Origin of the sequence: Mesosutterella faecium (assembly GCF_022809315.2) — a bacterium.
GTDB classification, from domain to species: Bacteria; Pseudomonadota; Gammaproteobacteria; order Burkholderiales; family Burkholderiaceae_F; genus Mesosutterella; species Mesosutterella faecium.
In genome coordinates, this window is sequence record NZ_JAKZJU020000001.1 from 621,042 (window position 1) to 676,092 (window position 55,051).

53 protein-coding genes, 1 tRNA gene and 1 pseudogene (2 of these 55 only partly in view) are annotated in these 55,051 nt (G+C 62.0%); 14 read left to right on the top strand and 41 right to left on the bottom strand.

Features of this window, described 5'->3' with window-relative positions; all coding sequences use genetic code 11:
- Nucleotides 1-1,638, bottom strand: the 5' portion of a protein-coding gene (locus tag MUN46_RS02935) for an IS1634 family transposase (RefSeq protein WP_285230546.1). Its footprint begins 174 nt before the window's first position; the window shows 1,638 of its 1,812 coding nt (coding positions 1-1,638); its start codon is at nt 1,636-1,638; its stop codon lies off the left edge, out of view.
- Nucleotides 1,639-2,363: 725 nt separating this feature from the next.
- On the opposite strand from MUN46_RS02935, the gene leuC reads away from it, so the two are divergent.
- Both leuC and leuD read left to right on the top strand, forming a co-directional pair.
- The gene (leuC, locus tag MUN46_RS02940) at nt 2,364-3,776 is read left to right on the top strand and encodes a 3-isopropylmalate dehydratase large subunit (protein WP_243376431.1); all 1,413 of its coding nucleotides are present in this window, start codon (nt 2,364-2,366) and stop codon (nt 3,774-3,776) included.
- A gap of 12 nt (nt 3,777-3,788) precedes the next feature.
- Complete coding sequence (gene leuD, locus MUN46_RS02945; RefSeq protein WP_243376432.1) at nt 3,789-4,439, top strand: 3-isopropylmalate dehydratase small subunit; 651 nt, start codon at nt 3,789-3,791, stop codon at nt 4,437-4,439.
- Between the two features lie 48 nt (nt 4,440-4,487).
- Here leuD and MUN46_RS02950 read toward each other — a convergent pair whose 3' ends face one another.
- From MUN46_RS02950 to ftsY, 6 genes are read right to left on the bottom strand one after another with little or no spacing between them, the layout of a single operon-like run.
- Entirely contained in the window at nt 4,488-4,961 is a 474-nt protein-coding gene (locus MUN46_RS02950) for a tRNA (cytidine(34)-2'-O)-methyltransferase (RefSeq protein ID WP_243376433.1), read from the bottom strand.
- A gap of 1 nt (nt 4,962) precedes the next feature.
- The gene (gene rpoH / locus MUN46_RS02955) at nt 4,963-5,895 is read right to left on the bottom strand and encodes an RNA polymerase sigma factor RpoH (protein ID WP_243376434.1); all 933 of its coding nucleotides are present in this window, start codon (nt 5,893-5,895) and stop codon (nt 4,963-4,965) included.
- Between the two features lie 47 nt (nt 5,896-5,942).
- The gene (locus MUN46_RS02960) at nt 5,943-6,839 is read right to left on the bottom strand and encodes a cell division protein FtsX (RefSeq protein ID WP_243376435.1); all 897 of its coding nucleotides are present in this window, start codon (nt 6,837-6,839) and stop codon (nt 5,943-5,945) included.
- Nucleotides 6,832-7,485 (bottom strand): ATP-binding cassette domain-containing protein, encoded by a 654-nt coding sequence (locus MUN46_RS02965; protein ID WP_243376436.1) that lies wholly within the window; start codon nt 7,483-7,485, stop codon nt 6,832-6,834. The genes MUN46_RS02960 and MUN46_RS02965 overlap by 8 nt, the downstream gene beginning before the upstream one ends.
- Nucleotides 7,478-8,407: a Ppx/GppA family phosphatase gene (locus MUN46_RS02970; RefSeq protein WP_243376437.1), complete on the bottom strand. Its 930-nt coding sequence runs from the start codon at nt 8,405-8,407 to the stop codon at nt 7,478-7,480. The genes MUN46_RS02965 and MUN46_RS02970 overlap by 8 nt, the downstream gene beginning before the upstream one ends.
- A 15-nt stretch (nt 8,408-8,422) precedes the next feature.
- Entirely contained in the window at nt 8,423-9,517 is a 1,095-nt protein-coding gene (ftsY, locus tag MUN46_RS02975; protein WP_422732591.1) for a signal recognition particle-docking protein FtsY, read from the bottom strand.
- Between the two features lie 69 nt (nt 9,518-9,586).
- On the opposite strand from ftsY, the gene MUN46_RS02980 reads away from it, so the two are divergent.
- Nucleotides 9,587-10,156, top strand: coding sequence for an RsmD family RNA methyltransferase (locus MUN46_RS02980; RefSeq protein ID WP_243376439.1), 570 nt, complete (start codon nt 9,587-9,589; stop codon nt 10,154-10,156).
- On the top strand, nt 10,153-10,668 hold the full coding sequence (gene coaD / locus MUN46_RS02985) for a pantetheine-phosphate adenylyltransferase (RefSeq protein WP_243376440.1): 516 nt from the start codon (nt 10,153-10,155) through the stop codon (nt 10,666-10,668). The genes MUN46_RS02980 and coaD overlap by 4 nt, the downstream gene beginning before the upstream one ends.
- Before the next feature lie 13 nt (nt 10,669-10,681).
- On the opposite strand, the gene MUN46_RS02990 is transcribed toward coaD, so the two are convergent.
- From MUN46_RS02990 to MUN46_RS03040, 11 genes are all read right to left on the bottom strand, one after another.
- The gene (locus MUN46_RS02990) at nt 10,682-12,745 is read right to left on the bottom strand and encodes an AsmA family protein (protein WP_243376441.1); all 2,064 of its coding nucleotides are present in this window, start codon (nt 12,743-12,745) and stop codon (nt 10,682-10,684) included.
- A 41-nt stretch (nt 12,746-12,786) separates the two neighbouring features.
- A complete protein-coding gene (locus tag MUN46_RS02995) occupies nt 12,787-13,164 on the bottom strand; it encodes a helix-turn-helix domain-containing protein (protein ID WP_237977879.1) in 378 nt (125 codons plus the stop codon).
- A 262-nt stretch (nt 13,165-13,426) separates the two neighbouring features.
- Complete coding sequence (ychF, locus tag MUN46_RS03000) at nt 13,427-14,521, bottom strand: redox-regulated ATPase YchF (RefSeq protein ID WP_243376442.1); 1,095 nt, start codon at nt 14,519-14,521, stop codon at nt 13,427-13,429.
- A gap of 58 nt (nt 14,522-14,579) precedes the next feature.
- On the bottom strand, nt 14,580-15,107 hold the full coding sequence (locus MUN46_RS03005) for a 2-thiouracil desulfurase family protein (RefSeq protein WP_243376443.1): 528 nt from the start codon (nt 15,105-15,107) through the stop codon (nt 14,580-14,582).
- A gap of 10 nt (nt 15,108-15,117) precedes the next feature.
- On the bottom strand, nt 15,118-15,744 hold the full coding sequence (gene pth / locus MUN46_RS03010) for an aminoacyl-tRNA hydrolase (protein ID WP_243376444.1): 627 nt from the start codon (nt 15,742-15,744) through the stop codon (nt 15,118-15,120).
- Between the two features lie 75 nt (nt 15,745-15,819).
- Nucleotides 15,820-16,524 carry a 50S ribosomal protein L25/general stress protein Ctc gene (locus MUN46_RS03015; protein ID WP_243376445.1) on the bottom strand — a complete coding sequence of 235 codons (705 nt, stop codon included), beginning with the start codon at nt 16,522-16,524 and terminating at the stop codon, nt 15,820-15,822.
- A 64-nt stretch (nt 16,525-16,588) separates the two neighbouring features.
- Entirely contained in the window at nt 16,589-17,539 is a 951-nt protein-coding gene (locus MUN46_RS03020; protein ID WP_243376446.1) for a ribose-phosphate pyrophosphokinase, read from the bottom strand.
- Between the two features lie 93 nt (nt 17,540-17,632).
- Nucleotides 17,633-17,709 (bottom strand) — tRNA-Gln (locus tag MUN46_RS03025).
- Nucleotides 17,710-17,723: 14 nt separating this feature from the next.
- Entirely contained in the window at nt 17,724-18,605 is an 882-nt protein-coding gene (gene ispE / locus MUN46_RS03030) for a 4-(cytidine 5'-diphospho)-2-C-methyl-D-erythritol kinase (RefSeq protein ID WP_243376447.1), read from the bottom strand.
- Nucleotides 18,595-19,134, bottom strand: a complete 540-nt coding sequence (locus MUN46_RS03035) for a lipoprotein insertase outer membrane protein LolB (protein WP_243376448.1) — start codon at nt 19,132-19,134, stop codon at nt 18,595-18,597. Before MUN46_RS03035 ends, ispE begins: the two co-directional genes overlap by 11 nt.
- Complete coding sequence (locus tag MUN46_RS03040; protein WP_243376449.1) at nt 19,131-20,861, bottom strand: tetratricopeptide repeat protein; 1,731 nt, start codon at nt 20,859-20,861, stop codon at nt 19,131-19,133. The genes MUN46_RS03035 and MUN46_RS03040 overlap by 4 nt, the downstream gene beginning before the upstream one ends.
- 99 nt (nt 20,862-20,960) lie before the next feature.
- Between MUN46_RS03040 and mutY the strand changes: the two genes are divergently transcribed.
- On the top strand, nt 20,961-22,028 hold the full coding sequence (gene mutY, locus MUN46_RS03045; protein WP_243376450.1) for an A/G-specific adenine glycosylase: 1,068 nt from the start codon (nt 20,961-20,963) through the stop codon (nt 22,026-22,028).
- Here the strand turns inward: mutY and rapZ are convergent.
- The 8 genes from rapZ to MUN46_RS03085 form a co-directional block, all read right to left on the bottom strand.
- A complete protein-coding gene (gene rapZ, locus MUN46_RS03050) occupies nt 22,019-22,885 on the bottom strand; it encodes an RNase adapter RapZ (protein WP_243376451.1) in 867 nt (288 codons plus the stop codon). The two genes, mutY and rapZ, sit on opposite strands and share 10 nt — an antisense overlap.
- Before the next feature lie 48 nt (nt 22,886-22,933).
- On the bottom strand, nt 22,934-24,394 hold the full coding sequence (gene rpoN, locus MUN46_RS03055; protein WP_281069858.1) for an RNA polymerase factor sigma-54: 1,461 nt from the start codon (nt 24,392-24,394) through the stop codon (nt 22,934-22,936).
- Nucleotides 24,395-24,411: 17 nt separating this feature from the next.
- On the bottom strand, nt 24,412-25,206 hold the full coding sequence (lptB, locus tag MUN46_RS03060; RefSeq protein WP_243376453.1) for an LPS export ABC transporter ATP-binding protein: 795 nt from the start codon (nt 25,204-25,206) through the stop codon (nt 24,412-24,414).
- Nucleotides 25,207-25,209: 3 nt separating this feature from the next.
- A complete protein-coding gene (gene lptA / locus MUN46_RS03065) occupies nt 25,210-25,815 on the bottom strand; it encodes a lipopolysaccharide transport periplasmic protein LptA (protein WP_243376454.1) in 606 nt (201 codons plus the stop codon).
- A 17-nt stretch (nt 25,816-25,832) separates the two neighbouring features.
- A complete protein-coding gene (lptC, locus tag MUN46_RS03070) occupies nt 25,833-26,402 on the bottom strand; it encodes an LPS export ABC transporter periplasmic protein LptC (RefSeq protein WP_243376455.1) in 570 nt (189 codons plus the stop codon).
- A gap of 6 nt (nt 26,403-26,408) precedes the next feature.
- Nucleotides 26,409-26,954, bottom strand: a complete 546-nt coding sequence (locus tag MUN46_RS03075; RefSeq protein WP_243376456.1) for a KdsC family phosphatase — start codon at nt 26,952-26,954, stop codon at nt 26,409-26,411.
- Entirely contained in the window at nt 26,954-27,937 is a 984-nt protein-coding gene (locus MUN46_RS03080; protein WP_243376457.1) for a KpsF/GutQ family sugar-phosphate isomerase, read from the bottom strand. The genes MUN46_RS03075 and MUN46_RS03080 overlap by 1 nt, the downstream gene beginning before the upstream one ends.
- Nucleotides 27,938-28,042: 105 nt before the next feature.
- A complete protein-coding gene (locus MUN46_RS03085) occupies nt 28,043-28,810 on the bottom strand; it encodes an enoyl-CoA hydratase/isomerase family protein (protein WP_243376458.1) in 768 nt (255 codons plus the stop codon).
- Between the two features lie 179 nt (nt 28,811-28,989).
- On the opposite strand from MUN46_RS03085, the gene mtnA reads away from it, so the two are divergent.
- The 3 genes from mtnA to MUN46_RS03100 are packed head-to-tail and all read left to right on the top strand — an operon-like array spanning nt 28,990 to nt 31,510.
- Nucleotides 28,990-30,063 carry an S-methyl-5-thioribose-1-phosphate isomerase gene (mtnA, locus tag MUN46_RS03090; RefSeq protein ID WP_281069859.1) on the top strand — a complete coding sequence of 358 codons (1,074 nt, stop codon included), beginning with the start codon at nt 28,990-28,992 and terminating at the stop codon, nt 30,061-30,063.
- Complete coding sequence (locus MUN46_RS03095; RefSeq protein WP_243376460.1) at nt 30,060-31,013, top strand: class II aldolase/adducin family protein; 954 nt, start codon at nt 30,060-30,062, stop codon at nt 31,011-31,013. Before mtnA ends, MUN46_RS03095 begins: the two co-directional genes overlap by 4 nt.
- A complete protein-coding gene (locus tag MUN46_RS03100; RefSeq protein ID WP_243376461.1) occupies nt 31,010-31,510 on the top strand; it encodes a twin-arginine translocation signal domain-containing protein in 501 nt (166 codons plus the stop codon). The genes MUN46_RS03095 and MUN46_RS03100 overlap by 4 nt, the downstream gene beginning before the upstream one ends.
- Nucleotides 31,511-31,633: 123 nt before the next feature.
- Here MUN46_RS03100 and aspS read toward each other — a convergent pair whose 3' ends face one another.
- The 3 genes from aspS to MUN46_RS03115 form a co-directional block, all read right to left on the bottom strand.
- The gene (gene aspS / locus MUN46_RS03105) at nt 31,634-33,439 is read right to left on the bottom strand and encodes an aspartate--tRNA ligase (RefSeq protein ID WP_243376462.1); all 1,806 of its coding nucleotides are present in this window, start codon (nt 33,437-33,439) and stop codon (nt 31,634-31,636) included.
- Nucleotides 33,440-33,611: 172 nt separating this feature from the next.
- Nucleotides 33,612-34,238 carry a DUF502 domain-containing protein gene (locus MUN46_RS03110; RefSeq protein WP_243376463.1) on the bottom strand — a complete coding sequence of 209 codons (627 nt, stop codon included), beginning with the start codon at nt 34,236-34,238 and terminating at the stop codon, nt 33,612-33,614.
- A gap of 80 nt (nt 34,239-34,318) precedes the next feature.
- The gene (locus MUN46_RS03115) at nt 34,319-34,540 is read right to left on the bottom strand and encodes an FmdB family zinc ribbon protein (protein ID WP_243376464.1); all 222 of its coding nucleotides are present in this window, start codon (nt 34,538-34,540) and stop codon (nt 34,319-34,321) included.
- Between the two features lie 138 nt (nt 34,541-34,678).
- On the opposite strand from MUN46_RS03115, the gene MUN46_RS03120 reads away from it, so the two are divergent.
- A complete protein-coding gene (locus tag MUN46_RS03120) occupies nt 34,679-35,530 on the top strand; it encodes an inositol monophosphatase family protein (protein WP_243376465.1) in 852 nt (283 codons plus the stop codon).
- On the opposite strand, the gene MUN46_RS03125 is transcribed toward MUN46_RS03120, so the two are convergent.
- Nucleotides 35,511-36,923 carry a HAMP domain-containing sensor histidine kinase gene (locus tag MUN46_RS03125; RefSeq protein ID WP_243376466.1) on the bottom strand — a complete coding sequence of 471 codons (1,413 nt, stop codon included), beginning with the start codon at nt 36,921-36,923 and terminating at the stop codon, nt 35,511-35,513. The two genes, MUN46_RS03120 and MUN46_RS03125, sit on opposite strands and share 20 nt — an antisense overlap.
- Nucleotides 36,920-37,639, bottom strand: a complete 720-nt coding sequence (locus tag MUN46_RS03130) for a response regulator transcription factor (RefSeq protein WP_243376467.1) — start codon at nt 37,637-37,639, stop codon at nt 36,920-36,922. Before MUN46_RS03130 ends, MUN46_RS03125 begins: the two co-directional genes overlap by 4 nt.
- Before the next feature lie 335 nt (nt 37,640-37,974).
- On the opposite strand from MUN46_RS03130, the gene MUN46_RS03135 reads away from it, so the two are divergent.
- Both MUN46_RS03135 and MUN46_RS03140 read left to right on the top strand, forming a co-directional pair.
- A complete protein-coding gene (locus MUN46_RS03135) occupies nt 37,975-38,634 on the top strand; it encodes a response regulator (protein WP_243376468.1) in 660 nt (219 codons plus the stop codon).
- The gene (locus MUN46_RS03140) at nt 38,634-39,782 is read left to right on the top strand and encodes a sensor histidine kinase (protein ID WP_243376469.1); all 1,149 of its coding nucleotides are present in this window, start codon (nt 38,634-38,636) and stop codon (nt 39,780-39,782) included. Before MUN46_RS03135 ends, MUN46_RS03140 begins: the two co-directional genes overlap by 1 nt.
- Here the strand turns inward: MUN46_RS03140 and moaC are convergent.
- Complete coding sequence (gene moaC / locus MUN46_RS03145) at nt 39,779-40,291, bottom strand: cyclic pyranopterin monophosphate synthase MoaC (protein WP_243376470.1); 513 nt, start codon at nt 40,289-40,291, stop codon at nt 39,779-39,781. The genes MUN46_RS03140 and moaC overlap by 4 nt on opposite strands.
- Nucleotides 40,292-40,390: 99 nt before the next feature.
- On the opposite strand from moaC, the gene MUN46_RS03150 reads away from it, so the two are divergent.
- The gene (locus tag MUN46_RS03150) at nt 40,391-41,899 is read left to right on the top strand and encodes a M48 family metalloprotease (protein WP_243376471.1); all 1,509 of its coding nucleotides are present in this window, start codon (nt 40,391-40,393) and stop codon (nt 41,897-41,899) included.
- 126 nt (nt 41,900-42,025) lie between these two features.
- The gene (locus MUN46_RS03155; RefSeq protein WP_243376472.1) at nt 42,026-43,120 is read left to right on the top strand and encodes an NAD(P)/FAD-dependent oxidoreductase; all 1,095 of its coding nucleotides are present in this window, start codon (nt 42,026-42,028) and stop codon (nt 43,118-43,120) included.
- A gap of 51 nt (nt 43,121-43,171) precedes the next feature.
- Here MUN46_RS03155 and apbC read toward each other — a convergent pair whose 3' ends face one another.
- Nucleotides 43,172-44,248 (bottom strand): iron-sulfur cluster carrier protein ApbC, encoded by a 1,077-nt coding sequence (gene apbC / locus MUN46_RS03160; RefSeq protein WP_243376473.1) that lies wholly within the window; start codon nt 44,246-44,248, stop codon nt 43,172-43,174.
- Nucleotides 44,249-44,439: 191 nt separating this feature from the next.
- Between apbC and metG the strand changes: the two are divergent.
- Nucleotides 44,440-46,506, top strand: a pseudogene (metG, locus tag MUN46_RS03165) (methionine--tRNA ligase); the annotation flags it as partial.
- 72 nt (nt 46,507-46,578) lie between these two features.
- On the opposite strand, the gene MUN46_RS03170 reads toward metG, so the two are convergent.
- The 8 genes from MUN46_RS03170 to dusB form a co-directional block, all read right to left on the bottom strand.
- Nucleotides 46,579-47,409: a segregation and condensation protein A gene (locus MUN46_RS03170; protein WP_243376475.1), complete on the bottom strand. Its 831-nt coding sequence runs from the start codon at nt 47,407-47,409 to the stop codon at nt 46,579-46,581.
- 84 nt (nt 47,410-47,493) lie between these two features.
- Nucleotides 47,494-49,116 carry an NAD-dependent malic enzyme gene (locus MUN46_RS03175; RefSeq protein WP_243376476.1) on the bottom strand — a complete coding sequence of 541 codons (1,623 nt, stop codon included), beginning with the start codon at nt 49,114-49,116 and terminating at the stop codon, nt 47,494-47,496.
- A gap of 144 nt (nt 49,117-49,260) precedes the next feature.
- Nucleotides 49,261-50,106, bottom strand: coding sequence for a tol-pal system protein YbgF (gene ybgF, locus MUN46_RS03180; RefSeq protein ID WP_243376477.1), 846 nt, complete (start codon nt 50,104-50,106; stop codon nt 49,261-49,263).
- A 70-nt stretch (nt 50,107-50,176) separates the two neighbouring features.
- Nucleotides 50,177-50,719: a peptidoglycan-associated lipoprotein Pal gene (gene pal, locus MUN46_RS03185; protein WP_243376478.1), complete on the bottom strand. Its 543-nt coding sequence runs from the start codon at nt 50,717-50,719 to the stop codon at nt 50,177-50,179.
- 23 nt (nt 50,720-50,742) lie between these two features.
- On the bottom strand, nt 50,743-52,041 hold the full coding sequence (tolB, locus tag MUN46_RS03190) for a Tol-Pal system beta propeller repeat protein TolB (RefSeq protein WP_243376479.1): 1,299 nt from the start codon (nt 52,039-52,041) through the stop codon (nt 50,743-50,745).
- Nucleotides 52,042-52,178: 137 nt separating this feature from the next.
- A complete protein-coding gene (gene purH, locus MUN46_RS03195; protein ID WP_243376480.1) occupies nt 52,179-53,735 on the bottom strand; it encodes a bifunctional phosphoribosylaminoimidazolecarboxamide formyltransferase/IMP cyclohydrolase in 1,557 nt (518 codons plus the stop codon).
- Nucleotides 53,732-53,959, bottom strand: coding sequence for a helix-turn-helix domain-containing protein (locus tag MUN46_RS03200; RefSeq protein ID WP_237977919.1), 228 nt, complete (start codon nt 53,957-53,959; stop codon nt 53,732-53,734). Before MUN46_RS03200 ends, purH begins: the two co-directional genes overlap by 4 nt.
- A 127-nt stretch (nt 53,960-54,086) precedes the next feature.
- Nucleotides 54,087-55,051 carry the 3' portion of a tRNA dihydrouridine synthase DusB gene (dusB, locus tag MUN46_RS03205; RefSeq protein WP_243376481.1) on the bottom strand. The gene runs 4 nt beyond the window's last position, so 965 of the gene's 969 nt are visible here — the last part of the coding sequence; its start codon lies beyond the right edge, outside the window — the gene reads right to left on this strand; its stop codon occupies nt 54,087-54,089.

The following is a 55,051-nucleotide window of genomic DNA, read 5'->3' on the forward strand; positions in this document are numbered from 1 at the left end:
GGGATTGCCGTCATCGAGGGCAACTTCGGCACCGCGCAGCGCCGCGTTGATTTCGTCACAGGTGATGTCCCTGATCTTCTGTTTGAGGACATGCTGCATGTACTTTTCGATCACGAGGCTGATGAAGCAACTCGCAAAATGTCCTCTGACATGACTGTCTGTCCAGACAAAGCAGGGGCGGGCTTCGAGCGTGGTCTTGCTTACCCGGAAGCAATCCTCGATGCGCCAGAGATTGCGGTAAATCTTCATGATGTCCTGAGAGGACTTCGTCTTCAGATTCGTGCAGACGGCGTAATAGCCGGCCCACCGCCTCGCCTCTTCGATTTTCTTCATATCCAGTGACGGCTCGCCTTCGCCTTTCGGCACCTTGATCAAAGACCTGTATCCGCGGCTGGAGGTCAGCGATCCCCTGCTGCGCAGGGCTTTTTTCGCCTTCTCAACGGCACGGTCGATGTCGCTATTGTCCTTGTTGGCCCGGGACTGCGAATGCGAGACGATCCAGCGGACATCCAGAGAATCCACTTTCTTCGACGACTGATACTTGCGCCCTGTGGTTTTGCTGATTTTGGTTACGAAAACCGTCTTTGACAGATCCATTGTCTTGTAGCGGCAGACAATCTCGTCGCCGTCCATGACGGTCTCATCCCAATTTACGTCGTCAAGGATCTGTTTGCGCAGCTCCTTCGTGCTGTTCTTAACCTTCTGCGCGAGGACAAAGTCGCAGCCGATGTCCTTGAGCCCGAGCAGGTTCTCGTTTGAATTGAGCCCCCTGTCGGCAACGACAATGAGCGTCTGCAGGTCATAAGCCGTTTTGATCCGCCTGATCATGGGGAGCATCGTGCCGAACTCTGAGGTGCTGCCGGGGAAAAGCTCGTAATCAATGGGGATGCCGAACGCATCCATCACGAGTCCGAGAACTACCTGGACCTCGTTGACCTTGTGGTCCTTGCTCAGCCCGAACTGGCGCAGCTCGCCTTCTTTCCGGCTCTCAAAGGCATATGTCGTCACGTCATAAAAGGCGGCTGAGACCGTGCGGTTCAGCCTGCTGCTGATCTCGCGGTTAAGGTGTTTGACAATCGCTTCCTTGTCCTCCGCAAGCCGGTCGAGCACCCGGTACACGACATTGTTGTCTGCGATGCCGTCGAACGGCACGATGCTTGAGCCGCGCTCCTCGAAGGCTTTTTTCTTGCTGCCCGGACTGACGATCCTTTGCGAGCACAGCAGGAACGCTGCCTTGTCGTACGAATACTCGATTTTGCGCTTGCTCTGCAGATAGCGGAACACCTGCGGCAGATTCAGATCGTCCTTCCATACCTGCCGAATGACGGCAGCGCCGAGCTTCAGCCTTGCGGCGCACGAATAGTCAGCGCCTTTTTGGGACTGCTCGAGCTTGCGGATTCTTGTCTGGACCGAGTTGTCTAGCTCCTCCAGCCTGGCCTTCCTGACCGCCTCGTTCTCGGCTGCCACGCGGGCACGCAGGTTCTTGAGATAGTCGGGATCTTCTTGCTCAAGGACGTCGAGGTTGCCGTGATTCTCCAAGAGCCGCGACCGGGGCTTGCCGTCCGCATTGCGGTAGCTCTCGACAACGCGGACGTACTTGCGCCCCTGGGTCGTGACGATGGCAACGTGTTTGGACATGGAGAGCTCCCGGTAACTGACTCTGGATACCAGCATTATACCACCAATGGACTACATTGTAACTACGTAGAGTGTAAAATTTTTGCCCCGCCGACCCAATGCCGACGGGGCTTTACTCAATTTTTAGCTGAAAAAGACGGGAGCATTCTGAGGAAGCTGAACCTGAGCAGCCGCGTACAGGCGGCGGTGTTCGCCGTCGAACACCATATGGACAGGCCCTAAGCAGGGGGCTGACACGCCGGAGGAGCTGCGGGCTGCGCGCCGCGGTGCTCTTCTGGCGGAATGCAGGCTCCCGCTCGGGAGTTCAAAAAACTGCAGGCCTGCAGGGGAAAAACTTTTCCCCGCCCGGAGCGAAAAGTCCTGCGGCCTTATCACCCGCGTTGATTCCCAGCTTCCCCTGACGAGGCTCCCGCGGCGCACGAAGTTTTCCTCTCCAACCCCGGGCGCCTGTTGCGCGCGACTCTGAAAAGGTTTCCAAAAAACTGTTTTCCTGTGCGGTTTCTTAGCGCATCATGGACGGTGTGGGAATGATTCTCGGCTCCTCTGAAAATTTGACAGCAGCGCGGAAGTCGGATGCACAATTATTCTTGTCGTTTGCCTGCGCTCCTTCAAGGGGAGGCCGTGTGCCGGGCCCGCCTGCGGGCGCATCGTGAGAACCACAGGCCGAGGGCCGGCGGGGTTCTCTTCGCAAGCTCATAAACCCATGCCCGGATGAGGGAGGTCAGATGACTGCTCCGAAGAACCTTTACGAAAAGATTTTGGAAACCCATACCGTCAAGCGCCTCGACGAAGGGACGATTCTTCTGTACGCCGACATTCACTTCGCCAATGAGTACACCAGCCCCCAGGCGTTCAGCGGACTCGTTCAGCGGGGTGCGCCGGTCCTGTCTCCGGACTCGCATCTGTGCGTTGTGGACCATATCATTCCGACGGCGGATGTAACGCCGCGGGTGATAGCCGACCCGGCCAGCGCGAAGCAGGCCTCCACAATGCAGGAAAACTGCCTGCGCTTTGGGATAAAGGCGTTTTACGGCCCGAACGATCCCGAACAGGGCATTGAGCATGTGGTCATGGACGAGCAGGGGCTGGTCCGCCCCGGCATGGTCGTGATCTGCGGCGACAGTCACACGACGACGCACGGCGCCCTGGGCGCCCTTGCATTCGGCATAGGGACGACGGAAATTGAGCATATTCTGGCGACCCAGACGCTCGTTTACAGGCTGGCCCGTTCGATGCTGATCACGATTTCGGGCCGGTTGCCCGCGGGTGCGTCGGCCAAAGACCTCGCGCTGGCCGTTTTGAGGAAGGTATCCGCCCGGGGAGCTCTGGGCTGCGTGGTCGAGTATGCCGGCTCTGCGGTGGACAGCCTTTCCATTGAAGGACGGATGACGCTCTGCAATCTCACGGTCGAGGCAGGCGCCCGGGGCGCCTTGATCGCCCCCGATGAGAAGGCCGAGGCCTGGGTGGAAGAGCACGCCGCAGATCTGCGCGGCGAGGAGCTCGAACGGGCGCGCGGCTACTGGAGGACGCTCAGGAGCGATCCTGGCGCGCACTATGACGCCCGGGTGGAATTCGACGCCTCCGGGATCGAGCCTATGGTGACCTGGGGGACGAGCCCGGATCAGTCGGTCGGGATTTCCGAGGCCATCCCCGAGCCGGATTCCTTTCCCGATCCTATCGCGCGGGAGGCTGCGTGCCGCGGGCTGCGCTACCAGGGGCTTCAGCCCGGAATGAAGATGGAGGGCGTTCCGATTCAGCATGTTTTCATCGGCTCCTGCACCAATGCACGGCTGCCGGATCTGCAGGCCGCGGCAGCGCTGCTTAAGGGGCGTCATGTGGCCCCCGGAGTCCGGGCTCAGGTCGTGCCGGGCTCGATGGGCGTGCGCCGCGAGGCAGAAGCGATGGGGTTGGACCGGATTTTCAGGGCGGCGGGATTCGAATGGAGAAAGAGCGGCTGCTCGCTGTGCCTCGCGATGAACGACGATGTGCTGCAGCCGGGTGTGCGCTGCGTCTCCACGACAAATCGAAATTTTGAAGGGCGCCAGGGAGCGGGCAGCCGCACGCATCTGGCGAGCCCGCAGATGGCAGCCGCCGCAGCCGTTGCGGGATGCATCACCGACTGGCGGAAAATGGCCTAAGGAGTGATCAGAATGGAAAAGCTGGTGACGGTTGAATCGGTTGCGCTGCCGCTGCCGATCGATAATCTCGACACGGATCAGATCATGCCCAAGCAGTTTCTGCGAGGGATAGACAAGAAAGGGCTCGACCGGGGGGCCTTCTATGACCTGCGCTTTAATCCCGACGGCAGCCCCAGGCCCGACAGCGTTTTCAACCGGCCGGAATACCGGGGATCGCAGATCATTGTCTCAAGACCGAATTTTGGCTGCGGATCGTCCAGGGAGCACGCAGTTTGGGGAACGCTGCAGCTGGGCTTCCGCGTGGTCATAGCTCCCAGCTTCGGCGAGATTTTTTATTCGAACTGCTTCAACAATGGGCTCCTCGCGGCCCGCGTGTCCCCGGAGGACGGAGACGAGCTGCTGCGGTTGTCCAGCGGCAGCAGGCCCGCGATTCTCACGGTGGACGTCGAAAAAAGGGAGATCCGCTGCGGGGACAGGAAATGGAGCTTTCAGCTCTCGGAGCGACACCGCACCATGCTGCTGGAAGGGCTGGATCTGGTCGGAGCTACATTGAAAAAGGATCTTCATCTGATCGAAGACTTCAGGCAGCGCCATGAGCGGGAATTCCCCTGGATGGCCCGTCTGGCCGGAAAAAGAAAAGCGTGCCGCGGCAGCCAGGCCTGAAAATGCAAGCCCGGGACGTTGCTTCAATGTCTTTGTGAGCTGCGGGGGCTAGACGGCCCCTGCGTAACCGTTTTGCCGCCAGGCTTCATAAACGGTGACTGCGACAGCGTTTGAGAGATTAAGCGAGCGGTTGCCGGGCATCATCGGCAGCCGGATCCTATGGACGTCGTCGAAGAATTCCTGCTGGAGCTGCAGAGGCAGCCCCCGGCTCTCGCAGCCGAAGACGAGCCAGCTGCCTGGGCGGAAAGAGGCCTGAGAGAGAGAGCTCCGGGCGTGAGAGGAGAAGGCGTACATGTCAGCGCGTTCGGGGCGGCACTCCTTCATAAAGGCGGTCCAGCTCTCGTGCACCTGAAGGCTGGCGTATTCGCGATAGTCCAGCCCGGCTCGCCTGAGCAGGTGATCTTCCAAAGAAAAGCCCAGAGGACGGATCAGGTGCAGGTCACTGCCGGTGTTGGCGGCGAGGCGTATGACGTTGCCCGTGTTTGGAGGAATTTCCGGGTAGACGAGGACAATGTGGAACATGTCAGGCCCCGGCGTCCTTGGCGAGAAAGCCCCGAAGCTTTCCGAGGGCCTGTTTCTCCAGCTGCCGGACGCGCTCGATCGATATGCCGAATTCGCTGGCGAGCGTCGCGAGGCTGACTGCCTTCGCCTCGCCTTTTTCATTTTCGTGCAGCCACCTCGCCTCGATGATGCGCCTGCTTCTCGGATCCAGTCGTGCGATGGCCTGTCGAAGCCCGACCTGCTCCAGGTTCAGCTGGTCCGCCTTTTCAAGGATCTCCGGCGGCTCGTCGCCCGGGCTGGCAAGGAGGTCTTCCTGCGTGACCTGGCTGTCGCCGTTCGGGTCGACCGGGGCGTTGAGCGAGGTGTCAGGTCCGGACAGCCGGCGCTCCATCTCGAGCACTTCCGAGGGCTTCACGTTCAGTTTCTCGGCGATGCCCTGTGCTTCGGTGGCGGTGAGCGCCGAGTCGGTCGGCTTCATCTGGCGCAGGTTGAAGAAAAGCTTCCTTTGGGCGTGCGTCGTGGCGAGTTTGACCATGTGGCTGTTTCGCACGATGTATTCCTGGATTTCGGCCCGGATCCAGTGCACCGCGAAGGTCATGAGCCGCACGCCCTTGTCAGGGTCAAAGTGCCTCACGGCCTTCATCAGGCCTATGTTGCCCTCCTGGATGAGGTCACTGTGCGACAGGCCGTAGCCCAGGTATCCGCGCGCAACGGAAATCACCAGCCGGAGATGTGAGATGATCAGCTCCTGGGCGGCTTCCACGTCGTTGTGGTCGCGCATCCGCCGCGCCAGATCCTGTTCCTGCTCAGCTGTCAGGACGGGAGCCCGGTTCGCCGCCCTGATGTAGGCGTCAAGGCTGCCCAGGTCACCCGGCGTCAGGGCCGGCAGCTGTGTGCGGCGGCTGTAGGGGACAAGGGCGGTCTGGGCTTTCTTTTTTACGGGTGTCGTAGTCATTGGATGAATCGTAGCACCGAAGGATGCGGCTTTCGCGGCAGGGCTTTTCAGGCCGCGCGGTTCTCGATGAGACTCGCAAGGCCGGCCAGGACGCCCCCCAGAACGGCTGCGGCCGCAGCGAATCCGAGCTGCCAGAGGGCCGGAGCGGGTTCAAAGCTGATGGGCAGGCTGTACAGGCTGAAGGCCTCGGTGACAGACGGAGCAAGCCTGCTCACGGTAAGATCGCTCAGCGCCAGCGCGGTTATGGCGGCGATAAAAAAGACGAAGGCCCCCCGCCAGGCGTCGGGACGGCTGACGAACCAGGGGGATGCGCCCAGTGTCCTCAGGGTTTTCGCAGAGCGAGGGGTGACGGCCGTGGTGAGTGAGGCTCCGCACACCAGAACGAAAAGGAGCAGCGCGCCGGGTACCGCGCACACGAGGACCCCGAACTCGGTGAGAGCCTTTCTTAGCGCGGCGAGCTTGGTGTTCCAGGTGCTGTCATAGGCTACCGAGTCCACGGCGCTGCTTTTCTCGATGGCAGCGGCGGTTGACCGGACGGTCGATTCGGTGGCTTCGGTATCGACGGAGGCCAGAATGATATTGGGCAGGGGATTGTCCTCCGGCTGGGAGTACTGGCCTTGCGTCGTCTGGTCAATCTGCCTCAGGGCTTCTTCGGGCGAGACGACCCTTGCTGCGGTGATGCCCGGGAGGCTTTCAATCGACGCCCTCAGGGCCTCGAGCCGTCCTTGGCCGATGCCGTGGACGGTGAACACGGTGATTTCCTGCGCGGGCGATATGCTGCTGATCGGAGCGTAAAGGCTGTGTGCAATGGAAAAGGCGATCAACGGGCAGCTCAGAGCAAGCGTGACGATGGCGTAGGAGAGCAGAGCCGGCCCTTTGCGCGAGAACAGCCCCTGCAGGAACTGTCGGAAAGCCCAGTACCAGGCCGCTGTCAGTTTAGGCATGATGCAGTTTCTCCATGTCAATGGCCAGAACTCCTGCGGCGGGCAGCGGGGCCGAGCTTACGGCAATGACGGCTCCGCCCTGTCGGGCGTACTGCCCGAGCAGTGACATCACCAGCTGGGTTTTCTGCGCGTCCAGCCGTGCCGTCGGTTCGTCAGCGAGGATGAGCATGGGTTGGTGAACCAGGGCGAGGGCGAGGCAGGCGAGCTGCCGGGTGCCGTTGGAGAGGCTGTGCAGCCTCTCGGAAGCGAGGGGGGTGAGCCCGCACAGCCCGAGCGCCTGCGCTGTCAGCCGCCTGGCCTCCCCGAGGCTGTAGCCGGCGAGGAGGGCGGGAAGCAGGACTGCGTTTTCGAGCGTCTCGTCGTCCTGGGGAAGCGCCTCCAGACTCATGAAGCCGAAGCTGCGCCGCATGGCGCGAAGCTGGCCGGTGGAAAGGCGCGACAGGTCTTGCCCGGCCACCAGCACGGTGCCGGCGGCCGGCCGCACCAGGCCGGCTATGACTTTCAGAACCGTGGTCTTTCCGCATCCCGTCGGACCGTAAAGGTCTAGAAACTGTCCCCTGCTCACGCTCAGCGTGAACCCTGAGAGGATGGGAAACAGGCCCCGTGAGGTGGTAACTTGGTGCAGCTCGATGAAATTGTCAGACATTTTGCTTGTGCATTGACTGCCAGTTTTCCAAAAGCTCGAAAAGCAGCCCGTAACGCAACGAGCCGGCGGCTGTCTCCAGCCGCTGCAGGCCCAGGGATTTGAACAGCGCACAAAGGATGGCGAGGCCGCCTGGAATGATGTCCCTGCGGTCGGGCTTGAGCCCCCGGAAGTTGAGCCGGGCGACGCAGCCTGCTTCCGAGAACGCGCGCAGCGCGTGCGCAAGCACCTCTTCGCTGATCGCGCTACCCCAGTTTTCGGAGCGCGCCAGAAGCTCGACTGCTCCGATCGTTCCGGCCGAGCCGTAGGCCTGATCCCAGAGGGGGCGGCCGAAACGGACCGCCTCGGGGTCGAAAATCCGGCGGGCGCAGGCCATGGCCTGGCAGAAACGCTCCTCGCTCAGCAGGCCGTCGCCAAAGAATCGCGCGGACATGTTAACGCTGCCCAGCGGGAAGGAGTCTGAACGCAGGACCTTGTCGCCCCGTCCCAGAACCAACTCCGTCGAGGCCCCGCCGATGTCGATGACCAGCCGGGTCTCACTGCTTGGCGGCAGTGTACAGGCGCAGCCCTTGAACACCAGCCGGCCCTCTTCCTGCCCGGAGATGATCTCGATGGGGTGCCCCAGCACTTTTTCGGCCTGCCCTATGAAGTCGGCCGCGTTGGTGGCGCAGCGCAGGGCCTGGGTCCCTACGGCCTTCACGCAGTCGGGGTCCATTCTTTTGATCACCATGGAAAAGCCGTAGAGCGCGATCAGGGCCTTTTCCTGGATTTTCTTCGACAGTGCCCCTTCGGCAGTCAGCCCGCCGGCGAGCCGGACCGTTTCCTTGATGTATTTCTCGGAGATGAATCTTCGGCCGCTGAAGTGCCCGGCCTCCAGGCGAAAGCTGTTGGAGCCGAGGTCAATGGCCGCAAACCGTTCGGTCATGAAGCGCGGCCTCCCTTACTGCTCCTGTCCGGTGCCGACAAGCGCCCGCGCGAACTCTTCGGCCTTGAAGGGCTGCAGGTCGTCGATCGATTCCCCGACGCCGATGAAATAGATGGGAAGGGGACGTCCCCTTCTCATCTCCGCGATGGCGAGCAGCACGCCGCCCTTTGCGGTGCCGTCCAGCTTGGTCACGATGAGGCCGGTCAGCCCCACGGCCTCGTCGAACTGCCGGACCTGGGCCAGGGCGTTCTGCCCGTTGGTTCCGTCCAGGACCAGGATCACCTCATGGGGGGCGCCCGCAAGGGCTTTGCCCTGTGAGCGCTTGATTCGCACGAGCTCATCCATGAGCCGCGTCTGCGTGGGCAGCCTTCCTGCCGTATCGGCCAGCACGACGTCTATGTGCTTCGCCCGGGCTGAGACGATGGCATCGAAGATCACGGCGGCTGGATCGGCGCCCTGCTGGGCTACAACATGAACATTGTTGCGCTCGCCCCAGACCTCGAGCTGTTCGCGGGCCGCGGCTCTGAAGGTGTCGCCCGCAGCGAGCAGCACGGACTTGCCCTGGCCGGAGAGCCATTTCGCGATCTTTCCGATGGAAGTGGTTTTGCCTGCGCCGTTGACCCCTGCCATCATGATGACCAGCGGGGAGGCCTGGTCGAGTCTGAGCGGTTTTTCGCAAGGCTCGAGCAGCGATGCAATGATGGAGATGAGTTCGCCGCGGACCTCATCCTGGGTCTGCAGGCCTTTCAGCTTGATGGCGTCCTTCAGCTCCCCGATGATCCTTTCGGAGGCCGGAAGGCCTGCGTCGGCGGTGATCAGTCCGTCCTGAAGGTTCTCAAGGAACTCTTCATCTATTTTCCCGCCGGAAAAAAGTCCGTAGAGGTTGACCCTCGTACGGGTGAGGCCCCGCTTCAGGCGGGAAAACCAGGAATTGCCGGCTGAGTCTTCCTGCGGAGGCGAAGGCGGCGTCGGGGCCGGCTCTTCGCGCGCGGACTCTTTATTAAAATGCCGGGAGAACCAGGAGGATTTTTCCTCAGGCGAGCTACGCTGCTCGTCCTGCGCGTCCGCAGAAGCGTCCTTGTTCTTTTTGCCGAAGAAAAAAGCCATAATGAAACGATGGGAAAAAGGAAAAATTTACAGCAGTCAAGTTTAGCAACTCGGGAGAAAAAAACAGGGCTGGTGCGGATCGGTTCCGGGAAATGGAAGCGCACGCCGCTGCCGGTCATGGATCTTGAGGGGCTCAGGCCCACCGGGAGCCGCATCCGCGAGACGGTATTCGACTGGTTGCGCTTTCTGCTGGGAGACTTCTCCGGGAAGAAGGCTCTGGACATGTTTGCAGGCAGCGGCGCGCTTGGACTGGAATTCGCAAGCCGCGGCGGCAGTGCCGTCCTTATCGAGAAGGACCGGAGAAACGCCGCCGCACTCTCCGAGGTGGTGCGGCGCCTGCACGCCCTCTCCGAGGTATCGGTGATCTGCGGCGACAGCCTGTCGGCCTGCCAACGCTGGCCGGATGGCAACTTCAATGTCATTTTCATAGACCCCCCTTTCAGCTCCGGGCTGCATGAGCCGGCGCTTCAGGCGGCGCGGCGGCTGCTCACATCCGGCGGGCTCGTTTACTACGAGACGCCGGCAGAACTCGAGGAGCCGCTGCCCTCCGGCTGGCGTGCTCTCCGGCAGGGTGTTTCCGGGGCCGTGAGCTATCGGATCCTCTCTAGAGCTCCGGAACGCGAGGAAGGTGAATCCAAATGAAGCCAGTGCGTGCGGTGTACCCCGGGACTTTTGATCCATTCACCCTCGGCCACAGGGATATTCTGGAGCGCGCCGCCGGGCTGTTCTCACACGTGACGGTGGCCGTGGCGGAGAGCACGCTCAAGAAAACGCTGTTTTCGGCGCAGGAGCGGGCAGCTCTGGCTGAAGGCGAAATCAAGGGGATCTCCAATGCAGACGTCAGGATTTTCAGGGGGCTTCTGAGGGACTTCGTCCTGCAGGAGGGGTACGGAGCCATTGTTCGAGGGATCCGCGGTGTCTCGGACTTCAGCTACGAGGTGCAGATGGCCGGTGTGAACCGCATGCTGGTGCCGGAGGCGGAGACCCTGTTCCTGATGACGCAGCCGAGCTTTGAATTCGTGACGTCGTCAAGCGTCCGCGAGATCGGATCCCTGGGAGGCAGCCTTGAAGGCTTCGTCTCGGAGAGCGTAGCAAGAGCCGTGAGGGCCAAGTTCGGCCGGGGCGAAAGCTCCGTCTGCTGCGAGCAGCGCTGAAGGCCGCTCCGATTCAGCCCGGAGCGGGCAGCCACGGGAGCTTTTTCCGGGCCCAGTCCCTGAGCCTCTCAGCCCAGGAGCGTTGAGCGGGGGGCTGCGCTGCGGGAGCCGAGGCGGGCTCGGAGGACGGCTGCGTTTTTTCCGCAGCCTCAGCCGGAGTCTGCGCGGCGGGCGAGCCTGCCTGCAGGGGCTCGGAGAGAATCCACTCAGGGGCGAAGACGGAGCCGTCGAGGCTTGCCGTCACTTCCCGTCCCTCGGCTCTGAGAAGGGCTTCGCCTGCGATGCTGAGGGTTCTGAGATCCATCTCGGCGGATCCATGGGCGTCCAGCGTTTTTGAGGTGAGCCGCCAGAGACCGCAGGAGGCAATGCCGCCGCGGATTTCAGCCGTCCCTTCCAGCCTTTCGAAAGGCAGAGGTTTACGGGCCAGGCCGGGCAGGGTGCCGGAGGCCAGGCTGAAGTCCGCCTTTCCGGAGGCCCGGCTCGAGGACGAGTCGTCCAGCAGCGATCCGTTCAGAGACAGCTTTCCGTCCAACAGTCCCGTGGCCGCATTGGGGACGCCCGCGGTGCGCGCGAGCTCCTCGTAGCGGATGCCGGATGCGGACAGGCGGGCGCTCCAGGCGCCGTCCGGGGCGGCGTCCACGGCCCCGGAGACGCGGCCCCCGCTTAAGTGCGCCTCGATGCCGTTGATCCCGATGCCTCCGCCTTTCAGGGCGATTGAAGCGGAAAGGTCTGTCGGATTAAGGAGCCCGTACCTCAGAGACTTCACTTTGACGTCGGCTTCCATGCGGGCGCCCTTGAAGGCGCTCGAAAGCGGGCGGAGCCTGTCGGCGAAAAGCCCGCGTAGATCCAGGTCGTCGGAAGCGCCGGATTTCGGTGTAAGGTCCAGCTGGTCTGCCGAAAGCGCGGCCTTGACGAAGGGCGAGGGGTCTGCGCCCCATTCCCCCTCGAGGCTGACCGGGGAGTCGTTGAACGTGCCCGAGGCGGACACCGAGAGGGCCGGCTTCCTCAGGTTTGCCTCCGCCTTGCCCTGAAGGCTCGCTTCCACGGATGGAAGGTTGTCTGCGGCGACCGTATACTCGCACTTCAGCCCCGGCAGCGAAAGCGCCCCGGTTCGGCTGTCAATGGAAAAGTCCGAGAGCAGCTTCAGAGATTGGGTGCCTCCCTCCAGCTTCTGCAGGACTTTCAGGGAAAGCGACTCTCCCTGGATGAGGTTCCCGCGGGTGCTCAGTCCGGAAGCCGTGAAGTTCACGTTCACAGGGGAGGCCGAGCCCCAGTCCAGCATCGCGGAGAGCTCCGGCGAGGTGAGGCCCTGCCCGACGTATTGGAACCTCTCGGTCTCAGCCTTGGCGGTGAATGCTGTTTCTTCGATCCGCCCGCTGATGAGAGCTTGGAAGCGGCGCAGGCCGAAAATGCCGTTCGTCACGTCAAAGTCGACCTGGCCCGAACTGCTGATATCGGCCTTGAGCGCACCGTCGTCCGACTCTGCGGAGGCCTCGAGCCTTACGGAAGGCGTCATTCTGGGCGCGAGCTCGCTCGACTCCAGACTTTTGATGTGAAGAGTGAAAGGCCTGAGCGGACCACCGGAGGCCTGGATTTCGGAATCGTCGAGCCTGAAGCGCCGTATAACCAGGGGGGAGATCCAGCTCTCTGAAGTTTTAAACAGGGGGGAGTCGGCGTAGGCCCTGAGCTGCTCGACGCTGGGGATCCGTACGGCCGTTTTCAGGCCGGTGAAAATGGCTTTTGAGACATGAATCTGCCCGAAGGGCAGGCCCCAGGGAGAAATGCTGAGCCGGGCTGACTCGAAGGTGCCCGCCACAGCGCCATCTGCGGGGTCGATGAAGGAACCCGAGGGCACGCGGACCTCGATGCGCGGCAGATGACTCAGCGTGACCGGTCCTGAAAGTCGCAGCTCAAGCTGCAGTTTTTCCTGCGAGAACCGGGCCAGCTTCCCCTCTGCCCAGTCCGGACTTACGAACAGATAGAGCGACGCGGTGGAGGCGAAAACGAGAACGATGAACAAAACTAGGCAGCATTTCCCGAGTTTTGCTGCTCTGAGGATGAAGGACTTTTTGTTCATAAGCGTGGCTCCCGGTGCAAGGGCAGGACCGGAACTTTCGATTATTTTTTCGAACGCAGCGTTTTTCGAATCGTGCGCCTCAGGTTCGGGGCCAGCCTTTCGAGCGCGTCGAGCGTCATGAAGACGGACGCCTTCCCGTGTCTGGAGAGCTCCCGAAATCGATCCAGGAGCTCGTTTTCTTCGTTAATGGGCGTATGTCTCTCCGAGGTGATGACATAGAGGATGTCAAAGTCAATGGCGGCCAGACGCGTCATGCGGAAAACGCCTGGATCCAGCTCGCCGGTCTCGTAGCGCTGGTACTGCTCCAGCGGAACGCCAAGCAGCGATGCGATCTGCTCCGGGGTGTAGCCGAGCCTTTCGCGCTCCGACCGGAGGCGCTCTCCAATGTCTCTGCGTTTTTTTGTACTCGTCAGTGCCATAAAGACTCTTTTCGGTTGCGAGGCTGCCGGGAATGTCTTCCGCCCGCAGGTGAAAATTCTACAGTCCGGCCGGCAGGAATCCCTATGGGGATTTTAACTGCAACGCTCGGGGCATCCATAAGATGAAGCTTAAAAGGGCTACGGGCCCGACGCCTGGCCCGCCTGCACAGGAAAAAGGGAAGAAGGCCCAAAAAAGAAAAAAGCACCTGCGGGGAAGATCCCGCAGATGCTTTTTGGAAAGCATCCTGTCCGGGGCCCCGGCTTAGACGTTGAAAAGGAAGGTCATGATGTCGCCGTCTTTCACGACATAGTCTTTCCCTTCCGATCTTTCCTTTCCCGCTTCCTGCGCGCCCTTTTCGCCGTGATACTTGATGTAGTCCTCGTAAGCGATGGTCTGGGCCCGAATGAAGCCCTTTTCAAAGTCCGTATGAATGACGCCGGCGGCCTTCGGGGCCGTGTCTCCCTTGTGAATGGTCCAGGCGCGGGTTTCCTTCGGGCCGCTCGTGAAGAACGTCTGCAGGCCGAGAAGGTCGTAGCCCGCGCGGATGACGCGGTTCAGTCCCGGTTCCTTCAGGCCCATGTCGGAGAGGAACATCGCCCGGTCTTCTTCCGGCATCTCGAGGAGCTCCACCTCTGTCTGGGCGGAGACGGCGACAAAAGAGGCCTTCTGCTGAACGGCGATTTCCTTCACCTTGTCCAGGTAAGGGTTGTTCTCAAAGCCGTCCTCACTCACGTTGGCCACGAGCATCACCGGCTTGAGCGTGAGCAGCCCGTAATTCTTGACCGTGTGCAGCTCTTCCTCGGAAAGGGGAACAAAGCGTGCGGGGCGGCCTTCAGATAGTGCAGGCAGAAGCTTTTCCAGCACGGCGACCAGCTTTGCGGCTTCCTTGTCTCCGCCCTGCTTCGCGATCTTGCCCCATTTCTGGAGCTGCTTTTCGACAACGGTGAGGTCGGCCAGCGCGAGCTCTGTGTTGATCACGTCGATGTCGGAGGCCGGATCGACCTTCCCCGAGACGTGCACGATGTTGTCGTCCTCGAAGCAGCGGACGATGTGCGCGATGGCGTCGCATTCGCGGATGTTGGCGAGGAACTGGTTGCCAAGGCCTTCGCCTTTGCTGGCGCCGGCCACCAGCCCGGCGATGTCGACGAACTCGACGGTGGCAGGGACGATTTTCGCCGGGTGGTCGATGTCGGCCAGCGCCGAGAGCCTCGGGTCAGGAACCTCGACGATGCCGACGTTGGGATCAATCGTACAGAAAGGGTAGTTTTCGGCCGCGATGCCCGCTTTGGTGAGGGCGTTGAAGAGAGTGGACTTGCCCACGTTTGGCAGGCCGACGATGCCGCATTTAAGACCCATGTTGCAAATTCCCTAAAAAAGAGGAAGGACTGGCCTCCTCAAAAAATGGATGAACTGATTATCCCGCAACCCCGCAGCCGCAGGAAGATGCTCCCGGCTGAGCCGCGAAGACCGCTTCGAAGGCTTCGACAAGCTGCGTCTCATCGAACACCGAGATGCCGGAGCGGCGCAGCAGCGCGGCCGCAACTCCTTCGCCCCGGATCACGCGGCCGGAGAAAGCGCCGTCGTGGATGAAATTCACGCCGCATGCGGGGCTTCGGTCCTTAAGAACGGCGACACGGACGCGGTTGGCGAGGCACAGTGCCAGCGCGGCCCGGGCTCCCTCAAGGTACTGGTGCGTCTTATCCACGCCTTTGGAGTCCTGCACCATGGCGCACCCGGCCAGAACGGCCCCGCCAGATGCGGCTGCGATTTCGCAGGGCGCGCGCGGAGTTGGCAGGCCGCCGGCACACTCGGGACACAGCGACACGATGCTTCCGCCCGAGGCGATGAAGCGTGAGAACAGTGCGTTGCCAGGCGAGCTGCGGCCGTCCCAGCGGACTTTCTGGCCGAGCAGGCAGGGGCTGACGAAGATTACCGGACTCATGGCGGCCGCCTCAGGCCGTCTCGCCCGCTTTCGGGGGATGTCCGAAGGGAGAGAGGCTCCTTTCAGCCTTGTCGAATCGGCCTTCGACGAGGTCCTCCACGCTTTCAAGCGCAGCGGCGATACAGCGGTCGATCCCGGCCTGCTGCTCCGGGCTCGCTCTGTGCAGGACGAAGTCGGCCACGGGCTGGGCGAGCCCCAGTGTTCTGGGGTGCCCCGTCCCGAGCCTGAGCCGCCAGAAATTCGGGGTCCCGAGCTTCTGGGTAATGTCCTTCAGACCGTTGTGGCCGGCATTCCCGCCGCCCAGCTTGAGCCGCATGCAGGAAGGCGGAAGGTCCAGCTCGTCGTGAACGACCAGGATCTGCTCGGGCGGAATGTGAAAGTACTGAGCCATCGCGAGCACAGCCTGTCCGGAGCGGTTCATGTAGGTGGTCGGCTTCATGAGCCAGACATCACGGCTGCCAATGTGCGCCTTCGCAGTGAAGGCGAAAAACTTTTTTTCCTCAGAGAAGAAAGCCCGGTATTTTTCGGCCAGTGCATCGGCAAACCTGAAACCCGAGTTGTGTCGGGTTCCCTCGTATTCCGGGCCGATGTTTCCCAGCCCCGCGATGAGGCAGATGCCCTTGGATGGATTGGACACGGCGGTTCCTTGTGAGACGGATAAACAAAAGGCTCTCCGCCAGGGGGAGAGCCTTTTTCAACGGAAGACGGAAGCTTATTCGGACTTCTTGTCGTCCGCAGCGGCGGCGCCAGCCGCAGGAGCGGCGGCAGCACCGGCGGCGCCGGCGGCAGCGCCTTCGGCCGGAGCAGCAGCGGCTGCAGCGGCAGCAGCGTCCGCGGCCTCGTCGGCTTCTTCTTCCTTGAAGTCGGTGATCACAGTGGCGATGGCCGTGTCTTCGCCCGGCTTCTCGACGACCTTGACACCCTCGGGCAGGTTCAGGTCGGAGGCGCGCAGGGTGGTCTGGGCAGTCATGCCGGACAGATCGACGTCAATGAAGGCGGGCAGATCCTTGGGCAGGCAGCGCACTTCCAGGAAGGAAACCAGGTGGCTGATAAGGCCCTTGCTGATCTTGACGGCAGGGCTGTTCTCGGCGCCGGCGAAGTGCAGCGGCACGCGCATGTTCATCGGGACGTTCGGATCCACGCGCTGGAAGTCGATGTGCAGAACCTGCTGCTTGTAGGGATGCAGCTGGAAAGAACGCAGCACGACAAGCTCGTCCTTTCCGTCGAGGTTGAGCGTCAGCACGGAGGAGTGGAAGGCTTCCTTGCGCAGGGCGTAGAAAATCGGGTTGTGGTCCATCACGATCGGGGTCGCCGGCTGGTTGTTGCCGTAGACGATGCCGGGGACCTTATCGGCGCGACGCAGACGGCGGCTCGCACCCGTACCTTGCGTCTTACGTGTGGTAGCGGTGAAATTCATTTAAAGCTCCAAAAGAAAAAAATAAAGGGGCTTCTCCGCCGCGACCAGCGGAGAAGCCGCGGTTTTACTCCGCAAACAGAGAGCTTACGGAATCCTCGTTGGCAATGCGAGAGATGGTTTCGCCAATCAGAGCCGCGCAGGACAGCTGGCGGATCTTCGGGCAGGCTTCAGCCTCGGGACGCAGCGGGATCGTGTCGGTGACGACGAGCTCGTCCAAGGGCGAATTTGTAATTCTTTCAATGGCGTTTCCGGACAGAACAGGATGGGCTGCATAGGCGAGGACACGCACGGCGCCGCGCTCCTTGAGGGCGCTTGCGGCGTTGCAGAGCGTGCCTGCGGTGTCCACGATGTCATCGGTGATCAGGCAGGTGCGGCCCTTCACCTCGCCGATGATGTTCATGATTTCGGCGACATTGGCGCGCGGGCGGCGCTTGTCAATAATGGCCAGATCGACGTCGAGCGCCTTCGCCATGGCACGGGCGCGCACAACGCCTCCGACGTCCGGCGACACCACCATCAGGTTGGGGTAGTGGTGGGCAAGAATGTCGTTGAGCAGGACCGGAGTGGAGTAGATGTTGTCCACGGGAATGTCGAAGAAGCCCTGAATCTGGTCGGCGTGCAGGTCCATGGTGAGCACGCGGTCAACGCCCACGGACTGCAGCATGTTTGCGACAACTTTCGCGCTGATCGCCACTCGGGCGGAGCGCGGGCGGCGGTCCTGGCGGGCGTATCCGTAATAGGGGATGGCCGCCGTGATCCTGCGGGCCGAGGCGCGGCGCAGGGCGTCGACCATGATCATCAGCTCCATCAGGTTGTCATTGGCCGGTACGCAGGTGCTCTGCAGGACGAAGACGTCGCGTCCGCGGACATTCTCGTTGATCTCAACGGCAACCTCCCCATCCGAGAAGCGGTTCACCGTGGCGCGGCCGAGCGGAATGTTCAGGTGCTGCGTGACAGACAGGGCCAGCTTGGGGTTGGCGTTGCCCGAGAAAACCATAAGCTTGTCGGAAACCATGATTTAACTCTTCATCCTCGCAGGGCTCATCGTCCCGCAGTTATAAAAAATAAACAAAAAAACAATAAATCTATGCTTCTGCCGCCGGTTCGCTGGCAGGGGAGACAGGACTCGAACCTGCGAATACCGGAATCAAAATCCGGTGCCTTAACCAACTTGGCGACTCCCCTGCGGAGGACAGCTATCAAATATTATCCAACCATCCGCTCAAGGGATGTTCGTGCAGACTTCGGACAATGAAGCACTGCCAGGCTTCCGGCGCCCGGCGGAGGACGGCCTCAGCGGCCTTCCCGTCGCTCAGGGCGGCGAACACAGCGGAACCCGACCCGGTCATACGGGCCGCGCCGAGTCTTCCCAGATAGTCAAGAGCTTCAGAGACCTGAGGGATGGACTCTGAAACTACCTGCTCGAGGTCATTGTGCAAGTCTTGCCGGAGCCGGCCGTTCCGGAGGCAGCCGCAAAGGTCGTTAATTTTCAACGATTGAGGATGGCTTGTCAAGTCAAAGCGCTGGAAAGCCTGCGGGGTGGAGGAACCAACGCCTGGCCAGATCACCGCGAAAAGCTCGTCTGGGAGATCCACCGGGCTGAGGCGCTCGCCGACACCTTCGACGAAGGCGCTGCGTCCCCCGATGAAAAACGGGACATCTGCGCCGAGCCTTGCCCCGAGATCCATCAGATCGGACCGGGACAGGCCGGCGCCCCATAGCCGGTTGAGTGCGATCAGAGTCGTAGCAGCGTCCGAAGAGCCTCCGCCCAGTCCTGCGCCGGACGGTATTTTCTTGTGCAGCTTGACGACGGCTCCTGCGCGGCAGCCGGCTTCACGTTGCAGCAGCCGGGCAGCCCGCACACACAGGTCATCCCCGGTCGCGCAGGCAAGGTCTCCGATCCGTTCAATTTTTCCATTCTCCAGCTTTCGAAAGCTCAGGTCGTCACACAGGGACACGAGTTCGAAAAGAGACTGCAGAAGGTGATAGCCGTCGCTGCGGCGGCCGATGATGTGCAGAAAGCGATTGATTTTGGCGGGTGCGGGAAGGTTGACAAAGCAGCTGTCGGAGTCAACGGGCATATCCGTGCCTCGAGTCAATGAAAAGGGTGGCCCGGATGAGGGGCGAGCCTCCCGAAGGTTCCTTTCTGAGCCTCACCAGCTGGGGCAGCCCCTGGCTTGTCCGCTGCACCACGGAGACGTCCCAGCCCTGCAACTCGAGCGAGTCCGCAGTCGCGGCGTTCGCCTCAAGCAGGCTCCTGAAGGCGGCAATCGGGAAATCGAACCCCAGATATTCGGCCATCAGAGCCTGGGCGGAGCGGCCTTCGAGCTTTTTGCCGCCGCCGTCCTCGAAGACGGCCCGGCCGGGGTAAATTGTCAGGCGCATCAGGGTGCCTGCAAGGGGGTGGCCTATGTCAAGCCTCTGCCAGCCTTCTGCCTCGGTCCAGGCAAAGGAGCCGCGGTCGCTGCGGCTGTCGCCGCCGGATTCGACCGAGATGGAAAACCGTCCCTCAATCTGCCGCTGAACGCGCTCCCCATCGGGTGGGCGCAGGGCGGAGCAACCCGCCAGAAGCGATGCGAACGCCGCGGCAAGGAAAAACCTGCGTTTCATGGCGGCGGGAGACTTTCCTGGAGCTTTTTGAGCGGGGCGCTGTCAGGATGCCTTTTAAGCCCGGCGCTGACAATCTTTCTTGCTTCATCAAGATCGCCGGCTTTTGCGTAGGCCTGCGCCAGATGAGCCGCCGTCTCGGGGTCATAGCGCAGCCCGATGGACTGCTTCAGGTAGCGCTCAGCCAGTTCGAGGTCGCCCAGCTTGAAGTGCACCCAGCCCAGGGAGTCCAGGATATAGGGGTCGCGGGGCTTGAGCCGGGCCGCTTTTTCAATGTAACCGAGCGCCTCGCGTAGCCGCAGGCCGCGGTCGGCCAGCATGTAGCCGAGGGCGTTGTAGGCGGAGGCGGAATTCGGGCGAAGGGCGAGAACTTTCCTCAGGTAAAACTCAGCACCTTCCAGGTCATTCACCTTTTCGGCCATCATGGCCGTGTCGTAGAGGAAATCGGGCTGCCCGGCCAGATCCCCTGCGCTGCCCTTCATAAGTTCGTAGGCCTGCTGCAGTTGGCCCGCCCTGTCGAGCAGCTGGGCCTGCGCCGTGACAAGCGCGGCGCGCTCCCCGGGTTTTTCAGACCGGGTGCCGGCGAGAACCGCTGCGGCTCGGTCCGTTTTTCCGGCAGCGGCGAGCAGTTCGGCCAGCCGCAGCCGTGAGGGCACGTAGTGCGGCCCCTTCTCGACCTTGTAGTACCACCCGATCGCCTCCTCGGGACGCTTGCGCGCCTCGCTTACGACGCCGAGCCGGAATCTTGCGCTGTCAAGGTGGCTGCCTGCGCCCGGTCCCGAAGTCTGCAGGCTCCGCTTGTAAAAGTCGAAGGCGTCGTCTGTTTTCCCGAGCGCTTCCGACAAGGTGCCCAGCTGAAACCACTGCGCAGGAGACAAAGGCTCGACGGAAAGTGCCTGGAGCTGCTCTCCGGCCTCCTTTTCCTCCTTGTTGAGCACCAGCGCCCGCGCATAGAGCAGGCGGGCCCAGACAGCATGGGGATGGGCTTTCAGAAATGCTGAGAGCGCGGGGATGGCCTCCGCGCTGTTGGTCATCGCAAGCGGGATAAGACTCTGGCGGATCACCTCCTCGTTGCCGCCGGAGCGGCTGATGGCGAGTTCGGCAAATTTCCGCGCTTTGGCGGGCTCGCCGGCCTGAGCAGCGAGCTGGCTCAGCAGAAGGGGCAGCTGCGGCCGTTCGTCTTCGTTCAGGCTCGGGTCGGCCAGCCGCTCTATGACGGGAAAAGCCCGGGAGGCATCGGCTCCGCTGAAGAAGACGACTATCTGCCCGAGAAGCTGCTCGCGACTGCTGCTGGCCTTCAATGCTTCCGCCAGCGCCGGCTCGGCGCTCTCATAGCGCCCTGCCCTGACGTCTTCCAGGGCGTGCGCAAGCTTTTTGTCCGACGGATCGGAGGACAGCTCCTCCCAGAGCTTCAGGGCTTCGTCGGCTTCTCGCCAGGCTCTGGAGGCAGATGCGATTTCCACCGCCCTTCTGGCGATGCCCGCGTTGCCGGTATCCCGGGCGGTCTTCATCAGAGTAGCGTAAGCTGAGCCGGGGAGGTTCCTCTGGGCGGCCACCTCCGAGGCGATCAGTTCGAACAGGACGTCGCTCGTAAGGGCCGGGTACGAGGCCGCAGCGCCTGCGGCTTGAGACGAGCCGGGCTGCGCTCCCGCCGCGGGGCAGAAGGCGATCGAGGCGGCCAGCGCCGCAGAGATCGCGAAACAAGGGGATCTCCAAAAAGCCAGAGGCATAGGTGACTCTTAACAAGAAGAAGCGTGCTTAGGCGCAAGTCTAACGATTTTCTGGAAATGTTTTGCGGATCCGCGAAAGCCGGGGATGGGAGAAGAAGGATGATGAAAAATTTTGCGACGCTCCTCACCGCATGGCAGAAGTGCTCGGGAAGGAAGGATCTTCCCTGGCAGAAGACGACAGACCCTTATAAAAGGTGGGTGTCAGAAATCATGCTGCAGCAGACGCAGGTCGGCACGGTGATTCCTTTTTATCTGAAGTTCATCGAGGACTTCCCCAGCGTCGAGTCGCTCGCGCGGGCCTCCGAGGAGGAGGTGCTGAAACACTGGTCGGGGCTCGGGTACTATCGCCGGGCCGTGAACCTGCACGCAGGCGCAAGAAAAATAGCGGAATCCGGAGGGGAATTTCCCCGGAGCGTCGAGGCTCTGATGCAGATCCCAGGCATCGGACGGTCGACGGCCGGGGCGATCGTCTCGAGCTGCTGGGACAGACCGGCGCCCATTTTGGACGGAAACGCAAGGAGGGTCTTTTCGCGCTGCTTCGGAGTTCGCCGCGGTGCTTCCCAGGCCGCCTTCGAGAATGAGCTCTGGGCCATTGCCCGGCGCGAGCTGCCACAAAGCGGCTGCCGCGGTTACACCCAGGCGCTGATGGACCTTGGGGCAGGGGTCTGCACGCAGAAATCACCGCGTTGTGCGGACTGCCCCCTCAGGGCCGGATGTGCAGCCTTCGCCTCCGGCAGCCCAGAGAGTTTTCCGGGCCGGAAGGCGGCGGCCGCAGGCCGGGGCCGGGAGGTGCGGCAGGAGGTGTTTCTCATAATACGAGGCCCGCAGGGACTGTGGCTGCAGAAAAGGGCGGAAAAAGCCGTATGGCGAGGGCTGTGGTGTTTTCCCTGCGTGCAGGGCGGCGGAGAGAGCCGGACCGTTCGGGAGGGGCTTCAGGCGTTGGAGGCGGTGGACGCAGACAGCCTGTGCTTCTACCGTAAAGTGCTGCATGACTTTACGCACTACAGGCTTGAAATGTTCGTCTGGAGTGTTCAGAGCGCTGGCAGCAGCCCGGACCTGCCCGGCAGGGGACGGTGGTTCAGCCGCGCAGAGGCGGCCGAAGGAGCCCTGCCCGCTCCGGTGAAGAAGCTGGCGCTTGAATTTCTTTCCGGAAGCACTCAGCCCTGAGGCGTCTTGTTGTCGAGAGCGCGGTGGCGGACCACGGCGCCTGGCGTGCGCGCAAAGCGCCGGAAGAGGGCCTCGGCCACGTACACGGAGCGGTGCTGCCCGCCGGTGCATCCGATGCATACCGTCAGGTAGTGCCTGTCCTGGGACATATAGGCGGGCAGCCAGGTGCGGATGAATTCCTCGATGTGGCCGACAAATTTCAGTGCGTCTGTTTTCTTCTCCAGAAACTCAATGACAGGAGCGTCTTTTCCTGTGAGCTCCCTCAGGCCCGGCTCGTAGTAGGGGTTGGCAAGGCAGCGGGCATCGAACACGAGGTCGGCGGCGACGGGAATGCCCTTCTTGAACGCGAAGGACTCGAAGGACAAGGTCATTTCGGAGGCGGGCGCGTTGATGAACTGCCGGATCCAGGCGCGCAGCGTCGAGGGCGACAGGTCGGTCGTGTCAAGCACCTCCCCGACCTGAAGATCCATTTGGGCCCGCTCCTTGGCTATCGCCTCCTGCAGGCCGGTCTGGTCCCCGGGCCTGCGGTTGAGGGGGGTGAGGGGATGGCGGCGCCTTGTTTCCGAATAACGCTGGACGATGGCCGGGGTTGAGGCGGTGAGGGCGAGCACCTTCACGTCGTAACCCAGGTGTCTGAGTTCGGAGAGCTTTTCCTTCGCCTTCTGAGGGGCGGCATGGGTGCGGACATCCACCGAGATTGCGATGTGCCGCTGCCCGCTCGAGTCCAAGGCTTTCGCGACCGGTACGATGAAGTCAACCGGGAGGTTGTCAATGCAGTAAAAACCGCTGTCTTCGAGCTGCTTAATGGCCACGGACTTGCCGGATCCCGACAGCCCGGTCACAACGATAACTTGCATGGACGGAGCCCCTGCCGTACGGAAATTGAACGCTGCGACTATGGTACGTCAGAGAGGGATTTTTTTCCGCAGCGAGGCGATAGGGATTTGTTCCTGCTCGCGGTACTTTGCGACGGTCCTGCGTGCCACGGCGAAGCCTTTGCCGACCAGCAGCGCTGCTAGCTGGGAGTCGGACAACGGTCTGTCGGGCGGTTCACCTTCGACGAACTCGCGGATCAGAGTGCGGATCGCTTTTGACGAAACCGCCTGGCCCGAGGCGTTGGAAACATGGGAGCTGAAGAAGTGACGGAATTCATAGACTCCGCGGGAGGACTGAAGGTATTTCCCGTTCACCGCCCTCGAAACGGTGGACTCGTGCAGCTGTGTGTCTTCGGCGATGTCGCGCAGCACCATGGGCGTCAGCGCGAGTTCGCCCCTGCTGAAGAAATCCTGCTGCCTGCGCACTATGGCCTGAGCGACCTTCAGGATGGTCTCGAATCGCTGGTTCACGCTGTGCGCGAATGTCCTGGCGGCGGTCAGACAGCCGCTCATTTCCTTTGACCGCCCGTTTTCCTGAGCGCTCATCAGCCTCACGAGCCGCTCGTTGATGCGAACAGGGGGTACGGTGGCGGGATTGAGAAGCGCCTCCCAGCGGCCTGCCTGACGCCTGACGAACACGTCGGGGATGACATAAAGCGTGGGCGAGCTTTTGTAGAGCGCAGCGGGCCTTGGCGTGAGCGACTGGATGCAGCCGTAGAGTCCCCGGACCTCTTCGTCGGAACAGCCAAGGCACTTTTTCAGTCGGGAGAAATCTTTCCGGGCTAGTTCCTGGAGATGCTCGGCGATGGCTTTTTTCGCAAGCTCGTGAATCTTTCTTTCTTCCGGCGGACAGGACTGGATTCTGCTCTCAAGTTGCAGCAGCAGCGACTCCTGCGGAGAGGAGGCGCCCACGCCGATGGGATCGAGCCCGCGCAACACCCGGAGCGCCTCCTGCCACTGCTCCGGCTCCGCGGGCTTGGTGGACGTGATGCGCTCAAAGTCTTTGGCCGCCTCCTCGAGGGAGATCGGCAGGAAACCGTCGTCGTCGAGCTCCCCGATCAGAAAGGAAGCCTTGGCGGAAATATCCGGATCGAGCCGCAGCAGCCCGAGTTCTTCCTGCAGGTGGTCGGCAAGGGTGGTCAGAGAGACCGCGCGATCGATAGGAGAGTATTCATCGTCACCTTCGGGCATTCCCCAGGGCTGGTGAACCAAGTCGACTTCGGGCGGCATGTCGTTGAGCGGAGCGGAGGCGGCTGAGTCGGACTCTTCCTCGTGCCGCGGGGCCTGTGCCTCGGACTCCGGAGAGCCGCGAAGCGGCGAGTCCTCCCCGCTCGAGTCTTCCGGAAGCTCCAGGAAGGGGTTTTCCTCGAGAGTGCGGCTGATGGTCTCCAGCAGGTCTGCCGTCGGCAGCTGAAGCAGTTCGATGGACTGCTTCAGCTGGGGGGTCAGAACCATTTTCTGGCTCTGAACAATTTTCAGTGCGTTGCTCAATGCGGTCAGTTCCGGCGTTAGCGATCCGCGGCGCTGCGGGGATAATCGAAGTCTTCGCCCAGATAGGTGCGCCGCACTTCCGGGTTGCGGCTGAGCTGCTCCGGGGACCCGGCTGCAAGGACGTGGCCGTCAGCGATGATATAGGCGTGGTCGCAGGTTTTGAAAGTCTCTCGGACATTGTGGTCTGTGATCAGCACGCCGATGTTGCGGTCCTTGAGGATGCGGATGATTTTTCGTATCTCATTGACAGCGATGGGATCGACGCCCGCGAACGGCTCGTCAAGCAGAATGAACTTCGGTCTGGCCGCAAGAGCGCGGGCGATCTCCGTGCGGCGGCGTTCGCCGCCGGACAGAGAGATGCCGAGATTAGTGCGCACGCCTTGAATGGAAAGCTCGTCGAGCAACTCCTCCAGCCGCTCGTCAATCTGGCTCTTGGCCAGGGGAGCTCCCTGCTCATCCTTCTGCAGTTCCAGAATAGCGCGGATGTTGTCCTCGACGGTCAGTGACCGGAAGACGCTCGCCTCCTGCGGCAGATAGGAAAGCCCCATGCGGGAGCGCCGGTAAATGGGTAGGTGGGTGATGTTCTCCCCGTCGAGGTAGATGGAGCCGCCGTCGACCGGCACGAGTCCCACGATCATATAAAAGCTGGTCGTCTTGCCCGCGCCGTTTGGACCGAGCAGCCCGACGACTTCACCGCTTTTCACCTGCAGCGACACGTCCTTCACCACTATGCGGCTGCCGTATCTTTTGCGCAGGGCCCGGGTCTCAAGGGTGTGGGATCCTTTCACAAGCGAGTTCAGGGAATCGGTCACGGCTTACTCCTTGCGGCGGGTGCCGATGGAATCCGACGACCTGAGCCCCGTGGTGTCTTTAGCCGAACTGCCGGATTCATTGTCCTTTTTCCGGGGCGCAATGATAGTCGTGACGCGCTGCCGCTCGCCGCCTACCGTGCCGCCCTGGGCCTGGGAGCGGGCATTGCGGATGTCGTAGACGATGAGCTGACCCGTCGCCTCGTCCTTGAGCACGCCATTTTCGGTTCTCGTGAGCCTGGCGTTGGTGATCAGGGTGATGGTGTCCTTTTCCTCGTTGTAAATCATCTTGTCAGCCTGGGCGTGCATCCACTCGCTGATGCGTGGGTCGGGGTTGTCACGCTGCTGCTTGAAACGCGCCTGGCGGCCAGTCATGACGCCGGTTCGGTAGCCCTTCTTGTTGACGCTGAGATCCATGCGGTCTCCGTGCATTTCCAGCGTGCCCTGATGGACCTCGACGTTGCCGGTATAGATCGCGGTCTGCTGGACCTGGTCACCGGAAAAGCGGTCCGCAGCGATCTCGATGGGCTTGCTGCTGTCGGACTGCAGGGCCTGGGCGGCCGCGGCGGCGAAGCCCGTCGCGGCAATCAGGATGATTTTGTTCTTAAGCATTTAATGCCATCCCCAATTTATTTTTTCTGCCGGACGATGTGCGTCTTCACATTGCCCGACAGGCTGATCGTTCCCCGGGCATGGTCATAGACCATGGAGCCCGCTGTGGTCCTGTCCTCCCCCCAGGCGAAAGCGACCGGGACGGACGACACGAAACGTTCGGTGTCGGGATACGCCGTGAGTTTTGTCGTGCGAAAGCTCATGGCGGCTGAGTTCTTCCAAGCGGCTCGATCCAGGCTGACCTGGCCTTCGAACTCTATCGTCTGGCCGCCGTCGTTTGTCCAGCCGCGCCGGGCCTTCGCGATGACCTTGGGCTTCGAGGGCTCGAAAGCAACGAGCTCGGGCTCTGTAACATCGGTCCGGTCATCCGAATAGTGCAGCATGCGCCGCCCAATCAGCCGCCGCTGGGGATTGCCGTCCGGACCGAAGGTTGTCACGGTGATGTTTTCAGCCGTGTAGTCCGGAGAATTTTCGCCCGGTATGTATTTGAGATCCTTCAGTCCCGACTGAGTCGCATAAAAATAGCTCGCCCCGATGAGAAGCAGCAACAGCACGATGGCGACGATGGCCGAAATTCGCTCCCTCATGATTCTCTACCTAAACCGGGACGGCTCCGGGTTGAAATAGATTTTGTCGAGCAGCTGGTCCCATTTGCCCTGTGCCTTCAGAATGGCCTCGGCCATTTCCCTGACGGCTCCGAAGCCGCCTTTTCTGCTGGAGACGAAAGCGGCCTGGCTGAGCACGGCCTGCACGGCGTCAGAGGGCGCGCAGGGCAGGCCGCAAAGCTGCATCACCGGCAGATCCGGCACATCGTCTCCCATGCAGGCGCATTCGGACGCCTCAAGCCTGCGGGACTTGATGAGGTCGAGGAAGGCCCGCTTCTTGTTGATCTGCCCTTGAAGAACATCGCGGACCCCCAGTTCCCGCAGCCTCGCGCCCACGATGGCCGAGCGCCGCCCGGTAATGATGACCACGTCGATGCCGGCGGCCATCATCAGCTTGATGCCCAGGCCGTCCTTCACATTGAAGTGCTTGCAGAGCTCTCCCTGTGAGCTGGTGATGATCTGCCCGTCAGTGAGAACGCCGTCCACGTCCAGCACGACAAGCTTTATTTTTTTCGCCTTTTCCTCTAACGTCATCAGATCACCTTTGCCGTCATCAAATCGTGCAGGTTTAACGCCCCCACCAGGCGTCTCTTCTCGTCTACAACCGGCAGCTGGTTGCATCTGCCGCGATCCATCAGCTGCGCGGCCTCGACGGCGAGGGCCTCAGGCGCTATGGACTTGGGCGTGGCGGTCATAACCTCCTCGATCCTGTAGCGCCGGATGTCCCCTACCCGCTCGATCAGGCGCCGGAGGTCTCCTTCGGTGAAAACACCGAGCAGGCGGCGCTCACAGTCCACCACGGCAGTCATCCCTATGCCCTTGCGGCTGATCTCCTGGACGGCCTGCAGGACATTGGTGCCCGGCGTCACGGCTGGCACGTCATTGCCGCGCCGCATGACGTCCGAGACTCTCAGAAGAAGCCTGCGGCCCAGCGAGCCGCCGGGGTGCGAACGGGCGAAGTCTTCCTTTGTGAAGCCTTTGGAGCCCATGCAGGCTATCGCCAGTGCGTCTCCCATGGCGAGAGTCGCCGTCGTGGAGGCGGTCGGGGCCAGGTTGAGCGGGCAGGCCTCACGTTCGACGTGTACGTTGAGCGCAATGTCGGACTCGCGGGCGAGTGAGCTCTCCAGGTTCCCCGTCATGGAGATGAGGAACGTGCCTTCGCGCTTGATGACGGGCACGATGGCGAGGACCTCGCTCGTCTCCCCGGAGTAGGAGATTCCGATGAGCACATCATCGCGCGTGATCATGCCGAGGTCGCCGTGAGAGGCCTCGGCGGCGTGCACGAAGAAGGCAGGAGTGCCGGTGGAGGCCATGGTGGCCGCTATTTTGCGGGCGATATGGCCGCTTTTGCCGATGCCGGTCACCACCACGCGGCCCCTGCAGGACAAAAGTGCGCGGACCGCCCGGGCGAAGTTTCCGTCAAGGCGCGGCTTCAGCGCGCTAACCGCGGCGGCCTCTGTTGCCAGAACCTCCCCGGCCAAGGCCAGAATGCCATGGTCCTGTTTATCGGAATTCATATCCACCAAGTCCATTAATAGGGGGCAATTTCTTAATGATACATTGCCGGGGAATCGGTCAGAGCCCCCGCAGGGCAGGAAAACCGTTTCCGTTTGTAGGGGCCGTCAGGAACCCTGGCCTTCGATTGAAAAATCGGGCTTCCGCCCCTCGAGGAAAGCGGCCCTTGCAAGGCTAGCCTCGTCGGTTCTGCACTGCACGCGGTGCGCTTCAAGCGCGTTGCGCCGCGCCTGGGACAGATCTGAACGGCAGGCGCTGCAGACGAGGGCTTTGGCCGCCCTCACCGCGTGAGGGGGCAGCCTGCACAGCCGCAGGGCCCGGGCCGCGGTTTCCCGCACCACAGCCTCATCCGGAAACACGGCATTGACGAGCCGCAGCCGCAGGGCTTCCTCGGCTGAGATCGGTTCGGACAGCAGGAGTTTTTCCGCGGCGAAGCGCTGCCCGCAGCAGGCGGCCAAACGCTCAGCGACGCCGTGAGGGGGCACGAGCCCCATGGCACTGAAGGGCAGGGAGAAAAGGGCGTGCTCGCCGCAGAAAACCATGTCGCAGGCGAGCAGGATGATCACGGCCATCCCGACCGCCGGTCCGCTCACCGCCGCGAGCAGAGGCTTGTTCAGGCCGTCGATCGCATCGAGAAGGCGCTCTTCGCGCTCGTAATAGTCGGAGGCTCCGTCGAGAGCCTCGTAGTCCGTGCCGGCGGAGAAAAGCCCCGGTAGTCCCTGCAGCAGGATCACTCTTACGGTCGGGTCTCCGTCCGCATCTTTCAAAGCCTGCGCAAGGTCGTCGAGCATTTCCAGGGAAAGGCTGTTGCGTTTGGCGGGGTTGCTGATTGCGATGGAGCGAACGCCCGAGGAGGTTTCGATGACGAAATTCATTTGTGTAGGGAACTCCCAAAAGGTCGGCCTGCCGGGCGGGGCCGGAGGAAAAGAAAACGGCTGTGGCAGGCTGCGTTAAGTTTATATCCGGGCGATCCACGGCGAACGCCCCGGCCGCAGGCTTCTCAGGCAGTAAGCTATAGGTTTGTCAGAACAGCAACCGCAGCGGGGTTTTAACCATGCTCGTTGAAGGCAAGCCAATGAGAACCATCTGGACGGAGGACGAAGGGGACTCGGTCCTTTACATTGACCAGACGCTCCTTCCTTATGAGTTGCGGATACGGACGGCCCGCAGCTGGGAGCGGCTGGTGCAGGCCATTGAGCGCATGGAGGTGAGGGGAGCACCGCTCATCGGTGTGGCCGGCGCCTGGGCTGCGGCACTCGCGGTCGCGGACGACCCGGGAGGAAACGAGCTCCGGAGGCGCCTGGAGGTGATAGCCTCCGCCAGACCCACTGCGGTCAACCTGCAGTGGGCCGTGAAGCGCATGTCAGCGCGGCTTTCAGGCCTTGAGGGCCGGGAGAGGATCCGCTGCGCTCGCAGCGAGGCAGCCCGGATGGCCGAGGAGGACGTAGCCGCCAACCGCTCTATAGGAAGGTACGCGGCGCGGCTGCTGCGGGCCCTGTCCGAAGCGAGGCCGGGGCGGCCCCTTCAGATTCTCACCCACTGCAATGCGGGCTGGCTTGCGACGGTCGATTACGGAACAGCGCTTTCCGGCGTTTACCAGTGCAGCGCAGACGGGATTCCGGTTCATGTCTGGGCCGACGAGACGAGGCCTCGTCTGCAGGGACTGCTAACCGAGTGGGAGCTGAGGATGGCGGGCTTGCCGGTAACGCTGGTCGCCGACAATGCGGGTGGATACCTCATGCAGCGCGGCCTTGTGGACGTCGTGATCGTGGGAGCGGACCGAATCGCCGCGAACGGGGACGCCGCCAATAAGATCGGTACCTACTTGAAGGCTCTCGCGGCCCGTGAGAGCGGCGTCCCCTTTTATGTGGCCGCGCCGTTTTCAACCATTGACTTTTCTCTGAGCCGTGGCAGCGGCATCCCCATTGAAAAGAGATCGGGCGGCGAGCTGCGTGAGATTCGCGGCGTGCGCCCCGACGGGAGCGTCTCGACGCTGCGGATAGCCCCGCAGCAGACCGATGCGTTCAACCCGGGCTTTGACGTGACGCCCGCGGAGCTGATCACAGGAATCATCACGGAAAAGGGGGTGCTGCGCCCCAGCGAACTTTTGGAATGGAGGCCGCAATGATGTCTTTTGACAATGAGGCCCGGGCGAGAGAAAGCGTCATCCGGGCGGCCCGAGGCATGGCCCGGGCCGGTCTGGTGGTCAACAAGGCCGGAAATGTTTCGGCAAGATGCGAAGAGGGAGGCCGAACCGCTTTTCTGATCACGCCTTCAGGGATGGACTACGAATCTCTCAGGCCCGCGGACCTGTCCCTGATTTACTGGGATGACGGGACGAACAAATGGGTCCACAGCGGGCCGCACAAGCCTTCCAGTGAGTGGCTGATGCACGCCGAGATCTACAGGGCGCACCCCGGGTGGGGCGGCGTCGTGCATACGCATTCCCCCAGGGCCACGGTCCTTGCCTGCAGGCAGACTCCAATACCGGCCTTCCACTATATGGTGGCAGCCTCCGGAGGGAAGGACATCCCGTGCGCGAAGTATGCGCTCTTTGGGACCCCTGAGCTTGCCCGGAACGTGCTTGAGGCTCTGAAGGAGCGCCGATGCTGCCTGCTCGCCCACCACGGCGTCGTCGCAGCAGGCAGCGACGCGAGCCAGGCGCTCAGCCTTGCCGTGGAGGTCGAGAACCTGGCCTCGATGTACATCGAACTGCTCGCCCTGGGGCCGGTCGAAGTGCTCACCGAAGGCCAGATGCACGAGGTTCTCGGGAAATTCAAGGCCTACGAGGACAACAGCAGGAGGCTCAGCCGCGGCGAGCCCGCGCTGACGCGCCCGGACGGGATGCCTTTGTGGAGATACGCCGACGGCCGTAATATTTCCTGTACTGAAAAGGTGAAGGTTCTCGATGAGAACTTCAGGGAAATAGGGCGGCTGATGGCCGATGCTCTCGATGACGCTGTTCTTATCGGGTGCCCGTCCGAGCAATACCGACGGGCCCTGGAGAATCTGGCCGCCGGCCTGAAGAGCCGCTATCCGGATCAGAATCCGGCAGAAAACAGTCAGGGTGGGTCATGAAAAGAAGAACGCTGTTGAAGGCCGCTGCGGCCGGTGCCGCCGTCTTGGTGCTTGGCGGCTGCGCGCACCCCCAGCTTATCGCCAAGGGGGTTTCGGAAGCTGATATCGTCGCGAAGCTGGGCAAGCCCCATGCAAGGACGGTCCTGCCTGACGGGACGGTGCGGCTCACTTATTCCTGGCAGCCCATGGGCCAGGCCGTCTGGTGGATGTTCCTGGACTCCTCGGGACGGTACTTTAAGCTCGAGCAGGCTCTTGTCGAGGATAACTTCCCGATGATCAAGCCAGGGATGACCCGCGCTCAGGTCTATGAGCTCCTGGGGCCCTGTGCGGAGGAGTACAAATTCCCGGCGCTCAAGCAAACCTCTCTGATGTACCGCTATGAGGACTATTCCCGCGCTCCGATGGCCCTGTGGGTGGATCTCGATATGACCGGACACGTGGTGTCCTGGACGACAAGCACGGACCCTTGGCTAGACCGGCCGCTTCCGATGTTCTGACCTTTTCCGGGCCGGGTTTCCGAAGGCTGCGGGCAGGCTCGGCTGCACCGCTCCGCCCCAAAAAAAGACCTCTTCCCCCCGAAGGGGAAAGAGGCCGGAGCGGGCGCGGGCCCCTTTAAGGGCTTACTCGCCGTCCTTAGCTGCCTTGTGCTCGTTTCTGAGCCTGATGTGCAGCTCGCGCAGCTGCTTCTCGGTCACCGGCGCGGGCGCGTGCGTGAGCAGGCACTGGGCGCGCTGGGTCTTCGGGAAGGCGATCACGTCGCGGATGGAATTCGCCTTGGTCATCATTGCGACGATGCGGTCCAGGCCGAAGGCGATGCCGCCGTGAGGCGGCGCGCCAAACTTCAGGGCCTTCAGCAGGAACCCGAACTTCTGCTCAGCCTCCTCGGGGGTGATCTTCAGGGCGCTGAAGACTTTTTCCTGCACGTCTTCCTTGTGGATTCGGATGGAGCCGCCGCCGATTTCCCAGCCGTTGAGCACCATGTCATAGGCCTTGGCGTAGCAGTGCTCGGGATCGCTCTCGAGTTTGTCCACGTCGGAGTCCTGCGGGCAGGTGAAGGGGTGGTGGCAGGCCATCCAGCGGTTTTCTTCGTCGGACCACTCGAACATGGGGAAGTCAATGACCCAGAGGGCCTTCCACCCGTCCTTGAAGAGGCCGGCCTTCTTGCCGAACTCGCTGTGGCCGATCTTGAGACGCAGAGCGCCCAGGGAGTCCCAGACGATCTTTTTCTTGTCGGCGCCGAAGAAGATGACATCGCCGTCGTTCGCGCCGGTTCTTTCGATCACGGCCTTCAGAAATTCATCCGACAGGTTCTTGACGATCGGGCTCTGGAGGCCGTCGCGGCCCTTGCTCTTGTCGTTGACCTTGATGTAGGCGAGGCCCTTGGCGCCGTAGATCTTGACAAATTCGGTATAGGAGTCGATCTCGGAGCGGGGCAGCTCGCAGCCGTGCGGCACGTTCATGGCGACCACTTTGCCGTTCTTCATTGCGGCGGCGTTGGCGAACACCTTGAAGTTCGTGTCATGGCAGAGATCCGTGATCTCCTTAAATTCAAGCGAGACGCGCAGATCGGGCTTGTCCGAGCCGAAGCGGGCCATCGCATCGTCCCAGCGCATGACCGGGTACGGATTCGCCAGATCCACGTTCAGCACTTCCTTGAACACGCCGCGCACCATTTCCTCAAACAGCGAGCGGATCTCCTCCTGAGTCATGAAGGAAGTTTCAATATCGACCTGGGTGAACTCAGGCTGGCGGTCAGCGCGCAGATCCTCATCGCGGAAGCACTTGACGATCTGGTAGTAGCGGTCAAAGCCTGCGACCATGAGCAGCTGCTTGAAAAGCTGCGGAGACTGAGGCAGTGCGTAAAAGCAGCCTTCCTCCACGCGGGAAGGCACCAGGTAGTCGCGGGCGCCTTCAGGAGTGCTGCGGGTGAGCGCAGGCGTTTCGATGTCGATGAATCCGTGCGCGTCCAGGAAGCGCCGGAAGGCCATCGCGGTCTTGTAGCGCAGGCGCAGGTTGTGCTGCATCACGGGCCTGCGCAGGTCGAGCACCCTGTAGGTGAGGCGCGCGGTCTCAGAAATGTTGTCGTCGTCGAGGCTGAACGGAGGCGGCAGGGAGGCATTGAGAACTTCGAGCTCTTTGCACAGCACTTCTATGCCGCCGGAAATCAGATCTTCGTTCTTGGTTCCCTCGGGACGAGCGCGAACCAGGCCGACTACTTTAAGGCAGTACTCGTTGCGGACTTTCTCCGCTGTGTGAAAGACATCCGGGCGATCCGGGTCGCAGACCACCTGAACCAGCCCCTCGCGGTCGCGAAGGTCAATGAAGATGACGCCGCCGTGGTCTCTGCGGCGGTGAACCCAGCCATAAAGGGTAACGGTCTGTCCGATGAATTTCTCATCAACCAAACCCGAATAAACGGTACGCATACAAGCTCCGGGTCAAACAAAAAAGCAGAAAAGCTTTTTTCTGCAGAAACAAAAAGCCACCGGCGCTCCCGAGCGCCCGCAACGGGAGCCGCCGGCAACTGACATATTCTTAAAGTTTAGCGCGAGGCAGGCGCTGTGAGTGGACTCGAGGCAAGAATTGTTGGACGGGTCCTCAGGGCTCGGGCGTCTTTGCCTCGACCTCCGAGGCGGATCCCGGCTGCACGACCCCCATCGAGACGTGGAAGGTGAGGGCCTCGTCGATGCTGCAGCTCGTATCGCGGACGTCTTCCTGCGGCACGAGCACAACGTAGCCGGACGTGGGGTTGGGGGCGGTGGGGATGAAGACCGCGACCGCGCTGCCCCCGCAGCTCTGCGAGAGAGCCGGCCCTGCCTGATTGGCCACGAACCCGAGCGTCCACATGCCTTTTCTCGGGTACTCGACCAGAACGACCTTCTGGAAGCTTCGGGACTGCGGATTGAGGAAAGTCCCGGCTATCTTCTTGATCCCGCCGTAGAGCTGCTTGACCACGGGAATGCGCTCGAGCAGCGTCTCCCACCAGTACACCAGCTTTCTGCCGAGCACATTGGCCACCACCACGCCGGTGAGCAGGACGATGGCCGCGGCAACGAGCAGGCCGAAGCCCGGGATGTGCACGCCGTAAATGGATTCGGGCAGCCAGCGCGGGGGCAGAAACACGAGCAGCCTGTCGCTGAACTCGATGACGCTGTCGAGAATCCAGACCGTAAAGAGCAGCGGAATCCAGAAAAGGAGCCCGGCGGAAAAAAACTTCTTGAACATGATATGAAAGAAAAAAATGCGCCCGCGGACCTCCCTGCCGGGGTCTCGGGCGCATGGCAGACCGCAGCGCCTGGGGCGCTTCAGTCAGAATTCTTGTGAGCCGCAGCGACCCCTGTGTGGCCGGCGTTGAAGTCCGTGGCGGCCCAGCCCTTTCCCTTCAGCTCGAAGCCCGGGGCGGAAAGCTGCTTGACCAGGGTGTCCTTGCCGCACTTGGGGCAGGTTTTGAGCGGCTTGTCGGAAAACTTCTGGATGACATCCTCTTCATAGCCGCAGGAAGAGCATTTGTAACCGTAAATCGGCATGATTTCTGAATAGTCCTTCAAAAACAGACACGGGCCAGTGCTCTGGCCTCATAAAATTATAATTATGGCTCAACTGATTACTTATGTGTCGGAAAGTCCGATGCGCGGCTTCGGTATTTAAATGGAGGGAGCAAAGCGATGACAGAGCCGGTCGGTTACACCAGGAATATCGGGCAGGAGGAGCTCAGGCAGTTCCTGCCTTTCCTTCAGGAGCTGGCGGACGCTGCCGCCGCCGAAATCCTCCCTAATTTTCTCACCGGCATTCACGTCGACGAGAAGTCCAACCATACGCCGGTCACCCGGGCGGACCGCGGAGCCGAAAAGGCCATGCGCGACCTCATTGAAGCCCGGTTCCCCGCCCACGGCATTCTGGGGGAGGAGTGGGGAGTCAGGGAGCCGGCCGCGGCCCTGCCGCGCTACCGCTGGATACTTGATCCCATCGACGGGACGCGCGCGTTCATCTCCAACTGCTTCCTGTTCGGGAACCTGATCGCGCTTGAACGCGATGACGGGGAGGGCTTCGGCCCCATCCTTTCCTCCATCGCTTTTCCCGCAGCCGGGGTGCGGGCGATCGGCTGGAAGAATCACGCGGAGCTGCGCCGCGGGCCAGGCTTTTCTCAGTCCGTCCCCATGAAGGTGCGCCCGTGCTCCAGCCTGAAGGAGGCCACGCTGCTGGTGACTTCTCACTGGAGCACTCCCGAGCAGGTCGGGGACGGGCGGATGCAGAAGCTGGTCGACCAGGCGAAGCTCTATCGCACCTGGGGCGACTGCTTCGGCTATTTCGCCGTCGCCTCCGGCGGGGCCGACATCATGATTGACCCTGACCTGTCGTACTGGGATGCGGCCGCCCTGATCCCCGTGGTCGAGGGGGCGGGCGGCGTCATCACCAGCACGAAGGGCGGCAGCCCGCTCATCGACAAGTCCGCTGTGTGCACGGCCGGCGGTCTGCACCGCGAGGTGCTGCAGATCCTTAACTCTTCTTCTCTGTAGCGGCGGGTTCGGAGAGGGCGGGCAGCGTGATCAGGACGCGCAGCCCGTGCGGGCGGATGTTCTCGGCGGCAATGCTGCCGCCGAAGCGCCTGGCGGTCTCCCGTGCGATGGCCAGCCCAAGCCCGAAACCCGAGCCCGTGGGCTGCCCCGATCCCCTGAAGAAGGGGACAAAGAGCGTGGGCAGCTCCTTCGGATCGGCCCCGGGGCCCTGATCCTCAATCGCGATGCTGATTTGATCGTCGCCGTTTCTCCAGGCCCTGCAGGTGATGACGCCCTGCTCGGGAGAAAAGCGGATGGCGTTTCGGATGACGTTTTCCAGAGCGTGGGCCAGGATGTTGGAATTGCCGGTCAGTCTGAGCGGCGAGTCGGGCAGCTCGGCCCGGATCGAGACTTTTTTCCTGCTGGCCTCGATGCCTGCGCTGTCAATCACGTCCTGCAGCGTTTCGCCGGCGTCAAACACGACACGGTTCTCGCGCTCGAGCGGCAGATCCGCTGCGTTGAGCCGAGTGTAGGTGAGGAGGTCGTCGATCAGGGCGTCCATTTTTTTAACGTCGGATTCGATGTGATCCAGCATCGCGGGGATCTTCTCGGGGGACTGCCTCGCGATGTCAATCGCGCAGTTCATGCGCGCAAGGGGCGAACGAAGTTCATGGCTGACGTTGTGAAAAAGCGTCTGCTGGCGCTCGAGCAGCTGCTCTATGGTCCCCGCCATCTTGTCAAAGCACTGCGACAGGCTCTGGAGCTCCACGCTGGAGGTCCGGACGGACTGAGAGACCCGCACCGACAGATCCCCGGCGGTGACTTTGTCCATGGCCTGTTCGATTGTCCGGATCGGGCGGGTGATGGACCAGGCCATGCCCGAGGCGACCGCCACGGCTACCAGCAGGGAGGCGATGATGTTGGGCCAGAGCGGGCGCGACAGGAAAAAACGCGACTCGCTCAGGAAGCTGCTGCTGTTTCTTACCGTGAAGGCGAGGACCGGCCGTCCTTCGAGACTGATCCGGACAATGTCCCCCGAACCGGGATTCTGGGCGTACATCTCGCGGGCCTGTTTCACCAGGGACGCTGAGATGGGGCGGCCGGCCAGATCTTTGCCGCTCTCGTCAACGGCATAGACGTAGGAGTGGTCGACGAGGGGCTTTTGCTCCTTCAGCCACTGCGTGAGTCCGGCTTGCCCCGCAATGCCGGCCATCTGGGAGGCGAACACCAGCCGGTCCCTGCTTCCGGGGTTGCTCGGGATCTGGGCGGAGTGCAGCCCCAGGATGATCGTGAACACGAAAACCCCCGACAGCACCATGGCCGCCAGAAAGGCGGCCAGAACGCGCCAGAAAACCGTGTTGAATTTTTTAAGGGACGCAGAGCGCGGCTGAGGGACCGCGGAAACGGAATTCATTTGGTCTGGTTCGGCATTTTTGTGACGGACATCTGGTAGCCGAAGCCGCGGATGCTGTCGATGGAGATCGCGTCGCCCGCCGCACGGCTTATTTTGTGGCGGATCGAGCTGACATGCACATCGATCGCTCTGTCGTAGCGGCCCATGTCGCGGCCGAGAACCTTGACGTAGATGTCGGCTTTGGAAACCCGGTTGCCCAAGTTTTTGGCGAGCATTTCGAAAAGCGAGAATTCCGTCGACGTGAACTCAATCGGGGTCTGCGTCTTCGTGACCCACACCCGCCGCTGCGAGGAGCTCAGGGTGAGCGGCCCGATGATCAGGGGGATGCTTGAGGCCCCAGTCCCGGAGGATCTCCGGAGAATGGCGCGGATTCGGGCGAAAAGCTCCCGGGGAGTGAAGGGCTTGGAGACGTAGTCGTCCGCACCGAGTTCCAGGCCGATGATCCTGTCGGCGGAATCGCCGCGGGCGGTAAGCATGATGACGGGGATGTGCGACCACTCCCGGATCTTGATAAGCACGTCCGTGCCCCTCATGCCGGGCATCATAAGGTCAAGGATGACGAGGTCAAAATTTTCCTGGGAGAGCTTCAGAAGCGCCTCCTTCCCGTTGTAGGCGGGCGTGGGGGCAAAGCCCTCCAGCTGGAGCCCGTCGGTCAAAAGGGAGACTAGATCCGCGTCATCGTCTACGAGAAGAATTTTGGGTTTTGCATCAGGCATGGCAGCAGGTGTGAAAATTGCACGCTTCTAAGAAGATTATAAAAATATTATTTATCAAAGATAACGGTCCTACTCCGCTCAATGATAACGGTCTTGCTCCGTTTTGTGCTCGTCCGCGCAGCGCGGGATAAGCGGCTGCGGCAGAGAGACTGCCGGCCTCCGGCCGGCCCCGGGGGCTTCCCGAGGCCTGTGGGAAAAGTCGGAGGGTTTAATCCATTATCGTGCTTTATAATCCGAAAAAGCCCCGGTTTACGAGGCGGGCCGCAGATGCTCCGGCCTGCATTCCGGGGGTTTGCTTACGTTTGTTTCCAGCCTGACTGAAAATCAAAGCTTAAATGCCAGAAAACAAAATCAACGTGCTGCTTGTTGAGGACGACGGCGAGGTCCGCCACCGTTTCGAAACTACGATCAATCAGGACCCGCTGATGAGAGTGGTTGGCTGCGCCTCCACAAAGAGGGACGCCGCCCGACTGATCGAAACGTTGAAATTTGAAGTGATGGTGATAGACCTCGGGTTGCCCGACGGGGACGGGATAGACCTTATCCACCTCGCGAGCCGTCTGCACCCGTCTTCTGACATCATGGTGATCACGGTCTACGGAGACGAGCAGCACGTGGTCAACTCCATCGCGGCCGGCGCGACGGGCTACATCCTCAAGGAGGCCGAAAGCGAGGACATCACCGCACAGATCAAGCTGCTGCGCGGCGGCGGCTCTCCTGTGAGCCCCTCGGTGGCCAGGAGCGTGCTGAGGGCTCTGCAGACTCATTCGAGCGGCATTGTCCAGTCTTCCGAGCCCAATCCTCTGTCCACGCGCGAGACTGAGATCCTGCATCTGCTCGCCAAGGGCATGAGCTTCAATGAAATAGGGGAGATTCTCTCTATTTCGCCCCACACCGTCACCGCCCACATCAAGAAGATTTATCGCAAGCTGCAGGTGCACTCGCGCGGCGAGGCGGTCTATGAGGCCGGTCAGATGGGTCTGCTCAACTCCTGATGAAGAAGCTGCGTCTGCTCGGGGGGACGCTGCTCGCCCTGTGTTCCCCTGCGGCTCTTGCCGAAGGTCCGGAAGGGTCTTTCCCCTTTCTTGTTTTCCTGCTTTTGAACGCTAGGCATCTTCTCTACGGTGCGTGCCTTGCGGTTCTTTTTGTCCTCGTGCGCGGCCAGGCGCACCGGCCCGCGGAACGCTCAGGTGCGGTTTCCGCGGCAGCGCTGCTGTTTTTCGGGCTTCTGCAGGCGCTCCTGTGTCCCTTCGCCGCCAGTCTTTCCTGGCTGAACGGGGAGAGTCTGGTGCTCCTCCTGCTCGTTTTGGCCGGAGGGACTCTGCTTCTTCGGCGGCGGCCCGATGCAGCGCCGGTTTTCCCGGCGGCGGCCGCCTCGGCTTTCGCCTCGGGACTTGCGGTGTTCGCGCTGAAAGGCTCTTTGCAGCCGTTGCTCGTGGCGGAGGCGGCGTCCTTCTGCTGTCTGCTGCTATGGGGCTGGGCCCGGTGGGGTCGTTCCCCTGCGGCGCAGGACGAGGGGGTCGTCCGTAGGGAGGCGGAGCAGGAGGCTGTCGCCCGGGAGCGGGCAAGGTACATTCGCGATATGCACGACGGTCTTGGAGCCGAGCTTGTGTCGACGCTCGCCGCGGCAAAGACCGGCAAGCTTTCCCAGGAAGCGCTCGTGGACTCCCTGCAGTCTTGCCTGGATCAGATGCGCCTTGCGATCGACTCGAGCGGGGTAGGAACGGAGGATCTGACCGCCGCGCTGGCCAATCTGCGGTACCGTATGGAACCCAGGCTTCGCGCGGCCGGAATACATCTGGTCTGGGATGTCTCCGGCATGCCGGATGACTTCGCCTGTCCCCCGGAGCTGTCCTTCTGCGCTCTGGGCGTGCTGCAGGAGGCTCTGACAAACGCTGTCAAATACAGCGGCGCTGACCGGCTCGAGGTCAAAGCCTCCGTGGACGGGGGCGTCCTGCTGCTTTCCGCCGCGGACAACGGCAGGGGCATGGCCCCCGGCGCTGTCTCCGACCGCTCGCAGGGCAACGGCCTCGGGCTGGCGAATATGAACCGGCGCGTGCGGGAGGCCGGCGGTGAGCTCAGCGTCTCGGCGGGGCCGCAGGCCCGAGGGGTGCAGGTGCGGCTGAAGCTGCCGGTGGCTTAGCCGGCAGCAAGCTTCGGGGCGGGATCGGCGCTCTGCCAGTGGCCGCTTTTGCCCCCGTTCTTGTCAAGCAGGCGGATGTCCGAGAGAACCATGCCCCGGTCGATCGCTTTGCACATGTCATAGATTGTGAGCAGCCCTATCTCCACGGCAGTGAGGGCCTCCATTTCCACGCCCGTTTTTCCGTCCGTTTCGCAGGTCGCCCGGCAGACTACGGCGCTTTCCTTTTCGTGGAGATCGAAGTCGACGGCCACATGGGTCAGGGGCAGAGGATGGCACAGCGGGACAAGCTCCGAGGTTTTCTTGCTTGCCATGATGGCGGCGATGCGTGCGATGCCAATGACGTCGCCTTTTTTGGCACTGCCCGAGGCGATGATCCGGAATGTGGAAGGATGCATGCGAATAACGCCCTGGGCCGTGGCGCACCGGTGGGTGATGCTCTTGGCGGCGACATCCACCATGTGGGCCTGTCCCCTGCTGTCGAAATGCGTTAAACCGTTTTCAGAAGTCATCGAGAAATACTCAGTCACCAAAAAAATGAAAGCGCGGCCTCTACTTGAGGCGCCGGCTTCTTATCATAGTTGAGGCTTGCTTTTTAGCGGAATAAACCGATGAAGTCCTTGATCGCCTACTCTTTAAGCCTGATCCTCGCCGCCACGCCCGTCCTCAGCGCCTCGGCGGCTCAGGGCATGGATCAGGTCCGTCTCCCGGCCATCGGGGAGCCGGCGGGGTCCGGCGAGCTGTCCCCGGAGGAAGAGAGGCGGATCGGCGAGCAGTCTATGGTCCAGATCCGTAACAGCCGCTTTTACCTCGATGACTTGGACGTCTCCGAGTATCTGAACCGGCTGGGCTACAGGCTGGTGGCCATGGCGCCCTCCAACAGTTATGGTTTCCAGTTTTTCCCGCTGAAGGTGCCTGAGATTAACGCTTTCGCCCTTCCCGGCGGTTTCATCGCCGTTTTTTCCGGCACAGTACTCGCAGCCTCCGATGAGAGCGAGCTCGCGGGGGTTATGGCCCATGAAATAGCGCACGTTACCCAGAGGCATATCGCCCGGATGTTTGAAAGGCAGAAGGGCACGGGGGCGCTCGCCCTCGGGTCCTTCCTGCTTGCGATTCTAGCGGCTGCCGCTGGCGGTAGCTCGGGGGGCAACGCCGCCTCTGCCATCGTGATGGGCAGTCAGGCTGCCATGATCTCCAATCAGTTGAAATTTTCCAGAAGTGCCGAACAGGAGGCTGACCGCATAGGCTTCCAGATCCTTACGCGCGCCGGCTACGACCCCCGCGGCATGGTACGGTTTTTCCAGCGCCTGCAGCAGCAAAGCGGCAGCTATGATTCCTCGAACTCCTATCTGTCCGACCATCCGCTTACGATCGAACGCATCGGGGACATGGAAAACAGGGCGAGAAACTATCCCCAGTCATTCCGAAAGTCCGACGACTTTGACTTCCTTCTGATCCAGGCCCGGCTGCTTGTGCTGCAGGGGGACCGCACGGCGGACTGGGAGGAAGCTGTGCGGCAGCTGCGGCTCAGGCTTGTCGGCCGGAGCTCCGGTGAGCAGGCTGCGGCGGCACACTACGGCCTGTCCGTGGCCTACAGGCAGATGGGCAGAGCGGCCGTGGCCTATGAAGAGGCGGAAAAGGCGGCTGCGGCAGCAGGGGGACGCAAAAGCGTCTTTATCGACAAAAACCTCTGCGAAACCCGCTTCCTCGCCGCCGGCAGCGAGGTCGAAAAGGAGGCGGCGCTTGCCCAGATGCGCCGGCTCTGCGACCAGAACCCCGTTTCATCCATGACTGCAGGCGCTTACATCGAGGCGCTGCGCTCCATGGGCCGGTATGAAGAGATCCTCCGGTACCTGAAAACTCAGGGGGCCTTCTCGCAGGACAATCCCGCGTATTATCGTTACTACGCTCAGTCGAGCGAGGCCCTCGGGCGGCACAGTGAGTCGCACCTCGCCATCGGGAGGATGTACGCCCTGCAGGGAGAGTGGAAACAGGCTGCGATTCAATTCCACGAGGCGGAGAAGGCCTCGGACGGAGACTTCTATACGATGAGCGAGATTGATGCGAGGCTGCGCGAGGCCGAGGCCAGAATGAAGGACGAGGAGGGCGGGAGCCGTTAGGCTCCCTATTCCGGCGGGGGATGTTAAGTCCCTCAAATCATGAGAAAATAGATACCTTTCATACCGGCGGCCCGGCGGGGGAGCTCCCTTTCGGGCATTCATCCTTTACGGAAAAACAGATTTCCAATGGCTATTAAAGATTACATGATCGTCGCGTCGCGCTGCGACGAAACGATAGAGACGGATGTTGTTGTCGTGGGCGGCGGCCCGGTCGGGCTTTTCCAGGTTTTTGAACTGGGCCTGCTGGAGATGAAGTGCCACGTAGTCGATTCCCTGAAGAACGTGGGCGGACAGTGCATGGAGCTCTATCCTCAGAAGCCCATCTACGACATTCCCGCCGTGCCTGTCTATTCTTCGGCGCAGCTCACCGAGAACCTTCTCAAGCAGAACTGGCCCTTCAAGCCCGTCTACCATTTGGGCGAAGTTGTGACCGTGGTGAAGAAGCTGCCCGACGGGACGTTCCATGTCGAAACGGATGCCGGCTCCCGATTCCACTGCAGAGCGGTGATCATCGCCTCCGGCGTGGGCTCTTTCGACGCCCGCCCGATGCGGGTGCCCGGCATCGAGAAATTCGAAGGCAAGCAGCTCTTTTACCGCGTCCGCGACCCTGAGCAGTTCGCCGGCAAGAACATCGTCATCTGCGGCGGCGGAGACTCTGCGCTGGACTGGACGCTTAATCTGGTCGGCAAGGCCGAAAGCGTCATCCTCGTGCACCGCCGCGACGGATTCCGCGCGGCCGCTGCGAGCGTGGCAAAGATGAAGCAGCTCTGCGAAAACTGGGAGATGCAGTTCATGATCGGCTCGGTGACGGGATTCGAAGAGAAGGACGGCCGGCTCAAGGAAATCCGCGTAACGGGAGCCGACGGCATTGTGAGGCGCATCCCCCTGGACTGCCTGCTGGTGTTCTTTGGCCTCCAGCCCAAGGTTGGCCCCATCGTGAACTGGGGCATCGAGCTGGACCACAAGCAGATCGTGGTCGACACAGCCAAGTTCGAGACCAGCGTGCCCGGCATTTTCGCCGTTGGTGACTGCAATATTTATCCGGGCAAGAAGAAGCTGATCCTGTCGGGCTTTCACGAGTGCGCGCTGGCCGCTTTCGGAGCCTCGCAGTACGTATTTCCTGAGAAAAAGGTCTTCCTGCAGTACACGACGACTTCTCCCAAGCTGCACAAGGCACTCGGCGTGCCCGATCCTGCGCACCACAAGGAAGACGCCGAATGAAGACCCGACCCGCCGCCTTGGGCGGCGGGGGGGCCAATGTGCCGCGGCCGGTCAGGCCTTTACCGGCTTGATTTTAGGCAGCGACGCGGAATGATCGACGGGCAGCTGCGAAAGGGCCGCGGCCGCCTTGCGGGCAATGCTGAGGAAAAGGCCTGCAGTCTCGCTTTCCGGCTCCGCGATGACGGTGGGCCGCCCGGAGTCAGCTTCCTGCCGGATCGCAGGGTCCAGCGGCAGGCTGCCCAGGATCGGCACGTCGTACTGCTCTGAGAGCCGCTTGGCGCCGCCCTCGCCGAAGATCCGTTCCAAGTGTCCGCAGTGAGGGCAGCGAAAGAGCGCCATGTTCTCGACGACGCCTAACACCGGCACATTGACCTTTCTGAACATCATGAGGCCTTTTCTGGCGTCCAGGGTGGCGATCTCCTGGGGAGTCGTGACGACCACGGCGCCGGTCACGGGCACCTGCTGGGTGAGCGTGAGCTGCACGTCACCTGTTCCGGGGGGCATGTCGACCACGAGGTAGTCAAGGTCGCTCCACCGGGTCTGGAAGAGGAGCTGCTGGAGGGCGGAGGACACCATCGGGCCGCGCCAGATAACAGGATCCTCGGGGTTGATCAGGAAGCCGATGGAGTTGACCTGCAGCCCGTAGGCCGTGTTCGGGGTCATGGTCTTGCCGTCCTCGCAGGCGGGGATGGCGTTCACGCCCAGCATGGCGGGCTGGCTGGGGCCGTAGATGTCCGCATCGAGCATGCCCACGCGGGCGCCTTCCGCAGACAGGGCGAGCGCCAGGTTGGCCGCGATGGTGGACTTGCCGACGCCGCCCTTGCCGGAGGAGACGGCGATGATGTTCTTCACGCCGGGCAGAACGCGCAGCAGCGGCTGGACCTTGTGGGCCCGGATCCGCTGCTCTACTTCGACCTCCGCTTCGATGCCGTTTTCCGCGAGGGCCTTCAGAATGGAGCCGCGCAGCGGCCCGATCTGCGTCTTTGCGGGATAGTCGAGACGGATCTCGATGCGGGTTTTCCTCTCCGAGGCGTCGATCCCAGCGATTTCTCCGCTGTCCCCGAGTCCTTTGCCGGTGTTCGGGTCCGTGACGGAGTTCAGGATTTTTTCAATTTGATCTTTGGTCATGGGCTTGGTTGCGTCCTCACAAAACTCCGTCCATTATCCCACGCCGCCTAGAAGCAGCCGCAGACCATCCGGCAGGCACCGCCGGCTCTCCGCGCCCGAAGCCCTGCTCAAAAGGCGGCCCGCCCGGGCCGTGGCCGCGCCGGGTAGAGATAAAATAAAACTTTCATTTCCTTTTCTCTGCGTCCAAAAAATCCATGAGCAAACGCAACATTTTTATAACAACAGCTCTGCCTTACGCCAACGGCCCGTTTCACATCGGGCACATCACGGAATATATCCTGGCCGACACCTGGGTGCGCCATGAGCGGATGATGGGCAACAATGTCGTCTTCGTCGGCGCGGACGACACCCACGGGGCGCCCATGATGATCGCAGCGGAAAAAAAAGGAGTCACCCCGCAGGAGTTTGTGGCCCAGATCCGAGCCGGACGCAAGCAGTACCTCGACGGCTTCCACATCAAGTTCGACTGGTGGTACACAACGGATTCTCCTGAAAACGTGAAGCTCTCGCAGGAGATTTACCGCCGCCTGAAGGCGGCCGGCATGATCTATACGAAAAGCGTGACGCAGTACTATGACACGCAGAAGAAGATGTTTCTGGCGGACCGCTATATCAAAGGAAAGTGCCCGCACTGCGGCGCAGAAGATCAGTACGGGGACAGCTGCGAGGTCTGCGGATCGGTCTACAGCCCAACCGAGCTGATCAATCCGTACTCGGTTCTGACGGGAACCAAGCCGGAGCTGCGCAGCTCCGTACATTATTTTTTCAAGCTGTCGGATCCCTCCGCGAGGCAGTTCCTGCGGGAGTGGACTAGCGGCTGCGGCTTGGACGGCAAGCCCCGCCTGCAGCCCGAGGTGCTCGCCAAGGACCAGGAGTGGCTCGGCGAGGGCGCGCAGCTCGAGGACTGGGATATTTCCCGAGACGCGCCTTATTTCGGAATCCCGATTCCCGACGCTCCGGGGAAATTCTTCTATGTCTGGCTGGACGCGCCGGTCGGCTATCTCGCTTCCCTCATGTCCTACTGCAACGCAAAGGGAATTGATTTCGAGAAATTCCTCTCCGACCCCTCTACCGAGCAGATCCACTTCATCGGAAAGGACATCATTTATTTCCACACTCTGTTCTGGCCGGCGATGCTGAAGTACGCGGGCCGCCCGTTCCGCGTCCCAGACCATATTTATGTGCACGGCTTCGTGACGGTGGGAGGCGCCAAGATGAGCAAGTCCCGGGGCACGGGCATCAGTCCTCTCAGGTACCTGGAGCTCGGGATGGATCCGGAGTGGCTCCGCTATTATCTGGCGGCCAAGCTCTCCTCGAAGGTCGAAGACATTGACTTCACGAAGCAGGACTTCTTCTCCCGGATCAATTCGGACCTGATCGGCAAGTACGTCAACATCGCCTCGCGCTCGGCGGGTTTCATTGTGAAGCGCTTTGGCGGGCGGGTGCTTGATGCCGCCATGGACGATCCGCTGCTTGAGGCGCTGCGCTCCCAGGCCGGCTCCATCATGGATCTGTACGAGAACCGCGAGTTTTCCAGAGTGACGAGAAGCGTCATGGAGCTCGCAGACCAGACCAACGAGTACATCGACCGCATGAAGCCCTGGGAGCTCGCCAAGGATCCGCAGAAGGCCGACGAACTGCACCGCGTTGCTTCGGTGAGTCTGGAGGCCTTCAGGATTCTCACCAATTATCTGAAGCCTATCCTGCCCGGCACCGCCAGCAAGGTCGAGGAGTTCCTTCAGTGCGGGGAGCTCACCTGGCAGAGCGTTCGCAGCCCGCTCAACTCGCAGCGCGAGATTCTCCCCTTTAAACACCTGATGCAGCGCGTCGACATGGAAAAACAGCTGGATCAGCTGCTTCCGACCCCCGCCCCTGAGCAAAAGCCGCAGGAAGCTCTGCCCGGCGGCGAGGCGATCGCCCCGGTCTGCTCGATTCAGGACTTCAACCGCGTGGATCTGCGCGTGGCAAAAATCCTGAAGTGCGAGGAAGTGGAGGGTTCGAACAAGCTCCTGCGGCTCACTCTGGATGTAGGTGAAGGCCGCCCCCGCACGGTTTTCTCCGGTATCAAGTCTTCTTACAGGCCTGAGGATCTGGTCGGCAGGCTCACGGTGGTGGTCGCGAACCTTGCCCCGCGCAAGATGCGCTTCGGCCTCTCCGAGGGCATGGTGCTTGCTGCATCCGACGCCTCTGGCGGCACGCCGGGCTTTTACCTGCTCGCCCCGTTCGATGGCGCAAAGCCCGGAATGCGGCTGCACTGAAAGTGCAAGAGTCCGCGGGGAAAGCCTGCGGACTTCTTGTGCAGTGGTCCCTGCCCGCCTGGCCCTTCAGTGTTAAAAGAGGGACTCCGGGGCGGCTGAGGCGGTAAGCCAGATGGGCGCGAAGGGGGCGGCCTGCGTGATGTGCACCAGCTCTTCCTTGGCGAGCTCCAGGATGGCCAGGAAGAATACCAGCGCCTCCCGGGGCGTGCGGCTTTCTGAAATGAGCGCAGAGAATTCGATGTAGGGCTTCGCCTGCAGTTCGCGCAGCGTCCGGCTCATATACTCGCGTATGGACAGCTCCTCGCGGCTCACGCTGTGGTTTCCGCGCAGCGCCAGGCCTTTCAGTACGCGCGCCCAGGCCGACTGCAGTTCGGAGAGGCTTGCCTCTGGCAGCCTCTCATCGTCAGCCTCTTCCAGCCGGACGCTTACCTCGGAGAAGTCCCGCCCGCAGATGGGCAGCTCGTCGAGCTCCTGTGCGCCGCGCTTGATTTTCTCATACTCGATCAGACGCCTCATCAGCTCGGCCTTAGGATCTTCGGCCTCCTCACCGGTATCCGTTTTCCTCACAGGCAGCAGGAGCTGGCTTTTGATGGAAGTCAGGTAGGCGGCCATAACCAGGTAGTCTCCTGCCAGATCGAGGTTGTGCGCCCGGATGAGTTCGACGTAGGCGACATACTGCTGCGTGAGTGTCGCCATCGGTATGTCCATGATGTCGAACTTCTGCCTGCGGATCAGGTACAGCAGCAGGTCGAGCGGGCCTTCGAAGGAGCGCAGAAACACCACGAGCGCGTCGGGCGGGATGTAAAGCCCGTCGGGAAGGCGCGACATCGGTACCCCGTAGAGTTTTGCGACGGGATCTTCAGAGGGCAGCAGAGTGTCTTGCGGCTGGGCTGCGGCGTCCAATTGCGGAAGGAATCCTCAAAAAAGGGCACGGAAGGCGGCCAAAACCGCCCCCGTGCCCTGCCGGTGCTTCAGGCGACCGAATGGTTACTCGTAGTCGGGCACGTACATGCGGTCCTTCACGTACTGCACGATATCCGCGGGCTGCTCAATCTGCGCAGTGCCGTTGCGAAGGGCGAGCTTGATGATGTTCACAGCGACGGCGAGCGAAATGTCGCGCACGCGGGTGAGCGAGGGGTAGAGCGAGCCCTGCGCCAGATCTTCCGGAGTCACCATGTCGGCGCAGGTGTGGGCAGCCGACAGGAACACGTCCTCTCCCAGCTCCTTGCAGCGGCCGAGGATCGCGCCCAGGCCGATGCCAGGGAAGACATAGGAGTTGTTGCCCTGGCGCGGCACGAACGTCTTGCCCTTGTAGGTGACGGGGCTGAACGGAGAGCCGCAGCTGAACAGCGCTCTGCCGTCAGACCAGGTGTAGGCCTGCTCAGCTGTGCACTCGGCCTTGGAGGTCGGGTTCGAGAGCGCGAAGATAATGGGCCGCTCGTTGATTTCGGCCATCGCCTTGACCACGCTTTCTGTGAAGGCGCCGGACTGGGCGGACAGGCCGACGATCGCCGTCGGGCGAATGCGGCGGATGCATTCCTCAAAGTCGGTGCAGGGCTCCAGATCCTTGGCGAACGGGGCCTTGTGGCGCGCAAGTGTTTCGCGCCCGGAGGTCACCAGTCCCTTGGAGTCAAAGAGGTAGAGCCTGCTCAGGGCGTCTTCCCTGCTGATGCCGGTCTCCGTCATGGCGGCGGCGATCAGGTTGGCCACGCCCGTTGCGGCTTCGCCCGCACCGAGGAAGAGGATCTTCTCATCCGAGAGGCGGGAGTTCTTCGCCTTCATGGCGGAGAAGAACCCGGCTACGACGATGGAGGCAGTTCCCTGAATGTCATCGTTGTAGCAGCAGTACCGCGAACGATAGCGCTCAAGCAGGTCGAAGGCATGGTTGTTGCCGAAGTCCTCGAACTGGACGACGCAGCTGGGCCAGCGCTTGTGCACCGCCTGGAAGAACTCCTCGATGAAGTCGTCGTATTCCTTGCCGGAGACGCGCTTGTGCTTGTGGCCCAGATAGAGCGGGTCGCTGAGATAGCGTTCGGTATCCGTGCCGACATCGAGCGTGACGGGCAGGGTTCTGCGGGGATCTACGCCGGCGCAGGCAGTGTACAGGCCGAGCTTGCCCACCGGGATGCCCATGCCGTTCACGCCGAGGTCTCCCAGCCCGAGGATGCGCTGGCCGTCGGTCACCACGATCATGTCGACCTCCTGCTGGGGAGCGTTCGCGATCAGCTCATCGAGATGCCCCTTGTCCTCGATCGAGAGGAAGAGCCCGCGGGGGAAGCGGTAGAGGTGGCTGTATTTCTGGCAGACTTCGCCCACCGTCGGGGTGTAGACCAGCGGAAGGATCTCCTCGACATAGTCCATCACGAGCCGGAAGAAAAGCGTTTCGTTGGCGGCGCGCAGCCCGTCGAGGAACAGAGCCTTCTGATAAGGCGTATCAAAGGAGCGCAGCTGCTCGATCATCGCTTCGGCCTGTAGCCTGATGTTGCTCGGCACCGGGGGAAGCAGTCCCCGGAGCCCGAGTTCAGCGCGTTCCTGCTCGGTGTAGGCGGTTCCCTTGCTGAGCACTCCGTTTTGCAGGAGCGCAGCTCCTTTTAACGTTTGACATGCCATGTCGTCTGGTCCTTAAAAAAATAAAACTTCAGTGTTATTGGTTGCGGCCTGAAGATCGAGGCGAAGCCTTATTTTCCATCAATCCGAGGCCGGGTGGTTTTATAGGCCTACCTCTTAAGAGGCACTATTCGGTCTGTGCGGGCTTTACCGGGTCTTTTTCCGGGTGGCCGGCGCAGCCTTTCTCGTGGCAGGCTGCTTGACCGCAGGTTTTTCCACCGGCAGCGCGGGCTTGAGCTCTGCCATCCTCTGGTCCGCAAGCTTGCTCTGTTCGGTGTCGGGGTAGCGCTTCTTCAGGGCATCGTACGTGGCATAGGCCGCGCGCACGTTGCCGAGGGCGGTCTGGGCCGAGGCGAGGGACAGCATCGCGTCGGGCACGCGCTTGGAGCCCGAGAAGTCACGGATGACGCGTTCCTGGGCGGAGGCGGCCTCGCTGTACTGCTGCAGCGCAAAGAAGGCGTTGCCCTGCCAGTAAAGGGCTTCGGGAAGGTACGGCGAGCGGGGGTTGAGGGCGTCAAGCTGCTGGAACTGCGTGATGCTGTCCTGGTACTTCCCGGCCTGGAAGGCGGACATGCCCGCGTCGTAGAGCGACTTCTCCCGGGGCTGGACCTGAACTTTCGCTCCGTCGACCTGAACGGTCTGGGGCTCGACCTTGGCGATCCTTGCGTTCATCGCGCGCAGGCGGCTGTCAAGATCTGTGTAAAGGTCCTTCGTGTTTTTCTGCTGCTGGGCGAGCTGGTTTTCCAGAACCTCGATGCGGCCGGAAAGCTGCGCCTGCGTCTGCCGGATGGCGTCGACCTGGTTGCTGACGGCCAGGTTGGCCTTCTGGGCGCTCTCCAGCTGGCTGATCTGGCTCTGCATGGTCACCATCTGCTTGCGCATGGCGTTAATGGCCAGGCGCGCCTCGTCATCCGAGAAAAACGCGTTGGCGCTGGACATGCAGCCGACGCCCGCCGCCAGGGCGGCTATCAGTGGTAAAGGCCTGAACATCATGGTTTGCTCACCGGTAAAAAAAGGTCCCGCCGCGCCGGCTGGCGTCGGCAGGACGAGTTAAAGGGTCGTCTCAGCGATAGCGGATGTCAGCGCGGCGGTTCTTGGCCCACGCCTGTTCGTTAGAGCCCTGGACGGCGGGTTTCTCCTTCCCGAAGCTCACGGCCTCCATCCGGTCGGCGGGCACGCCGAGCAGCCGCAGCTTCGCCACGACGGCTTCGGAGCGGCGCTGGCCGAGGGCGAGGTTGTACTCGCTGCTGCCGCGCTCGTCGGTGTTGCCTTCAACCACGATCCTGCGGGAGGCGTGGCTAGACAGGTAGTTGGCATGAGCCGAAAGCATCTTGTCGTACTGCGGGTCGACCGTGTAGGAATCAAAGCCGAAGTAGACGGACTTCTGGGCGAGCGGGCTGTTGGGATCGTTCAGGGGATCCACCTCCACGGTCTTCACGTCGGAGGTGCTGCGGGCGGTGCTGTTGCCGGAGGCGGGGGCCGTTGCCGCGGCTGTGGTCCGGCTGGCGCCGGCCTTGTTGCCGTTATCGACGGGGACAGAGGAGCAGCCTGCAAGGACTGCTGCAGAGACTATGGCTGTAACTGCAAAACGCAGGGAAAAATTCATTTAAAAATCTCCAAACCTATCAATCATCTGACTAACGGTCCCCAAGCAGGCTCGCGGATGCTGCCGCCCCTGCTTGAAAGCCGGGTAGAAACTTTTCCATCGGCGCTGGAGGCGTATAGCACTCCGCTGCCGCGCCCGCCTGAGGCATAGAGAATCAGCTCCCCGTTGGGGGAAAAGCTGGGGGATTCATCTCCGCCGGTGCGGGACACTACAAAATTGGATCCGGTCGCGAGCTCGAGGACATTGACCTGGAAGCCGCGGCCGGTTCTGGCAATATAGGCCAGTTTCTTGCCATCGGGCGAAAGGGCGGGGCTTACGGCGTAGCCCACGCCGAAGGTGACGCGGCTCGCGCTTCCCCCCGACACTCTTTTTCTGTAGATCTGCGGTTTGCCGCCCCGGTCCGACGTAAAGTAGATCCAGGCGCCGTCCGGGCTGAACACCGGCTCGGTGCTGATGCCGGATCCCGTGGTGAAGCGGCGGGCCGCGCCGCCGTTTACGCTCATCAGGTAGATCTGCGTCCCGCCGTCCCTGGACAGTGCGACGGCGAGCGTCGAGCCGTCGGGGCTGAAGGCCGGTGCGGAATTATTTCCGGGGAACTGGGCCACTGCACGGCGCTTTCCGGTGCTGAGCTCGTGGATGAAGACCACAGGCTTTCTGGATTCAAAGGAAACGTAGGCGACCCGCGATCCGTTGGGAGACCACACCGGGGAGATGATGGGCTCGCGGCTGCGCAGTGCGACGCGCGGATTCTCTCCGTCGCTGTCTGCGATAATCAACTCGTAGCGGCTCCCCCTGCGCTGCACGTAGGCTATGCGTGAGGCGAAGCAGCCCGGGATGCCCGTGAGCTTCTGGTAGATGCGGTCCGCGATCTTATGGGCGGAAAGGCGCACGTTTGCGCCGGAGAAAGATGCACTGTCGAGCACCGTGCCGTTCACCACGTCGAACAGCTTGTAGCTGAGCTCCCAGCCGCTGCTTTTGCGAACGACGGAGCCGAGCGCGGCGGCGTTCACGCCGTAGGACTTGAAGGCGTCCGCCGTGGGGTTTAGAACTTGGCTGTAGGGAGCCTCGGTCTTCGGGCCGGCAATTCGGAACTTGCCGCTTCTCTGCAGGTCGGAGGAAATGACCGAGCCAATGTCCGTGCCGCAGGCGCTCTGCCCCGAAAAGCCGGGAACGGCCAGGGGAAACAGGTTGGAGCCGACGCCGGTGATTTCTATGTCAAGCTGCGCATGAGCGGGCAGGCAGGCGAGTGCGAGGGCCGCCGCGGTGCCGGCCGCAAAGGCCCTGCGGGTCAGGCAAACAGTCGATTTTTTTATCAATTTCATGATCCAGCTATGAAATTTTAGGGGGTGCTTGCTGCCAAGCGCCCCCATGGTACTACGGCAGCGTGAAAGCCCTCTGTAACAGAGGCTAAGCATAGTTTCCGTTTGTTACAAACGGAAGACTTTACGCTGCTTTTTTATCAGTGGCGGAAGTGCCGCTCTCCGGTAAAGACCATAGCGATGCCGCGCTCGTCGGCAGCCGCGATCACCTCGCTGTCGCGGATGGAGCCGCCCGGCTGGATGACGCAGGTCGCCCCGGCGTCGCAGATTACGTCCAGGCCGTCCCTGAAGGGGAAGAAAGCGTCCGAGGCGGCGGCGCTGCCCGCGAGCGACAGGCCGGACTCTTCGGCCTTCTGCTCGGCGATGCGGGCGGAGTCGACCCGGCTCATCTGGCCGGCGCCCACCCCGAGCGTCATGCCCGCGTGAGCGTAGACGATGGCGTTGGACTTGACCCAGCGGCAGACGCGCCAGGCGAACATCATGTCGGCGATCTGCTCCGAGGTCGGCTTCTTCTTCGTAACAACCTTCAGCGCGGATTCCGGGCAGATCTGAGTGTCGGGAGTCTGCACCAGAAGACCGCCCCCTACCCGCTTCATGTCGAAGTCATTCTGGGCGTGACCTCCGGCCACCAGCAGCAGCCTGAGGTTCTTTTTCTGCTCGAGCAGGCCTTTTGCCTCCTCGGAGAAGGACGGTGCAATGACGACTTCCGCGAACTGCTTGCTCACGAGCGTCGCGGTTTCCAGGTCCACTTCGCGGTTGAAGGCGATAATGCCGCCGAAGGCCGACTTCGAATCGGTGCGGAAGGCTTTCTTATAGGCTTCGGCCGCGTTCAGGCCGATGGCCGCGCCGCAGGGGTTGGCGTGTTTGATGATCACGCAGGCGGGCATGTCGAACGAGCGGGCCATGTCCCAGGCCGTATCGGTGTCGGCGATGTTGTTGTAGGACAGCTCCTTGCCGTGCAGCTGGGTGTAGCCGGCCAGCAGCCCGGGGGCCACCTGCTGCTCGCGGTAGAAGGCGGCCTGCTGGTGGGGATTCTCGCCGTAGCGCATGTCCTGAACTTTCACCCACTGACGGTTGAGGACCTGCGGGAAGCGGGTGGCGGGCTTGTTGTCCTCGCCGAGCGAGGTGAGGTAGTTGGTGATCGCGCCGTCATAGCGGGCAGTGTGAGCGAACACTTTCTTTGCCAGGGCGAGGCGGGTTTCAGCGGTGACTTCGCCCTTGTTCCTGATTTCCTCGATGATGCGGCTGTAGTCAGTGGGATCGACTACGACGGCGACGGAAGCGTGGTTCTTCGCCGCCGCGCGGATCATGGTGGGACCGCCGATGTCGATGTTCTCAATTGCCTGGGCGAACGTGCAGTCCGGGCGGGCGATGGTCTGCTCGAACGGATAGAGATTCACGACGACCAGGTCGATCGGATCGATGCCGTGCTCCTGCAGCGCCTTCATGTGCTCCGGGCAGTCCCTGCGGGCGAGGATTCCGGCATGGATCTTCGGGTGAAGAGTCTTCACACGGCCGTCGAGCATTTCGGGAAATCCCGTGTAGTCGGCGACCTCCTCGACCTCAACCCCCTCTTTTTCCAACAGCCTGGCAGTGCCCCCCGTAGAAAGCAGATGGAACCCCAGGGAGACGAGTTCCTTTGAAAACTCAACGATTCCGGTTTTGTCGGAAACGCTGATCAGAGCTTGCTTTTTCATGTCGGATTTCCTTTAAAAAGGCCCTGCTGGAGCAGCCCGTAATGCTTCAGGCGCTTGCGCAGGGTATTTCGATTAATACCCAGAATTTCTGCTGCGGCGCACTGGTTGCCGTGGCAGCGCCGCATAATGTATTCGAGAAGGGGCAGCTCCACCGCCGACAGTACCATTTCGTGCACCCGCGTGGGATGCACGCCCTCGAAGCTGTCAAAATACTCGTCCAGCATCTCGGTCAAAGCCGTGCGGAGAGGCGTTGTGTTTTGGTCAGGCACGCGGATCAGGACCCCGGTTGCGGCCCGTAGCCGCTTTTCCACTGCGGGCGGGCGGATGATGAAAACGTTCCCCCATCATAAATCACATCGCGGCTTTCTCAAAGAATTCCGTCAGTTTTTCCTTCACTGCCCCGGGGTCGGAAAGCGCGAGCAGCGGCGGCGCGAGCGGCGCCGCCCCCTCAGTGCGCCGGAGGTACCACAGCAGGTGCTTGCGGAACGTGCGCAGGCCTGGCCCCTCCCCGTAAAAGCGCAGGTGCCGATCCATATGGCCGAGGATCACCCGCAGCCGCTCCCCTGGCGATGGCTGCCCCGGATCGGCGTTTCCGCAGAACACGGCCGACATCCGGGCGGGCAGCCAAGGGTCTCCCAGGCAGCCTCGCCCCACCATGATCCCGTCCGCCCCGGTGTAGTCCATGACCCGAAGGGCTTTGTCAACGGAGTCGATGTCGCCGTTGGCGATGACGGGAATGCTCAGGCTGCGTTTGATCCGCCTCACGGTTTCGTACTCTGCCCGGCCCGCATAGCCCTGCATCCGGGTCCGGCCGTGGACTGTGATCAGGCTCACGCCGAGCTGTTCGGCGCGCTGCGCGATGTCTAGCGCGTTTTTATGGTCCTCATCCCAGCCGGTGCGAAGCTTGAGCGTCACCGGAACGCGGGCCGCCTCTCGGACCGCCCGTATGACCTGCAGCGCCAGCTCCTCGTTTTTCATCAGTGCAGCCCCGCACTCGGTCCGGCAGACCTTTTTCGCGGGACAGCCCATGTTGATGTCGATGACCTGCGCCCCGAGTCCCTCGACGAAGCGGGCGGCCCGGGCCATCCACGCCGGGTTCGCGCCCAGCAGCTGCACGATCCTCAGGCCGGCGCCTTCGCCGAAGGATACGCGGAGCTGAGATTCCTCGGAGCCAAGCAGCCCGGGGTTGGCCGAGACCATTTCGCCTTCCGGGCAGCAGTTCCCAAGCGACAATACGGTCTGCCGGAAAGGCAGGTCCGAGAAACCGGCCATGGGGGCAGTGAAGACCTGCGAACCGACTTCCGCCGATCCAATCC

What these genes read in the sequence shown, in the direction of transcription:
- MUN46_RS03020 (WP_243376446.1), bottom strand. Translation starts at nt 17,539, where the DNA reads ATGGTTTCCGACAAGCTTATGGTTTTCTCGGGCAACGCCAACCCCAAG.
- apbC (WP_243376473.1), bottom strand. Translation starts at nt 44,248, where the DNA reads ATGACCAAAGATCAAATTGAAAAAATCCTGAACTCCGTCACGGACCCG.
- MUN46_RS03150 (WP_243376471.1), top strand. Translation starts at nt 40,391, where the DNA reads ATGAAGTCCTTGATCGCCTACTCTTTAAGCCTGATCCTCGCCGCCACG.
- MUN46_RS02970 (WP_243376437.1), bottom strand. Translation starts at nt 8,407, where the DNA reads ATGACCGAACGGTTTGCGGCCATTGACCTCGGCTCCAACAGCTTTCGC.
- MUN46_RS03140 (WP_243376469.1), top strand. Translation starts at nt 38,634, where the DNA reads ATGAAGAAGCTGCGTCTGCTCGGGGGGACGCTGCTCGCCCTGTGTTCC.
- MUN46_RS03175 (WP_243376476.1), bottom strand. Translation starts at nt 49,116, where the DNA reads ATGGCATGTCAAACGTTAAAAGGAGCTGCGCTCCTGCAAAACGGAGTG.
- ybgF (WP_243376477.1), bottom strand. Translation starts at nt 50,106, where the DNA reads ATGATGTTCAGGCCTTTACCACTGATAGCCGCCCTGGCGGCGGGCGTC.
- pal (WP_243376478.1), bottom strand. Translation starts at nt 50,719, where the DNA reads ATGAATTTTTCCCTGCGTTTTGCAGTTACAGCCATAGTCTCTGCAGCA.
- leuC (WP_243376431.1), top strand. Translation starts at nt 2,364, where the DNA reads ATGACTGCTCCGAAGAACCTTTACGAAAAGATTTTGGAAACCCATACC.
- MUN46_RS03110 (WP_243376463.1), bottom strand. Translation starts at nt 34,238, where the DNA reads ATGTTCAAGAAGTTTTTTTCCGCCGGGCTCCTTTTCTGGATTCCGCTG.
- rpoH (WP_243376434.1), bottom strand. Translation starts at nt 5,895, where the DNA reads ATGACTACGACACCCGTAAAAAAGAAAGCCCAGACCGCCCTTGTCCCC.
- mutY (WP_243376450.1), top strand. Translation starts at nt 20,961, where the DNA reads ATGATGAAAAATTTTGCGACGCTCCTCACCGCATGGCAGAAGTGCTCG.
- MUN46_RS02950 (WP_243376433.1), bottom strand. Translation starts at nt 4,961, where the DNA reads ATGTTCCACATTGTCCTCGTCTACCCGGAAATTCCTCCAAACACGGGC.
- MUN46_RS03120 (WP_243376465.1), top strand. Translation starts at nt 34,679, where the DNA reads ATGACAGAGCCGGTCGGTTACACCAGGAATATCGGGCAGGAGGAGCTC.
- lptA (WP_243376454.1), bottom strand. Translation starts at nt 25,815, where the DNA reads ATGCTTAAGAACAAAATCATCCTGATTGCCGCGACGGGCTTCGCCGCC.
- MUN46_RS03155 (WP_243376472.1), top strand. Translation starts at nt 42,026, where the DNA reads ATGGCTATTAAAGATTACATGATCGTCGCGTCGCGCTGCGACGAAACG.
- MUN46_RS03115 (WP_243376464.1), bottom strand. Translation starts at nt 34,540, where the DNA reads ATGCCGATTTACGGTTACAAATGCTCTTCCTGCGGCTATGAAGAGGAT.
- moaC (WP_243376470.1), bottom strand. Translation starts at nt 40,291, where the DNA reads ATGACTTCTGAAAACGGTTTAACGCATTTCGACAGCAGGGGACAGGCC.
- MUN46_RS03005 (WP_243376443.1), bottom strand. Translation starts at nt 15,107, where the DNA reads ATGAGTCCGGTAATCTTCGTCAGCCCCTGCCTGCTCGGCCAGAAAGTC.
- MUN46_RS02995 (WP_237977879.1), bottom strand. Translation starts at nt 13,164, where the DNA reads ATGGCACTGACGAGTACAAAAAAACGCAGAGACATTGGAGAGCGCCTC.
- mtnA (WP_281069859.1), top strand. Translation starts at nt 28,990, where the DNA reads ATGCTCGTTGAAGGCAAGCCAATGAGAACCATCTGGACGGAGGACGAA.
- aspS (WP_243376462.1), bottom strand. Translation starts at nt 33,439, where the DNA reads ATGCGTACCGTTTATTCGGGTTTGGTTGATGAGAAATTCATCGGACAG.
- rapZ (WP_243376451.1), bottom strand. Translation starts at nt 22,885, where the DNA reads ATGCAAGTTATCGTTGTGACCGGGCTGTCGGGATCCGGCAAGTCCGTG.
- MUN46_RS02990 (WP_243376441.1), bottom strand. Translation starts at nt 12,745, where the DNA reads ATGAACAAAAAGTCCTTCATCCTCAGAGCAGCAAAACTCGGGAAATGC.
- ispE (WP_243376447.1), bottom strand. Translation starts at nt 18,605, where the DNA reads ATGCCCGTTGACTCCGACAGCTGCTTTGTCAACCTTCCCGCACCCGCC.
- MUN46_RS03100 (WP_243376461.1), top strand. Translation starts at nt 31,010, where the DNA reads ATGAAAAGAAGAACGCTGTTGAAGGCCGCTGCGGCCGGTGCCGCCGTC.
- purH (WP_243376480.1), bottom strand. Translation starts at nt 53,735, where the DNA reads ATGAAAAAGCAAGCTCTGATCAGCGTTTCCGACAAAACCGGAATCGTT.
- MUN46_RS02960 (WP_243376435.1), bottom strand. Translation starts at nt 6,839, where the DNA reads ATGCCTAAACTGACAGCGGCCTGGTACTGGGCTTTCCGACAGTTCCTG.
- leuD (WP_243376432.1), top strand. Translation starts at nt 3,789, where the DNA reads ATGGAAAAGCTGGTGACGGTTGAATCGGTTGCGCTGCCGCTGCCGATC.
- coaD (WP_243376440.1), top strand. Translation starts at nt 10,153, where the DNA reads ATGAAGCCAGTGCGTGCGGTGTACCCCGGGACTTTTGATCCATTCACC.
- lptC (WP_243376455.1), bottom strand. Translation starts at nt 26,402, where the DNA reads ATGAGGGAGCGAATTTCGGCCATCGTCGCCATCGTGCTGTTGCTGCTT.
- ychF (WP_243376442.1), bottom strand. Translation starts at nt 14,521, where the DNA reads ATGGGTCTTAAATGCGGCATCGTCGGCCTGCCAAACGTGGGCAAGTCC.
- MUN46_RS03035 (WP_243376448.1), bottom strand. Translation starts at nt 19,134, where the DNA reads ATGAAACGCAGGTTTTTCCTTGCCGCGGCGTTCGCATCGCTTCTGGCG.
- MUN46_RS03095 (WP_243376460.1), top strand. Translation starts at nt 30,060, where the DNA reads ATGATGTCTTTTGACAATGAGGCCCGGGCGAGAGAAAGCGTCATCCGG.
- MUN46_RS03135 (WP_243376468.1), top strand. Translation starts at nt 37,975, where the DNA reads ATGCCAGAAAACAAAATCAACGTGCTGCTTGTTGAGGACGACGGCGAG.
- MUN46_RS03125 (WP_243376466.1), bottom strand. Translation starts at nt 36,923, where the DNA reads ATGAATTCCGTTTCCGCGGTCCCTCAGCCGCGCTCTGCGTCCCTTAAA.
- MUN46_RS03075 (WP_243376456.1), bottom strand. Translation starts at nt 26,954, where the DNA reads ATGACGTTAGAGGAAAAGGCGAAAAAAATAAAGCTTGTCGTGCTGGAC.
- MUN46_RS02965 (WP_243376436.1), bottom strand. Translation starts at nt 7,485, where the DNA reads ATGTCTGACAATTTCATCGAGCTGCACCAAGTTACCACCTCACGGGGC.
- MUN46_RS03015 (WP_243376445.1), bottom strand. Translation starts at nt 16,524, where the DNA reads ATGAATTTCACCGCTACCACACGTAAGACGCAAGGTACGGGTGCGAGC.
- MUN46_RS03040 (WP_243376449.1), bottom strand. Translation starts at nt 20,861, where the DNA reads ATGCCTCTGGCTTTTTGGAGATCCCCTTGTTTCGCGATCTCTGCGGCG.
- MUN46_RS03085 (WP_243376458.1), bottom strand. Translation starts at nt 28,810, where the DNA reads ATGAATTTCGTCATCGAAACCTCCTCGGGCGTTCGCTCCATCGCAATC.
- MUN46_RS03080 (WP_243376457.1), bottom strand. Translation starts at nt 27,937, where the DNA reads ATGAATTCCGATAAACAGGACCATGGCATTCTGGCCTTGGCCGGGGAG.
- MUN46_RS03130 (WP_243376467.1), bottom strand. Translation starts at nt 37,639, where the DNA reads ATGCCTGATGCAAAACCCAAAATTCTTCTCGTAGACGATGACGCGGAT.
- tolB (WP_243376479.1), bottom strand. Translation starts at nt 52,041, where the DNA reads ATGAAATTGATAAAAAAATCGACTGTTTGCCTGACCCGCAGGGCCTTT.
- MUN46_RS03200 (WP_237977919.1), bottom strand. Translation starts at nt 53,959, where the DNA reads ATGCTGGACGAGTATTTTGACAGCTTCGAGGGCGTGCATCCCACGCGG.